Source organism: Pantoea sp. Seng, assembly GCF_009829935.1.
In the GTDB taxonomy this organism is placed as follows: Bacteria; Pseudomonadota; Gammaproteobacteria; order Enterobacterales; family Enterobacteriaceae; genus Pantoea; species Pantoea communis.
On sequence record NZ_SZZV01000006.1, the window covers coordinates 230049 to 287719 of the forward strand.

53 protein-coding genes (2 of these 53 cut by a window edge) are annotated in these 57671 nt (G+C 53.3%); 27 read left to right on the plus strand and 26 right to left on the minus strand.

Features of this window, described 5'->3' with window-relative positions:
* Positions 1-588, plus strand: the 3' portion of a protein-coding gene (locus tag FD737_RS08430; protein ID WP_160833295.1) for a DMT family transporter. 285 nt of this gene lie to the left of the window's left edge; 588 of the gene's 873 nt are visible here — the last part of the coding sequence; its start codon lies beyond the left edge, outside the window; it ends in the stop codon at positions 586-588.
* A 43-nt stretch (positions 589-631) separates the two neighbouring features.
* On the opposite strand, the gene FD737_RS08435 is transcribed toward FD737_RS08430, so the two are convergent.
* The 4 genes from FD737_RS08435 to FD737_RS08450 form a co-directional block, all read right to left on the minus strand.
* Positions 632-1525 (minus strand): SDR family oxidoreductase, encoded by an 894-nt coding sequence (locus FD737_RS08435; RefSeq protein WP_097117795.1) that lies wholly within the window; start codon positions 1523-1525, stop codon positions 632-634.
* 268 nt (positions 1526-1793) lie between these two features.
* Positions 1794-1964: a KGG domain-containing protein gene (locus FD737_RS08440; RefSeq protein ID WP_034827492.1), complete on the minus strand. Its 171-nt coding sequence runs from the start codon at positions 1962-1964 to the stop codon at positions 1794-1796.
* Positions 1965-2204: 240 nt separating this feature from the next.
* Positions 2205-3305: an ABC transporter substrate-binding protein gene (locus FD737_RS08445; RefSeq protein WP_160833252.1), complete on the minus strand. Its 1101-nt coding sequence runs from the start codon at positions 3303-3305 to the stop codon at positions 2205-2207.
* 49 nt (positions 3306-3354) lie between these two features.
* Positions 3355-5484: a TonB-dependent siderophore receptor gene (locus tag FD737_RS08450; RefSeq protein ID WP_160833253.1), complete on the minus strand. Its 2130-nt coding sequence runs from the start codon at positions 5482-5484 to the stop codon at positions 3355-3357.
* 418 nt (positions 5485-5902) lie between these two features.
* Here FD737_RS08450 and FD737_RS08455 point away from each other — a divergent pair, with 418 nt between their 5' ends.
* Positions 5903-6790 (plus strand): MurR/RpiR family transcriptional regulator, encoded by an 888-nt coding sequence (locus FD737_RS08455; protein ID WP_160833254.1) that lies wholly within the window; start codon positions 5903-5905, stop codon positions 6788-6790.
* 5 nt (positions 6791-6795) lie between these two features.
* Here FD737_RS08455 and FD737_RS08460 read toward each other — a convergent pair whose 3' ends face one another.
* Positions 6796-7710 carry a DMT family transporter gene (locus tag FD737_RS08460; protein ID WP_160833255.1) on the minus strand — a complete coding sequence of 305 codons (915 nt, stop codon included), beginning with the start codon at positions 7708-7710 and terminating at the stop codon, positions 6796-6798.
* A gap of 118 nt (positions 7711-7828) precedes the next feature.
* On the opposite strand from FD737_RS08460, the gene FD737_RS08465 reads away from it, so the two are divergent.
* The 3 genes from FD737_RS08465 to FD737_RS08475 all read left to right on the plus strand — a co-directional run bounded on the left by FD737_RS08465 (position 7829) and on the right by FD737_RS08475 (position 9933).
* On the plus strand, positions 7829-8374 hold the full coding sequence (locus FD737_RS08465; protein ID WP_160833256.1) for a GNAT family N-acetyltransferase: 546 nt from the start codon (positions 7829-7831) through the stop codon (positions 8372-8374).
* Entirely contained in the window at positions 8358-8801 is a 444-nt protein-coding gene (locus tag FD737_RS08470; RefSeq protein ID WP_097117801.1) for a GNAT family N-acetyltransferase, read from the plus strand. The genes FD737_RS08465 and FD737_RS08470 overlap by 17 nt, the downstream gene beginning before the upstream one ends.
* 217 nt (positions 8802-9018) lie before the next feature.
* Positions 9019-9933 carry an alpha/beta fold hydrolase gene (locus FD737_RS08475; RefSeq protein WP_097117802.1) on the plus strand — a complete coding sequence of 305 codons (915 nt, stop codon included), beginning with the start codon at positions 9019-9021 and terminating at the stop codon, positions 9931-9933.
* Here the strand turns inward: FD737_RS08475 and FD737_RS08480 are convergent.
* The 3 genes from FD737_RS08480 to FD737_RS08490 all read right to left on the minus strand — a co-directional run bounded on the left by FD737_RS08480 (position 9930) and on the right by FD737_RS08490 (position 14431).
* Entirely contained in the window at positions 9930-11111 is a 1182-nt protein-coding gene (locus tag FD737_RS08480; RefSeq protein ID WP_160833257.1) for a Gfo/Idh/MocA family protein, read from the minus strand. The two genes, FD737_RS08475 and FD737_RS08480, sit on opposite strands and share 4 nt — an antisense overlap.
* A gap of 10 nt (positions 11112-11121) precedes the next feature.
* The gene (iolE, locus tag FD737_RS08485) at positions 11122-12045 is read right to left on the minus strand and encodes a myo-inosose-2 dehydratase (protein WP_097117804.1); all 924 of its coding nucleotides are present in this window, start codon (positions 12043-12045) and stop codon (positions 11122-11124) included.
* Between the two features lie 205 nt (positions 12046-12250).
* Positions 12251-14431 (minus strand): TonB-dependent siderophore receptor, encoded by a 2181-nt coding sequence (locus FD737_RS08490; RefSeq protein ID WP_160833258.1) that lies wholly within the window; start codon positions 14429-14431, stop codon positions 12251-12253.
* A gap of 330 nt (positions 14432-14761) precedes the next feature.
* On the opposite strand from FD737_RS08490, the gene FD737_RS08495 reads away from it, so the two are divergent.
* The 5 genes from FD737_RS08495 (at position 14762) to FD737_RS08515 (ending at position 21175) form a co-directional block, all read left to right on the plus strand.
* Positions 14762-15952, plus strand: a complete 1191-nt coding sequence (locus FD737_RS08495) for a glycoside hydrolase family 5 protein (RefSeq protein WP_370523037.1) — start codon at positions 14762-14764, stop codon at positions 15950-15952.
* A 328-nt stretch (positions 15953-16280) separates the two neighbouring features.
* Entirely contained in the window at positions 16281-17177 is an 897-nt protein-coding gene (locus FD737_RS08500) for an ABC transporter substrate-binding protein (protein ID WP_058961755.1), read from the plus strand.
* The gene (locus tag FD737_RS08505; protein ID WP_034827514.1) at positions 17174-18097 is read left to right on the plus strand and encodes an amino acid ABC transporter permease; all 924 of its coding nucleotides are present in this window, start codon (positions 17174-17176) and stop codon (positions 18095-18097) included. The genes FD737_RS08500 and FD737_RS08505 overlap by 4 nt, the downstream gene beginning before the upstream one ends.
* Positions 18090-18851, plus strand: coding sequence for an amino acid ABC transporter ATP-binding protein (locus FD737_RS08510; protein ID WP_160833259.1), 762 nt, complete (start codon positions 18090-18092; stop codon positions 18849-18851). The genes FD737_RS08505 and FD737_RS08510 overlap by 8 nt, the downstream gene beginning before the upstream one ends.
* Positions 18852-18886: 35 nt before the next feature.
* A complete protein-coding gene (locus FD737_RS08515) occupies positions 18887-21175 on the plus strand; it encodes a molybdopterin-dependent oxidoreductase (RefSeq protein WP_160833260.1) in 2289 nt (762 codons plus the stop codon).
* Positions 21176-21212: 37 nt separating this feature from the next.
* Here the strand turns inward: FD737_RS08515 and FD737_RS08520 are convergent, their stop codons facing one another.
* Complete coding sequence (locus tag FD737_RS08520) at positions 21213-21596, minus strand: VOC family protein (RefSeq protein WP_160833261.1); 384 nt, start codon at positions 21594-21596, stop codon at positions 21213-21215.
* Between the two features lie 224 nt (positions 21597-21820).
* Here FD737_RS08520 and FD737_RS08525 point away from each other — a divergent pair, with 224 nt between their 5' ends.
* The 5 genes from FD737_RS08525 (at position 21821) to FD737_RS08545 (ending at position 25156) form a co-directional block, all read left to right on the plus strand.
* Positions 21821-22771, plus strand: coding sequence for a bifunctional helix-turn-helix transcriptional regulator/GNAT family N-acetyltransferase (locus FD737_RS08525; protein ID WP_160833262.1), 951 nt, complete (start codon positions 21821-21823; stop codon positions 22769-22771).
* A 209-nt stretch (positions 22772-22980) separates the two neighbouring features.
* Complete coding sequence (locus FD737_RS08530; protein ID WP_097117809.1) at positions 22981-23205, plus strand: hypothetical protein; 225 nt, start codon at positions 22981-22983, stop codon at positions 23203-23205.
* Between the two features lie 145 nt (positions 23206-23350).
* Positions 23351-23914: a fasciclin domain-containing protein gene (locus tag FD737_RS08535; RefSeq protein ID WP_097117810.1), complete on the plus strand. Its 564-nt coding sequence runs from the start codon at positions 23351-23353 to the stop codon at positions 23912-23914.
* A gap of 43 nt (positions 23915-23957) precedes the next feature.
* Positions 23958-24512 carry an RNA polymerase sigma factor gene (locus FD737_RS08540; RefSeq protein ID WP_097117941.1) on the plus strand — a complete coding sequence of 185 codons (555 nt, stop codon included), beginning with the start codon at positions 23958-23960 and terminating at the stop codon, positions 24510-24512.
* Positions 24509-25156 carry an anti-sigma factor domain-containing protein gene (locus tag FD737_RS08545; protein WP_160833263.1) on the plus strand — a complete coding sequence of 216 codons (648 nt, stop codon included), beginning with the start codon at positions 24509-24511 and terminating at the stop codon, positions 25154-25156. The genes FD737_RS08540 and FD737_RS08545 overlap by 4 nt, the downstream gene beginning before the upstream one ends.
* 8 nt (positions 25157-25164) lie before the next feature.
* On the opposite strand, the gene FD737_RS08550 is transcribed toward FD737_RS08545, so the two are convergent.
* The 5 genes from FD737_RS08550 to FD737_RS08570 all read right to left on the minus strand — a co-directional run bounded on the left by FD737_RS08550 (position 25165) and on the right by FD737_RS08570 (position 29522).
* Positions 25165-25479, minus strand: a complete 315-nt coding sequence (locus tag FD737_RS08550; protein WP_097117812.1) for a YicS family protein — start codon at positions 25477-25479, stop codon at positions 25165-25167.
* A gap of 163 nt (positions 25480-25642) precedes the next feature.
* The gene (locus FD737_RS08555) at positions 25643-26347 is read right to left on the minus strand and encodes a YafY family protein (protein WP_097117813.1); all 705 of its coding nucleotides are present in this window, start codon (positions 26345-26347) and stop codon (positions 25643-25645) included.
* A gap of 171 nt (positions 26348-26518) precedes the next feature.
* Positions 26519-27835, minus strand: coding sequence for an MmgE/PrpD family protein (locus FD737_RS08560; RefSeq protein ID WP_160833264.1), 1317 nt, complete (start codon positions 27833-27835; stop codon positions 26519-26521).
* Entirely contained in the window at positions 27832-28980 is a 1149-nt protein-coding gene (locus FD737_RS08565; protein WP_160833265.1) for an amidohydrolase, read from the minus strand. Before FD737_RS08565 ends, FD737_RS08560 begins: the two co-directional genes overlap by 4 nt.
* Positions 28980-29522, minus strand: a complete 543-nt coding sequence (locus FD737_RS08570) for a GNAT family N-acetyltransferase (RefSeq protein ID WP_160833266.1) — start codon at positions 29520-29522, stop codon at positions 28980-28982. Before FD737_RS08570 ends, FD737_RS08565 begins: the two co-directional genes overlap by 1 nt.
* A 329-nt stretch (positions 29523-29851) precedes the next feature.
* Between FD737_RS08570 and FD737_RS08575 the strand changes: the two genes are divergently transcribed.
* Genes FD737_RS08575 through FD737_RS08585 form a run of 3 tightly spaced genes read left to right on the plus strand, consistent with a single transcriptional unit; the run spans position 29852 to position 33470 of the window.
* Entirely contained in the window at positions 29852-30922 is a 1071-nt protein-coding gene (locus tag FD737_RS08575) for an iron-containing alcohol dehydrogenase family protein (RefSeq protein WP_160833267.1), read from the plus strand.
* Positions 30923-30953: 31 nt separating this feature from the next.
* Positions 30954-32252 (plus strand): LLM class flavin-dependent oxidoreductase, encoded by a 1299-nt coding sequence (locus FD737_RS08580; protein ID WP_097117818.1) that lies wholly within the window; start codon positions 30954-30956, stop codon positions 32250-32252.
* Positions 32253-32270: 18 nt separating this feature from the next.
* Entirely contained in the window at positions 32271-33470 is a 1200-nt protein-coding gene (locus tag FD737_RS08585) for an aminotransferase class I/II-fold pyridoxal phosphate-dependent enzyme (RefSeq protein ID WP_160833268.1), read from the plus strand.
* Positions 33471-33522: 52 nt separating this feature from the next.
* Here the strand turns inward: FD737_RS08585 and FD737_RS08590 are convergent, their stop codons facing one another.
* From FD737_RS08590 to FD737_RS08600, 3 genes are all read right to left on the minus strand, one after another.
* Positions 33523-33924 carry an H-NS family nucleoid-associated regulatory protein gene (locus FD737_RS08590; RefSeq protein ID WP_097117820.1) on the minus strand — a complete coding sequence of 134 codons (402 nt, stop codon included), beginning with the start codon at positions 33922-33924 and terminating at the stop codon, positions 33523-33525.
* A gap of 220 nt (positions 33925-34144) precedes the next feature.
* Entirely contained in the window at positions 34145-35440 is a 1296-nt protein-coding gene (locus tag FD737_RS08595; protein ID WP_160833269.1) for a CitMHS family transporter, read from the minus strand.
* Positions 35441-35773: 333 nt separating this feature from the next.
* Positions 35774-36904, minus strand: coding sequence for an L-dopachrome tautomerase-related protein (locus tag FD737_RS08600; protein WP_160833270.1), 1131 nt, complete (start codon positions 36902-36904; stop codon positions 35774-35776).
* Between the two features lie 136 nt (positions 36905-37040).
* Between FD737_RS08600 and FD737_RS08605 the strand changes: the two genes are divergently transcribed.
* Both FD737_RS08605 and fhuE read left to right on the plus strand, forming a co-directional pair.
* Complete coding sequence (locus FD737_RS08605) at positions 37041-37922, plus strand: LysR family transcriptional regulator (RefSeq protein ID WP_160833271.1); 882 nt, start codon at positions 37041-37043, stop codon at positions 37920-37922.
* A 362-nt stretch (positions 37923-38284) separates the two neighbouring features.
* On the plus strand, positions 38285-40480 hold the full coding sequence (fhuE, locus tag FD737_RS08610) for a ferric-rhodotorulic acid/ferric-coprogen receptor FhuE (RefSeq protein WP_160833272.1): 2196 nt from the start codon (positions 38285-38287) through the stop codon (positions 40478-40480).
* 123 nt (positions 40481-40603) lie between these two features.
* On the opposite strand, the gene FD737_RS08615 is transcribed toward fhuE, so the two are convergent.
* Together FD737_RS08615 and FD737_RS08620 are read right to left on the minus strand one after the other, a co-directional pair.
* Entirely contained in the window at positions 40604-41614 is a 1011-nt protein-coding gene (locus tag FD737_RS08615; RefSeq protein ID WP_160833273.1) for a nickel/cobalt transporter, read from the minus strand.
* 188 nt (positions 41615-41802) lie between these two features.
* Positions 41803-42951: an acyl-CoA dehydrogenase family protein gene (locus FD737_RS08620; protein WP_160833274.1), complete on the minus strand. Its 1149-nt coding sequence runs from the start codon at positions 42949-42951 to the stop codon at positions 41803-41805.
* Positions 42952-43162: 211 nt separating this feature from the next.
* Here FD737_RS08620 and FD737_RS08625 point away from each other — a divergent pair, with 211 nt between their 5' ends.
* Positions 43163-44221: an ABC transporter substrate-binding protein gene (locus FD737_RS08625; RefSeq protein WP_097117826.1), complete on the plus strand. Its 1059-nt coding sequence runs from the start codon at positions 43163-43165 to the stop codon at positions 44219-44221.
* 119 nt (positions 44222-44340) lie between these two features.
* Here the strand turns inward: FD737_RS08625 and FD737_RS08630 are convergent, their stop codons facing one another.
* The 3 genes from FD737_RS08630 to FD737_RS08640 form a co-directional block, all read right to left on the minus strand.
* Positions 44341-45390: a PLP-dependent cysteine synthase family protein gene (locus FD737_RS08630; protein ID WP_160833275.1), complete on the minus strand. Its 1050-nt coding sequence runs from the start codon at positions 45388-45390 to the stop codon at positions 44341-44343.
* A 105-nt stretch (positions 45391-45495) separates the two neighbouring features.
* Positions 45496-46503, minus strand: coding sequence for an ABC transporter permease (locus tag FD737_RS08635; protein ID WP_160833276.1), 1008 nt, complete (start codon positions 46501-46503; stop codon positions 45496-45498).
* Between the two features lie 10 nt (positions 46504-46513).
* Positions 46514-47587 (minus strand): ABC transporter substrate-binding protein, encoded by a 1074-nt coding sequence (locus FD737_RS08640; RefSeq protein ID WP_160833277.1) that lies wholly within the window; start codon positions 47585-47587, stop codon positions 46514-46516.
* Positions 47588-47795: 208 nt separating this feature from the next.
* Here FD737_RS08640 and FD737_RS08645 point away from each other — a divergent pair, with 208 nt between their 5' ends.
* A complete protein-coding gene (locus FD737_RS08645) occupies positions 47796-48572 on the plus strand; it encodes an ABC transporter ATP-binding protein (protein WP_160833278.1) in 777 nt (258 codons plus the stop codon).
* Here the strand turns inward: FD737_RS08645 and FD737_RS08650 are convergent.
* A complete protein-coding gene (locus FD737_RS08650; RefSeq protein ID WP_160833279.1) occupies positions 48569-49468 on the minus strand; it encodes a LysR family transcriptional regulator in 900 nt (299 codons plus the stop codon). The two genes, FD737_RS08645 and FD737_RS08650, sit on opposite strands and share 4 nt — an antisense overlap.
* 156 nt (positions 49469-49624) lie before the next feature.
* On the opposite strand from FD737_RS08650, the gene FD737_RS08655 reads away from it, so the two are divergent.
* Complete coding sequence (locus FD737_RS08655) at positions 49625-50137, plus strand: SRPBCC domain-containing protein (protein WP_160833280.1); 513 nt, start codon at positions 49625-49627, stop codon at positions 50135-50137.
* A 73-nt stretch (positions 50138-50210) separates the two neighbouring features.
* Here FD737_RS08655 and FD737_RS08660 read toward each other — a convergent pair whose 3' ends face one another.
* The 3 genes from FD737_RS08660 to FD737_RS08670 all read right to left on the minus strand — a co-directional run bounded on the left by FD737_RS08660 (position 50211) and on the right by FD737_RS08670 (position 54205).
* Positions 50211-51281 (minus strand): ABC transporter ATP-binding protein, encoded by a 1071-nt coding sequence (locus FD737_RS08660; RefSeq protein ID WP_160833281.1) that lies wholly within the window; start codon positions 51279-51281, stop codon positions 50211-50213.
* Positions 51274-53043 carry an iron ABC transporter permease gene (locus tag FD737_RS08665; RefSeq protein ID WP_160833282.1) on the minus strand — a complete coding sequence of 590 codons (1770 nt, stop codon included), beginning with the start codon at positions 53041-53043 and terminating at the stop codon, positions 51274-51276. Before FD737_RS08665 ends, FD737_RS08660 begins: the two co-directional genes overlap by 8 nt.
* Positions 53044-53116: 73 nt before the next feature.
* Positions 53117-54205: an ABC transporter substrate-binding protein gene (locus FD737_RS08670; protein ID WP_160833283.1), complete on the minus strand. Its 1089-nt coding sequence runs from the start codon at positions 54203-54205 to the stop codon at positions 53117-53119.
* Between the two features lie 331 nt (positions 54206-54536).
* Between FD737_RS08670 and FD737_RS08675 the strand changes: the two genes are divergently transcribed.
* The 4 genes in view from FD737_RS08675 to FD737_RS08690 are tightly spaced (at most 19 nt apart) and all read left to right on the plus strand, a layout consistent with a single transcriptional unit that may run on beyond the window.
* Positions 54537-55307 carry a hypothetical protein gene (locus tag FD737_RS08675; RefSeq protein WP_160833284.1) on the plus strand — a complete coding sequence of 257 codons (771 nt, stop codon included), beginning with the start codon at positions 54537-54539 and terminating at the stop codon, positions 55305-55307.
* Between the two features lie 19 nt (positions 55308-55326).
* A complete protein-coding gene (locus FD737_RS08680; RefSeq protein WP_160833285.1) occupies positions 55327-55953 on the plus strand; it encodes a VTT domain-containing protein in 627 nt (208 codons plus the stop codon).
* The gene (locus FD737_RS08685) at positions 55950-56618 is read left to right on the plus strand and encodes a response regulator transcription factor (RefSeq protein ID WP_160833286.1); all 669 of its coding nucleotides are present in this window, start codon (positions 55950-55952) and stop codon (positions 56616-56618) included. The genes FD737_RS08680 and FD737_RS08685 overlap by 4 nt, the downstream gene beginning before the upstream one ends.
* Positions 56594-57671, plus strand: partial view of an ATP-binding protein gene (locus FD737_RS08690; RefSeq protein ID WP_160833287.1) — the 5' portion only. It continues 263 nt past the right edge of the window; only the first 1078 of its 1341 coding nucleotides appear in the window; it begins with the start codon at positions 56594-56596; the stop codon falls past the right edge of the window. The genes FD737_RS08685 and FD737_RS08690 overlap by 25 nt, the downstream gene beginning before the upstream one ends.

Sequence of the window (57671 nt, forward strand, 5' to 3'; positions counted from 1 at the left end):
ACGCCAGGTTTAATCGCCACCATCATGGGCATACAACCGATCCTGACGCTCTGCATCGTGGAAAGGCGCATGCAGGGCACGCGATTACTGGGATTGGTGATCGCCTTAGCAGGATTAATACTGCTGGTGTGGCGCAGTCTGGCGGCGTCGCAGTTGCCGTTGAGCGGCATTGTCTTCGCTCTCGGCGCACTGCTGTGTATGACGTTTGGTGCCATCATGCAGAAAAAGGTGTCCCAGCATCCCGCGCAGGTACTGCCGCTGCAATACGCGGTGAGCCTGGCGCTGTGTGCTCTTCTGCTTCCGGTTAAAGCCTTCCATATCGACTTTACGTTGCACTTCTGGATTTCCGTGCTGTTTCTTGGGGTGATGATCTCGGTGGTGGCGCAGCTGCTGCTGTATCGGCTGCTGAGTGCGGGAAGCATCGTTAACGTCACCAGTTTGTTTTATCTGGTTCCGGTGATAACGGCAGTACTGGATTACCTCTTGTTAGGTAATGCGCTGCCGTGGTCGGGGATGATGGGAATGCTGGCTATTCTGCTCGGCATCATGCTGGTGTTTCGCACACCGCGCCTGAAAACATCGGGGTAAGATCGAACAGGGCGCATCAAAATGGATGCGCCCTTTATCGTGGTTAAACCGTGCCGGTGCCGCCATCAGAACACCAAACCTGCCCGGAGGTGAAGCTATTCGTTGTTTCCGCAAACGTCACGTAGAGTGGCGCGATTTCAGCAGGTTGACCGGGGCGACCCAGTGGCGCGGAAGCGCCAAATTGCTCCACTTTCTCCTGCGGTTGTCCGCCACACACCTGCAATGCAGTCCAGTAAGGGCCGGGTGCCACGGCGTTAACGCGGATTTGGTCTTTACCCAACTGTTTGGCTAAAGCTTTAGTAAAGGCCGCAATCGACGCTTTGGTCTGGGCATAATCCAGCAGGATGGCGCTGGGATCGTAGGCCTGCACTGACGACGTGTTAATGATCGATGAACCCGCCGGTAGGTACTCCAGCGCCGCCTTGGTGATCCAAAACATGGCATACACGTTAGTCTTAAAGGTCGCATCAAAATCTTCTGTCGAGAGGGTACGAATCGATTCATTGAACTGTTGACGGCCGGCATTGTTGACCAAAATATCCAGACCATCGAGTTTCGTCGCCGCTTCCTTCACCAGCTGCTGGCAAAAGGCTTCGGAGCGAATATCTCCCGGTATGGCAATCGCCTTACGACCTTCCGCTTCAATCAGTTTTATCACCTCTGCCGCATCCTGTTCTTCATCGGGCAGGTAATTTATCGCCACGTCGGCACCCTCACGCGCGTAAGCAATCGCCACCGCACGTCCAATCCCGGAATCGCCGCCGGTAATCAGCGCTTTACGACCGGTTAAACGACCAGTGCCACGATAGCTGGTTTCACCATGATCCGGGCGCGGTTCCATTTTTGCCGCCAGCCCAGGAAAATCCTGTAGTTGTTTTTTAAAGGGAGGTGTCGGATATTGATGGGTGAGCAGCGTTTTATTAGTCAATGAACTCATCTTAATCTCCATGTTCTTCGCTAGTGATTAATTAAGCCTGGCATAAATGTGATATATGTCACGTCAAAAAATGACCAATTGAAATTTTTCAGCTTAAGCGAGGCGGTATTATGGCTGCGGCGATGGAAATAAAAGGCGTGACTGGAATGAGAGGGGAGAGCAGAATAAGCGCAAGACGTCAGTCATATATCGTCATTGCACTTATTCAATTGCCAGTTGAACCTATTGGCATCCTTGTCGGTGAGGCGACTAGCGCGCCCGATGCGGCTTAAGAGCCTTTGTTACTACTTTTTCCGCCTTTTTTTCCGGCTTCGGAGGCTTTCTCAGGGTTGTCTTTAAAACTACCGCCGCCACTGCTTTGCCCACCTTTTTTACCCGCTTCAGATGCCTTTTGTTTATCATCTGCGAAGTTACCGGAACCGCCTCTATGCTCGGCCATAAAATGCCCTCATTCATGCATTGCGATTACATAATCGTGGATAGCGTCACACGTTATGTCCAGACTGCAGAATTAAGGTTAGTGCCACTGTGAATATTAACAAGCGCGGCGGCAGCGTATAAGTGGATTATCGAGTATTTTTTCGTATCTTATTTTTTAAGCAAATGAATTATGAAGGTTAATAATTAATTATTAATATAATCGAAGCGTATTTGACGCTTCGATTATCAATAAGGCCGATTAACTCGCAGGGATTTGAGTGAAATAGGTCCCGCTATAAGGTATGGGCAGGAAATCATTGAAGATTTGCTTTAACGTTTGCTCGGGTTCGACATCCGCGAACAGCTGAGGATAAAGTGTTTTTGCCATAAATTCCGTTGCCGCGATGTGCCAGGGGCTGAGGTAAAAATTCATCCAGATGACGGCGGAGTGGCCGTTACGTAGCGCGGCTAATTCACGCAATCCGTTTTGCTGCGAGGTCAGTTGGGCGAAGCTGCTTTGCACCGCTGGCAATGCCACTTCTGGCCCCAGCTTCAGCAAACCCTGCGCCTCGTTATCGCCAAATCCGGTGGCGAAGTAGTAATTAGGCTGCGCCGCAATCACCATTTCTTCACTCAAGCGACCAAACACGCCGTGCTGCGTTTTAGCCGCGATATTATCGCCGCCTGCGGCGTTTAACAGTTCGCCAAGGCTGCCGTTGATGGCGGTGACACAGCACTCATTACGGCGGCCAAGATGCAACTGCAACAACACTGAAGGCTTCGCGCCGTGATAACTGGCCAGCCGATCATGAATCACCTGCATATGTGCGTCATAAAAACGGTTAAAGGCCTGCGCGCGAGCCTGCTGATTCAGCACCTCGCCAAAAATCTCCACGCTGCGACGGGTATTCTTCAGCAGATGCACGCGCAGATCGATTTTCACCACCGGAATATGGGCGGCTTTCAGCATACTCACCAGGCGCAGATCGGCATCATCGTAGCGCGCCAGGCTCGGCAGGATCACCACATCCGGTTTGAGCGCCAGGATCTGCTCAGGATTGATGGCATTCGGGCCGCCTGAACCGAGGGAAGGGATTTTTAACATTTGCGGGAACTGGCGCGCAAAACTGTTCCACGTCTGGCTATCGTACTTTTTCAAATCCTGAGGCCAGGCAACGATATGCTGAAAAGGATTGCCCGGTTCCAGCAGCGCCAGCGTGTAGAGCATGCGACTTTCACCCAGCACAATGCGCTGCGGATGGTCAGGGATATCCACCTGATTACCGTCAATATCCGTGACGGTTTTTGCCAGCGCGGCGCTACTAAGCACCAGTAAGAAGCAGGCCAGAACAATCAGCATTGGCCCCCAGAGGGAAGGGGCGCGCCGGGCACCCGCTTTAACCACAGAATCAGAACTCAACGCTGGCCTCGACCATCAGGTTACAGGTTTCACCCTCACGCACGCGCAAATTGCCGCCGCTGGAGGTGTAATAGTGCTTGTTGAACAGGTTATTCAGATTCAACTTAAGTTGTGTCTTTTCACCAAACAACTGATTGTTCCAGGCGATAAAGCTGTCCGCCACCACGTAATCCGGCATCGTGAAGCTATTTTCAGGATCGCCCGCTCGCGAGCCGACATAGCGCGCGCCGCCACCGACGCGGAAATCACCGGGAATGCCGTTGATACTGAGGTTGTGGCTGAGATAGAGCGCGCCCGAATGACGCGGTGCATTTTGCAGCCGATTGCCATTGTTAGCAGAATTTACGCCATCATCAACAATCTCAGCCTTATCGTAGCTGTAGTTAGCGCTGAGATCCCAACCCGGCAACACTTCGCCGTTCAGCTCAAACTCTGCGCCACTGGAACGGGCTTTATCAATTGCCCGCGTTGAACCGTTAATGCTGAGCGACATGTCACGTTCATCAATGCGGTACAGCGCGACGCTGGCAAACAGCTTTGGCGAGATCTGCCATTTACTGCCGACTTCCCAGGTCGTGCCCTGTTCGGGTTTACCGACATTGCCGTCATCGTCCACATCGGTGGAAGGCGTAAAGGATTTGCTGACGCTGCTGTAAAGCGAGACATCAGGGGTGATTTTATAAATCAGACCCGCTTGTGGCAGGAATTTATTGCCTTCACTGTTCAGTGTTTCCACCACCGGGTCGAAGCCTTTTGACGCACGCTGCTCGTAATGCTGATAGCGTCCGCCAAATACCGCAATCCACTGTTCCGTCAGTGAAATACTGTCTTTAGCGTAAACCGAACGGCTATGAATGCGGTTCAGGTTATTGGCGTTGGCGGTGTTTTCCGAGGTGCTATTGGTGACCGGTGACAGGATATCGTATTGCGGATCGGTAAAGTTAAACCCGGTGTTGGATTTCCCTTGATACTGATGCGCGCGATAAGTCTGGTTCATCTCATAATCAGTCCCGATCACCACATCGTGGGTCATGCCCAACAGCTGTTGTGAACCGAGCAGATCCCATGAAACGTATTTCGTTTTGTGGTTAAAGCCACGGTTAGCATCAGCACGACGCGTGACAACGCCGGTGGTGGGGTTAATGGCGGTGACGCGCACTTCGTTGTTGTCGTATTGACGCTGATTCCAGCCAAAAGTGACGCGCGTGCTCCAGTCATCATTAAACTGCCAGTCATAGTGCGCATTAAGGGTTTTGTTGTGACCCCAGGCATGATTCGCCTTGTCGTCGAGACGATCTTTGTAGCCGATATCCAGCGGCTTGCCATTGATAAAGGCGGTGCCACGATCGTAGGGGATATCGTATTGATAATCTTCATAGCTCACGAAAAAGCTGGCTTTTTCACCGTACCACTGCAACGAAGGCGCGATCAGCGTATGTTTGTCGCTGCCAAAATTGCGCCAGTAATCCTGATTCTGCTTTTCGGCAATCAGGCGAAAGGCAAAGCCGTTGCCCAACGGGCCGGTGATATCAACGGTACCAGCGCCACCACCTTCGCTGGAGGAACGGCCGCTGACTTTGGTGTGCCAGTCATATTGCGGTTTTTTGCTCACCACGTTGATCACGCCGCCCGGATTTTGAATGCCATAGAGCAGGGATGCCGAGCCTTTTAGCACTTCGACGCGTTCGGTGGTGGCATCGAAGTTCAACCCCTGGCTGCTGCGAATGCCATCACGATAGATTGACCCATCAGAGTTGCTGCCAAATCCGCGACGCACAAAGCCATCTTCGGTGCCTGCCAGAGTATTGCCCTCTGTGACACCACTGACAAAGCGCATCGCATCAGTGAGATTAGCGGCTTGATAGTCTTCAAGCTGTTGTTGGGTCACCACACTCACCGATTGCGCTTCGTTCAGACGCGGCGTGGGCGTTTTGCTGGCGACGGAACTGCTGGTGGCGTTATAGCCTTGCGGGCGACTTTCCTGCGCGGACACCGTCAGGGTATTACTGCTTTCCGCTGCCAGACTGCCAGCTGCAGTGAAAACGCTGACACCGTATATTGCGGCGATAATGGCCGGATGGCATTGTGCTTTAACAGCGAAACTCTTGTTGTTATTCATTTAAATAAACCTGGTGTTGGTGCGGAATTAATCTCGTCCATGAAACGAAGCTAGGATTAAATTATTTTCAGCAGAGAAAAGTGCATGAAATAAGCATTCTCTGTGGATCGTGCGCCTTAAACTGAGATGGCGTGATGTTATTGAGAATCATTCAAACATGAAAGAGTGTAGTAGTAAACGGAAATAATGGCGTGGATACTACAGCAGAAAGAGAGTCCATCAACGCTATTTCCATTAGAGATTTAATTGTTATAAATGCAACAAAAACAGTTAGATAAATAGATTTCTTGCTGCAATCAAACGTTCCACCCCAAAGGAGCGATAGCGATCAGGGTGCTGGATTAAACAAGAAATATCACTACAATGCCGTGCCTAAATGGGGAACGAAATCACGCCCTGATGACAAACAGGTAAAAAGATGGCCATAAATAAAATTAAAAATCGGGTTGATGTATTAGGTGAACGCTATCGCGCACGCGCTCCGTCATTATCGTCCAGCCTTCAATCCGTCGCGCGATATATCCACGATAATCGTGAGGCAATATTAGATGCCACCGCCATGGAAATAGCGGATGCGACTCATACCTCAGATGCCACCGTGGTGCGTGCCGTTCAGGCATTGGGATTTGCCGGTTTGCGTGATTTGAAAACCACGTTGAAAGCCTGGTTTGGCCCGGCGATGAATTCAGAAGAGAAAATGAGCGCCACCGTCAGCGAGCTGTCGTGTGACATCAATTCGGGGATCGATTTCGTACTGGGTGGCCATAAACGCGCCTGCGATGCCCTCTCGGAACCTCACAATCGGCAAGCGGTGGCGCAGGCTGTCGCGATGTTGATCGACGCGCGTCAGGTAGCGCTCTTTGGCATTAATGCTTCAGGGATTTTGGCGGATTACAGCGCCCGCTTATTCACGCGCATTGGCATTCCTGCCGTCACGCTCAACCGTTCGGGCATTGCCCTCGCTGAACAGTTGATCACCTTACAGCGTGGTGATGTGCTGATCATGATGGCGCAGAAGTCTGCTCATAAAGAAGGGCTGACTACTCTGAAAGAGGCGAAGCGGCTGGGGATGCCGGTGATTTTGCTGACCAATGCCTTAGATTCAGCCTTCGCCAAAGAAGCGGATGTGATTATCAACGTGCCGCGCGGTGGGGAGAATGGTCGTATGCCTCTGCATGGCACCGTGCTGGTGTGTCTGGAGATGTTGATTTTGTCGGTGGCTTCAGCGACTTCATCGCGCACGGTAAAAACCATGAAACGCATTCAGGATCTCAATCGTTCACTGAAACCCACCGGTAAGAAATAGCGTTATTAATTGTCAGAGGTACTCGGCGCGGCGGGTTTGACCATTCCGCTGCGCGTGACAAGCCATACCGCCAGCACAATCAGCAATGCACCGCTTATAAAGCCCTGATTGATTTGCTCGTCCAGCACTAACCAGCCCCACAGGATGCCAAAAGGCGGAATCAGGAAGGTGACGGTGAGGGTGCGCAGGGGGCCAATATCGGCCAGCAAACGGAAATAGATGATGTAGGCCAGCGCAGTACAAATAAAGCCGACGGCCAAAATACAGGCCCAGACTTCAGGTATTTGCCAGTTCGCCGCCGGCGTTTGCGGGGCGCTGAAGGCAAAGAAAGGCAGCAGGAAAAGCGAGGCGCCCAACTGGCTACCGAACGCCACTTTCGTGGCATCAAGCCCGCCGCGCGAACCGATCCAGCGCTTGGCCAGAAAGCCGGCAAAACCGTAACAGGTGGTGGCGACCAGACAAGCCGCAATGCCAAGTATCAATGCGTGCGAGAGCACCCCTTCGCCAGTGGTGCTGATTAACATAATGCCGACAACACCGGCCACCATACCCAGCACTTTACTCACGGTCAGTTGTTCATTGAAGAACGCCGCACCAATCACGACACCCATTAACGGCGCAGTAGCGTTGAGTATTGCGGAGTAGCCTGCGGGCAGCACGCGAGCGGCAAGGCAATACATCAGGAAAGGTAATCCTGAGTTAATCACACCCAGCAACATTGCCCAACCCAGTTTGCCTTCGAAGCGACGCGGAATGCGCAGTACTGCCATCACGATGATTAAACCCAATGCGCCACATAACACGCGCAAAAAAGCCGTATTAATCGCACCCAGCGCGGGAACGGCAATACGCATAAAAAGAAAACTGGCTCCCCAGATAGCCGCCAGCAGCAAAAGTCGCAACGAGTCCGATGTTCGCATGGTTCAGATTCAATCATTAGAAAGATGGGCTGACATCATAGCAAAAATTCTTAACACTCAAAGCGATGTCGCGGTGCTATGTTACTTCGCTGGATAACAAAAAACGGCGAGGAAATGAATGCATTGGGAGTCTGAAAGGCTGCTGTATCGGCCGATTGAGCGCACGGATTTGCAGGCGCTTTTTCGCATCTATGGCGATGCACGAACACATCAATTTAACCCACGCGGGCCTTATCCAAGCCTTGATCATGCGCGAGAAGTGTTATTACGCAGAATCAAAGACCGCGCTATTCATGGTTTCGATGACTGGGTCATCATGGAGAAAAGCGATCCTCAACACGTGATTGGTTTCGGTGGCGTATTCGTCAGCGAATTCAACGGGCGCAGAACCAACAATCTGGGTTACCGTTTTGAACCGGATGCCTGGGGAAAAGGCTATGCGACAGAACTCGCGCATCGCGCCATCCGCCACGGTTTTGAAGATCTAAAACTGAAAGAAATTGTCGGTGTGGTGAGAGAAAACCACACCGCATCAAGCCGCGTACTGGAAAAGGTCGGGATGACTTTCCTCGAAAGGGTGTTTAATCCGCAAGATCCGCCCGCCAGTTTGATGTTCACCATCACACGCCAACAATGGAGAGAAAGAAATGGAACAGGTCATTAGAAAACTCACTGCAGAGGATTACGCACAGTGGAAATCGCTGTGGTTGGGCTATCTCGACTTTTATGTCAGTGAGGTCACGGAAGAGGTCACCAATACGACATTTCAACGATTGGTTGCGGAAGGCGAACCGATGCATTGTCTGGTGGCGGAGGAGCAGGGCAAATTGACTGGGCTGGTGCATTTTATTCGCCATCGCAGCACCTGGACCCTGGGTGACTATTGTTACCTGCAGGATCTGTTCGTCAGCCCAGACGGGCGTAAACAAGGCACGGGTCGCGCGTTGATCGCAGCGGTGAATGCTGCCGCTGAGGCATTGAACTGCTCGAAAGTGTATTGGATGACGCGCGAGAATAATTACCGCGCCCGAGCGCTGTATGATCAGGTCGCGACGAAGACGGATTTTGTGCAATACCGTGTTGCACCCTAATCAGCAATTTCACTCACACCGCTTGTCAATTCTTCCTACCATCCTGTACCATTTGGGAATCGATCATTTCCTAAATGGTATCTCCCTTAGCGCAAACTCAAATCTTGATACGAGAACGCGGCCAACCATGCCAACCAGGAACGATTATGTTTTCGACCTATCCGACCAAGAATTTGACCAATTAGGAAGTAACCATTTCCAATTCTAGGAGTAACGGATGAATGCCTCAGAATTAAAAATAACATCGCGCTGGTCACAACCTGTCACCAACCTGCCTGATTTTTCCCATCATTACGCCACCGTAGACGGTGTTCGCATCCACTACGTTAGCGGCGGCAACCCACAAGGTGAAACCCTGGTGCTGTTAGCCGGGTTCCCACAAAGCTGGTTTGCGTGGCGCAAGGTAATGGCTCTGCTTGGCGATCGTTACTTCATTATCGCGCCCGATCTCCCCGGTCAGGGGGATTCCGATAAGCCTTACAGCGGATATGACACCACTTCTCTGGCAGAAAAAGTACAGGGCCTGCTGCTGCAACTGAACATCCATCACTACTATCTTGCGGCGCATGATGTCGGTGCGTGGGTGGCCTGGCCGTTTGCCCTGCGTTATGCCAATCAGATAAAAAAACTTGCACTGCTTGACGCCGGCATTCCGGGCGTGACCTTGCCGGATGCGCTGCCTGCCACGCCCGATAAGGCCTGGAAAACCTGGCATTTCGCCTTCCATCTGCTGCCGGATCTGCCTGAAGCCTTAATTGCCGGGCGCGAAGAGATCTATCTGGATTGGTTCCTGAAACGCAAAGCCGTCAGCCCAATGGTGTTTGACGCGGAAGATATGGCGGAATATGTGCGCTTGTTGCAACAGAACGGGGCATTGCGCGCAGGCATGGCGGCCTATCGCGAAGTGAGCGTCTCGGCGGAACAAAACCGTGTATGGCTGCATGATAACGGCAAACTGACGGTGCCGTTGCTGGCGGTCAGTGCCGATCAGGGTTCGATCCCCGATATGGCGATTCCGCTTCAGGAGTTTGCGGCTGAGGTTTCAGGCATCAAAATCGCGCACTGCGGTCACTTCATCCCGGATGAGCAACCGCAGGCGCTGGCTGAGGCACTGCGCGAGTTTTTTAGTTAGTTGCGCAGACTGGCGATCTCCACACGTTGACCACTGGCAGATGAGCGCACCATCGCTTCAATGATTTGCTGATTCTCCAGGCCAAAGCGTAAATCCGGGAAACAACCGGCTTCGCTGCTGAGGCCTTTAATCAGGTCGTAAATTTCGATCACTTTCACATCGAAGTATCCCAGGCCACCGCCAGCGAAATCGAAGCCAAAGAAGCCTCCAAACTGCTCGACCTGAGAACCGGCATAAATGGTTTTAAAGCCACGATCGTGTTTCGCATCGCCATAACGTGCAATCTTCAGTTCGTTAAAGCGCTCACCGTCCATGATGATGGTGCCTTCGGTGCCCGAGATTTCCCAGGCAATGCCGAACACTTTTCCTGCGGAGATGCGTGAAGATTCAATCACGCCACCGGCGCGGTTCTCGAAAGTCACGAGCGCCTGGAACTGATCGTCGTTTTCCACTTTCAAACGCGCCGCCTGTTTATCTGCCTGGGCACCATAGCCTGAACCACCACCCGCCGCAGGGCGCGTGTCAATAAACAGCTGCTCCTGTCCTACCACGCTCTTGATTGGCCCCATCAAATATTGCGCCACGCTCACCACGTGTGAGCCTAAGTCACCGAGTGAGCCAGAACCGGCCTGTTCGCGTGAGCAACGCCAGCTCCATGGCAGCTCGGGATCGTTGAAAAATCCCTGATCGAACCAGCCACGGAAGCGTGTCGGTGTGCCGATGTCACCGCGATCGATCATCTGCTTCGCCAACTGCGCTGCCGGCGTTTTGATGTTATTGAACGCCATGATGGTTTTCACACCTGCTCGCTCAGCTTCCTGGGTCAGGGTTTGTGCTTCCTGCAACGAAACGGTGAGCGGCTTTTCGCAGTAGACATGTTTACCTGCACGAATCGCGGCCAGCGCCATGTCGAAGTGCATGCTATTAGGCGTGGTGATATCAACAATATCGATTTCAGGGTTGTTCACCAGCGACTGCCAGTCCGCCGTGCTTTGTTGAAAACCGTAGCGTCGAGCCGCTTCTTCGGCCAGTGCGGGCGTGACATCTGCCAGCGTATGCAGAACGGGTTGCAGCGCCAGGTTACGATACAGTAAACCCGCGCGGCGCCATGCATCGGCATGTGCCTGGCCCATAAAGCCTGAACCGATCAGGCCAACATTCAGTGTTTTTCCAGCCATCAGCGGCTCCTTAAGCGTTTGCAGGTAAAATGTGTTGGGCAACAAAACGTTGTGCGCGAGTCACGGTCTCCAATGGGGGCGCTTTCGCCGGATCCTGCTCGGCTTCCACCACCATCCAGCCCTGATAACCGCTGCGAGCGATAAACTCTGCCAGCGGCCGATAATCAATACCGCCGTCGCCTGGCACGGTAAACATCCCTGCGAGCACGGCTTCGTTGAAGGTCATACCGCTGGCCCGTACTTTTTGCAGGCGATCCAACCGCACATCTTTTAGATGGATGTGGCAAATGCGGTCGGCGAATTCCTCAATAAGTTGCGTATAGGAGAATCCGGCAGCGGTGGCGTGACCGGTATCCAGTAACAGGCCAACGGCGGGCGAACAGGCATTTATCAACGCACGGATTTCCGGCAGTGTTTCGGCCACCATCATGAGATGGTGGTGATAGGCGAGGCGTAAATCGTATCGATCAAACAGGGCTTCGGCAAAGCGGGAAAGGCGATCGGCATAGTCGGCGACCTGACTCTCCGGCAACAAACGTCGGGTGCTCAGTGGCACATCCAGCGCGTTGTCAGCCATCCAGCCGCATTCGCCGTACACCATCACGTTGGCGCCATTTTCCTGCAGCAGGGTGGCATGGTTGTGCACCGCATCCAGCTCCTGCTCAACGCTGCGTTCGGTGAGAAATCCGTCATGCCAGCCTGACACCAGCTGCAGTTGATGTTGTGCCAACAGCTGCTTCAATGCCCCGGGTTCGCGCGGGAATATGCGACTTAGCTCGACGCCCTGAAATCCGGCCTGTTTCGCTTCTTTCAAACAGTGTTCGGCCGAGGTCCCTGCGCCGAGGTATTGCAGCACTTCATTGACCCAGGAGAGTGGGCTGACGCCGAGTTGAGGTGCGGGGTGACCTGTGCGATAAAACGCTTCTTTGATCATCGGTTATATCCTGTAGGGGAGATAGCGATGAAATTAGCGGATGCGATGTGCAGCGGCGAGCGGTTATTTGACGTAAAACCATCAAAATTTGCAGGCTTAACGTCAAAAAAATATTGATGTGATTTTGGATGGAAATTGATGGGTTAACAGGGAGATAGAAAAGCAAGTCAATAGGGGTGGCCCTTAGAAGGCCACCCATCTGGACTCAGAACGACAGGGTGACGCCAGCGTAATAGGCGCGGCCCGGTTCGTTGTAAGTTGAAGCACCTTCATCTTCACGATAAATGCGCTTATCAAACAGGTTGTTAATACCCGCATTAGCACGCAAATTTTTAGTGATGTCGTAATTGAGGTTCAAGCCGACAATGGAATATGGCTTGATTTCACGTTGTGAAAGACCTCCAGGTCTTCCCTCAATAACTGTTTCTGCATTTTGGCGCGGTTTTTGGCGGCCATACTGCGTCCAGTTGATATTGGCGCTAAGGCTATCAGTTGCTTGCCACTCTAATTGTGAGTTGATAGTAAATTCAGGAATGACCGATAGAGGATTTCCGGTCTTCTTACTTTCTGAACGGAACATGTAAGTCGCATTAGACCGCCACTCAAGTGTGTCCGCAATCAATGGAATAGTCAGGTTCCCTTCCAGCCCCTCTACAATGGCTTTGCCTCCATTCTCCCACTGAAGCACGTTGTAAGTACCATTGGTGTAGACAACATCAGTACCGGATACAATTTTGTTTTTGTAATCGTTACGGAAGTAGGTGATACCCGCGACATAACCCGCGTGGTTAAACTCTAGTCCCACTTCTTTATTGACGCTCACTTCAGGATCGAGATTGTCATTCCCTAATAAATAACATTGGGATAGGCCAATTGGGCAGCCATTGCCACGTGTTGATAGCAGGTAGCCGGGAGTTGATTGATATAAGTTAGGCGCCTTGAATGCCCTCGCAATACCCGCTTTGAGCGTAAAATAGTCGCCCAATCCTTGCGAAATATTTAGGCTTGGACTCCAGTTAGCGCCAAAAGCATCATGATAATCAAAGCGTAAACCCGGAATAATTTCAGTGCTGTCAGTGGCGGCAATATTATCTTCAAAATAAAGAGAACTTATCGTGGCGGAGTTATTACTGCTGCGCTGAGACGGATCGCCTGAACTACCTGGCAAGTAAAGGTTTGTACTTGCAGATTGCATTGACGCAGGGTCATTAAGCTCATCGCGGTTCCATTCCGCTCCCAACGTCACGGTTTGGTCCACCAATAATTCCAGTGGGAAGTTTATTTCTCCGCCAGCACGATAACTTTCCAGACGACTGGTCGAATAAACATTACTGTTGATCATCCCTTCAACACTTCCGGCAGTGCCTTCTTTCAAGCGAGTGTTATTGGTCTTCTCGTAGTTGAAATTAATTTTGGATGTGCCCCAATCCCAGATACCGTTATGAGTGACGCCATAGCTCTGACGATATAAGCGGTTTGTTTCACTGCCGTACAGAGATTCAACTAAACCACCTGCACTGCTATTTCCATTGCTGTTCTGCGTGTCGCCCGCATAAATATTGCCCTGACGGCTATAGCCGTAGGAGAAATCAACGATCTGAGTAGGAGTGATTTTCCATGACAGTACACCGTTAATATCTTTATTACGTACCCCTTCCCGTCCCGCAGCATAAGAGCCGTTTTGAGCGGTATTGATATCATAAGCATCCGCATCGGTGCGGTTGATATTGCCATACAGACGCATGGTTAATGCATCGCCAGCCAGTGGGCCACTCAAATTGAAGTTGGCGCGACGCGTGTCACCCTCTTTACTGTTTTCGGGCTGATTGGTGAAAAGTGACAGTGATCCATGCCAGTCATTGGTCGGGCGTTTAGTGATGATGTTCACCACGCCGCCAGCCGCACCGGAACCGTAACGCGCGGCGGCTGGGCCGCGAATCACTTCAATACGTTCTACCATCTCCGCGGGCACCCAGTTGGTATCACCTCGCGAGTCACGTTCGCCACGCCAGCTGTAACGCACGGAGTTACGCGAACTGACCGGCACGCCATCTATCAGGATTAAGGTGTTTTCCGGGCCCATGCCGCGAATATCAATCTGGCGGTTGTTGCCACGACTACCGCTGGCCCCGTTACCGGTCAGGTTGACGCCCGGCATTTTGCGGATGATATCGGAGAGGTCGTTAACCGGTGGGCTTTTCTCAATGTCCTCAGCGGTAATAGTGGAAACGCCAGGCTGTTGTTTCAGACCCTGTTCTGCAGTGACGATCATTGATTCATCGTCAGCCAGTTTTTCCGGTGGTTCTGCGGCATAAGCAGGTGAGGTGAGCAAGGCTGCCACAATCAGTGCAAGAGGGCGCTTCCTGACATACAAAGTTACATTCACTTAAATCTTCTCCCTGAAGTATTAACATATGTAAGCAAATGCGCATGATAATGAGAATGTTTCTCATTGTATATGCGACAAACCGGCGTCTCCTTTTTTTCTCCATGATTGGTGCAAATTGCGGGGGAAACGTGAAGAAACGTAAAGCCAGAGTGACGTTTGTGCTTAAAAAACGTTGCGGAGGAAAAGCGTTCATCAAACTGTCATCAATTCCTTGCAAATCAGTAGACTAAAATCAGTGATAACGCACAGTAACTACATGGGAATCCATTTAGCTTCGAGCCTGCACCAAAAAGGGTGCCTGGGACTCTCATAAATCAAGGAGAAAGTGTGCGCCAGATCATACAAACCTTTACATTCCTGTTACTGATTTCGTTCACTATTCCTGTTGCCAGAGCCGCCGATAAGATGGATTTCTGGCTGCAACCTCAACATGGCGGCAACAGTTTTAATCGCATTCCACCCAATACTGCTTATTTCAATGCTCTCCACACTTACGGTGCCTCTTGGGTGCGGCTCTCCTGGGATAAATGGCCCACCAAACAGCGTGATTTTCTGCTGGGCAGTGCGGATCGCTACCAGGGATTAGTGGCGGAAGATGTCGCCACTTTGAGAAATGTGCTGGATAACGCTGAGGCAGCAGGGTTGAAAGTGGTGATTACGCCGCTTTCCTTACCCGGCATGCGCTGGTCACAAAATAATGGCGGACAGTTCGACGACCGGCTGTGGCAAGACAACGCTTTCTGGCAGCAAAGTGCCCGTTATTGGCGTGACCTTGCGGCTGCATTGCAAGACCACCCTGCAGTAGCGGCATACAACATCATTAATGAACCCGCACCGGAGAAAATGGGCGGTCTGGACGAACATGCGTCTGCCGCAACCATGAAAAGCTGGTATCTGCAGCACAAGGGTACCGCGCGGGATTTACCGGAGTTTTACCGCACCGTGATTGCGGCGATTCGCGAAGTCGATCAGCAGACGCCGGTGATGATCGACAGTGGCTGGTACGCTGCCGCCGATGCCTTCACGTATTGGCCACAGCCGCTCGAAGATAAACGGGTGTTATATAGCGTGCACATGTATGAGCCTTATTCCGCCACCAGTGCACCGAATGCCAAACGCAAAGCGCCCTGGCCTTACCCGGGTAAAGTCCCGTTTGCGGGATTGCAGCAACAGTGGGATGCACAACGCGTAGCAGAATATTTAGCGCTACCGTTTGAGTGGGCGAAATCGCACGATGTGGCCCGCCATCAAATGGTGGTTGGTGAGTTCGGTTGTGTCCGCACCTTACCAGGGTGCACGCAATATCTGGAGGATGTGTTAAAGGTGCTGGATCAGCAGCAGTCGCACTGGGCGTTTTACAGCTTCCGGGAAGACAGCTGGGATGGGATGGATTACGAATTGGGCGACAAGAAAGTACCGTGGCAATACTGGCAGGCTGCGGAGCAAAATTTACCCGATACCGTTCCACGCCATGCGACGAAAGAGTTTGAGCCTATACGCAAACGTTTAGAACGATAAAATCTTGTTAAGAAGAAAACGTTCATAAGCCATGGTAAAAGCAGGCTGTTGAATACCTGACTAAATCTGAATACCTCACTTCAAACCGCGCCATCGCTGGCGCGGTCATCCCCGTCACCACGGGCGCCGAGTTCTATTCCCGAAATCTGGCAATAGATATCCGTTTTTCGCATTTGTGATCGCTGCACATCTTACTGAGAATGGCTGCGGGACGTTCTGAGGATGACAATTTCTTTCCGCTGTGAGGTGAGAAAGAAGAAAAATACATCGCTACCTCAACGCCTTTTCCCGACAGGGAAACATTTATATATATCAGGAGAAGGTTCCAGTGAAACTCGCCAAAGGTATCACCTTGCTTGCACTTGCATTGAGTGCACACACCGCGTTTGCCGCCGATCAATCCGTCCCGACTGACAGTTCACTCCATGTTAAGGCCGACCCGGCACTGAAAAGCCTGCTGCCGGCGGATGTGGTTAAGCGCGGCTACATCGTGGCAGGAACCAATCCCAACACGCCGCCGACCACTTTCTATAAAGAAGACAACAAAACCCTGGCCGGACGTGAAATTGACGTGATGAACGCCGTGGGCGAACGCTTAGGGATCCAGGTCCAGTGGCGGGACACCGGCGGTTTCGACAATATCATTCCCGGCCTGAAAACCGGTCGTTACGATGTGGCACTCTCCAATATCAACGCCACCGCGACCCGCGCCAAAATTATCGATTTCGTGAGCTATTACGATGCCAGCCTGTTGGGCATTATTTCGCGAAAAGATGCCAATGTGGCACCGTTCAAAACCCTTGACGCCGTGTGCGGCCTGGAAGTTGGCGCAGGTTCAGGCACCACGCAGGTGACGCGTCTGGAAGAAGCCAGCAAAGCCTGTGAAGCCGCGGGTAAAAAACCGATCAAAGTATCCGTATTCCCGGATCGTCCAGCCGGTGTTCAGGCCGTGGTCAGCGGTCGCGTACCGATGTTCCTCGGCCCGTACGAAGGTCTGCTGTGGCAGGCGAAGGTGATTAAACCTATCACCCTGAGCGGCGAAATCACCGTGCATGACGCGCCTGTTTCTGTGGCTTTCCCGAAAGATTCTGCGCTTGAGCCTGCGGTGCAAGCGGCACTTAACTCGCTGATCAAAGATGGTAGCTACCAGAAGATCCTCGACAACTGGGGCATCGGTTTTGGCGCGGTTAAAGAATCCAAACGTAACCAGGAAATCTTTCAATGAGTGATGTACGTGACCACACCGATGATTTGAAAATTGTCGGCAAACGTTACTACGGACGCTGGCTGAGTGCGCTGGTGGTGCTGTTGTGCGTCGTGGCAATGGCGCACTCGATGATTAACAATCCACGCTTCGAATGGAGCGTGATTGCGGAAAATTTCACCGGCGAATCGATCCTGCAGGGCGTATTAATGACGCTGCAACTGACGGCGATTTCGGTGGTGCTGGGCTTTGCGTTTGGTACGGTGCTGGCGCTGATGCGCCTCTCATCCAACCCCGTGCTGGTGGGCGTGAGTTGGTTCTATACCTGGTTCTTCCGGGGTGTGCCGATGCTGGTGCAGCTGTTCCTGTGGTACAACATTGCCGCGCTCTATCCAACGATTTCACTCTCTATTCCCGGATTGGGCGAGCTGTGGAGTACCCAGTCTAATGCGTTGGTGAGTCCATTCAGTGCGGCAGTGATCGCGCTGGTGATGCATCAATCTGCCTATGCCGCAGAAATTGTGCGTGCCGGTATCCAAAGCGTGGGAAACGGACAACTGGAAGCCGCACGTGCGCTGGGTTACCGCCCCGCGCAGATTTTCCGACACACGGTGTTGCCACAGGCGATGCGCGCCATCATGCCACCTGCCGGTAATGAAATTATCGGTCAGTTGAAAACCACGGCCGTCGTGTCAGTCATTTCGCTGCAAGACGTGTTGTTTTCCGCGCAGATCATCTATCAGCGTACCTATGAAGTGATCCCGCTGCTGCTGGTGGCGACGCTGTGGTATCTGCTGATGACCTCGGTACTGTCGATTGGTCAGTTCTACGTTGAACGCTATTTTGGTCGTGGCGTTACGCGTCGTGAAAAACGCAGCCTGTTTAAATCCTTGCCGGGCTTTAGCGCGCAAAAACCTGAAAGGAGCGTAAGCAATGGCTGAAGCGATCGCCTTACGTAAAGTCACTAAACGCTTCTCTGGCGTCACGATTCTGGACGAAGTGAATCTCGATATTCCTGCCGGTTCTGTCACGGTCATTCTTGGGCCTTCTGGTTCGGGGAAATCCACTTTGCTGCGCTGCATCAACCACCTGGAAAAACTGGATGGCGGCACCATTCGTATTGGTGGCGAAATCATTGGCTACAAGCAGAAAGGCCAGGCGCTGCATGAGTTAAGCAGCAGTGAGATTGCGCGTCAGCGTGCGCAAATTGGCATGGTGTTCCAGCAGTTCAACCTGTTCCCGCATCGCACGGTGTTACAGAACATCGTTGATGCACCGATGCGCGTGAAAAAGCAGAACCGCCAACAGGCGACCAGCAAAGCGCTGTCACTGCTTAAGCAGGTGGGGCTGGCAGGGCGCGAAGAGGAGTGGCCGCAGAATCTTTCCGGCGGACAGCAACAGCGTGTGGCCATTGCGCGCGCGCTGGCGATGGACCCGGGTGTGATGCTGTTCGATGAGCCGACATCGGCACTGGATCCAGAACTGGTGGGCGAAGTGTTGCAAGTGATTAAGCAACTGGCGCACTCCGGCATCACCATGGTGATTGTGACGCACGAGATTGGTTTCGCGCGCGAGGTTGCCGACAACATTGTCTTTATGGAAGACGGCAAAATCGTGGCGGCCGGACCGACTAAGCAAGTCCTCGACGACCCGGAAAACGGGCGCGTAAGAAACTTTATTGCAACGGTGCTTTAAGCACCGTTTTTCATTTTTGATAGCCAGGAACAGTGATGACGCAAAAACCGGTAATGCACAGCGCCCACTGGGGCGCTTTTCATGCCCAGCAATCGGGCGACCAGCTCACTATCGAACCCTTTAAAGGCGATCCCGATCCCAGCCCGCTGCTGCAAAATTTCCGCACCGCTTTAAATCATCCGGCACGCGTCTCGCGCCCGATGGTGCGTCGTGGCTGGCTGGAAGAGGGCCCCGGCCCCGATCAGCGCCGGGGCAATGACGAATACGTTGCGGTTAGCTGGGAGCAGGCTTACGAATTAGTGGCGCGTGAATTGAAGCGCGTGGGCGACACTTATGGCCCAGAGGGCATTTTTGGCGGTTCTTATGGCTGGTCGAGCGCCGGACGTTTTCACCATGCGCAAAGCCAGGTACACCGATTCCTGAACACCACGCTGGGCGGCTATGTGCGTTCGGTAAACAGCTACAGTTCCGGCTCTGCTTCGGTGCTGCTGCCACATATCGTCGGCGACATGAACGAGATTGCGCGGCGCGGCGTGAGCTGGGAAGAGATTGCTCAGCACAGTGAAATCGTCATCGCCTTTGGCGGTCTGGCGCTGAAAAACTCGCAGGTGGCGAGCGGTGGATTAAGTGAACACACCGAGCGCGGTTTTATGAAGCAGGCTGCACAACGCGGCACACGTTTTATCTCAGTAAGCCCATTGAAAAGCGATCTACCCGACGAAGCCAAAGGGGAGTGGCTGGCCTTGCGTCCAGGCACCGATGCCGCCTTTATTCTCGGTGTTCTGTCCGTATTGATTGAAGAACAGCTAACGGATGAAGCCTTCCTCAGTCGCTATACCGTGGGTTGGCCGGAAATGGTCGCTTATATCCGTGGTGAAGAAGATGGCACGCGACGCGATGCCGCCTGGGCGGCAGAGATCTGCGGCGTCAGCGCGGCCTTTATCGCTGATTTTGCCCGTCACTTACCCGGTAAGCGTGTGCTGGTCACCGTTGCGCATGCGCTGCAACGTTCGGAGCACGGCGAACAACCGGTGTGGCTTGGGCTGGTACTGGCCGCGGCGCTGGGCCAACCGGGTTTACCGGGCGGCGGTTACACCTATGCGCTGGGCGCGTTGGGTCATTACGGTAAGCATCACAACCTGGTAAGTTTCCCGGCTTTACCGCAGGGCAAGAATGGCATTGATCGCCTGATCCCGGTGGCGCGCATCTCAGACATGTTGCTCAATCCAGGTAAGCCGTTCGACTACAATGGCCGCCGCTTAACCTATCCGCATATTCGTCTGGCTTACTGGGCGGGCGGTAATCCGTTCCACCACCATCAGGATTTAGCGCGACTCCGTCAGGCATTTTGTCAGCTGGATACGCTGATTGTGCATGAGATTGCGTGGACGGCCAGTGCACGGCATGCCGATATCGTGTTGCCCGCGACCATGACGCTGGAGCGAGAAGATATCGGCGGTGCGCCAACCGATCGCCATCTGTTTGCTATGCAGCCGGTCGCGCAACCGCACGGCGAAGCCAAAGACGATTACGCCATTTTTGCTGAGCTGGCGCGCAGGCTGGGACGTGAAGAGGCGTTTACCGAAGGTCGCGATACGCGTGGCTGGCTGAAACACCATTACGCACAGTTGCAGCAAAAGCTGGCAACGCATCAGGTCGACATTCCCGATTTTGAACAATTCTGGCAGCAGGGCGTGCTGGAATTGCCGCAGCTTAAAGACGGTGGACGGATGATGAATGCCTTCCGCGCCGATCCGGATGCTGCACCACTGCCAACGCCGAGCGGGAAAATCGAAATCTACTCGGCGACGATTGCCAGTTTCGATTATGAAAACTGCCCCGGACATCCGGTGTGGCGAGAGCCGCAGCAAAAGCCCGATGCCGACCATCCGTTCTGGCTCATTGCCAATCAGCCCGCGACGCGTTTGCACAGTCAGCTGGATTTCGGTGATTACAGCCTGAGTGGCAAACGTGATGGACGTGAGGTATGCAGCCTGAATCTGGATGATGCGGCATCGCTGGGCATTCAAGACGGCGAGATTATTGAGCTTTACAACCAGCGAGGTCACGTACTCGCCAGCGCGCGTGTAACCGACACGGTGATGCCCGGCGTGGTGCAGCTCCCGACGGGTGCCTGGTACGATCCCGTCGATCCCACCGCACTGCGTCCGCTATGTCGTCACGGGAACCCCAATGTGCTGACGCTGGATATTGGCACATCGTCGCTGACGCAGGGCTGCAGTGGTCAAATCACCGTGGTGCAGGTTCGCAAATACGCCGGAGAATTGACGCCGGTGCAGGCATTTATCCCGCCGCAAGGTTAGCGTTCTCAATGGGCGGCCGCATGGCCGCCCCAGAACATTAATCTTCTAACTGCAACCACATTACGCGCAGACGATGCCCATCAGGATCGATAGCCGTGAAGGTGTAGCCAAAATCCATCTCGGTCGGTGACTGTACAATGGTGATCTCACGGAACTCGCCCCATTCGTTGTAGAGGAAATCGACGTCGGCTTTGTGCTGCACTTTAAAAGTGATTTCACCGTTGGCCGTAAAATGTTGCGTCTCCACCGGCGGTTGAACGGTGTATTTCGACCACAAACCCAGTTTGAATCCATTCTCAAAAACAAACATCGCAAAAGTGGGCGTGACATTAATCGGCTTGATATCGAACAGCGATGCATAAAAGTCAGCGCTTTTGACGACGTTCGGTACATAAAGGATGGTCATATCAGCAGTAAACATGGTTTTTTCTCCTTGTGGGTTTACGGCTGCATAGTACGAGGCGGCTGTGACAAATTCTGTCAGTAGCCGCAGCCACGCTGGAAAGTGGGTCAGTTAAGAGTGGCGAGGCTTTACACGGAAGTCGCTAATTCAATCTCTGAGCCTGGCGTCGCCGGGAGTCAATCATTGACAAACCCTGTGTGCTAATGGTTGTATTGCGCAACCAATTTGGCAAGGTACCGTAAATGACTACTGAACTTCAAAACATAAAAAACATCCGTGTGTCATCACGTTTAATGGTGCGAGAACTGGGTTTTATGAACCAAAATCTGGCTGCAACGGATTATCCTCCCTCAGCCGTTCACGCCATGCTTGAAGTTGAACTTCATGGCTCAATGACAGCGGCTCAACTGGTGCAGATTTTAGGGCTGGAGAAGTCCAGCGTCAGCCGCATGCTCGCTAAACTCGTTGAAGCCGGAGAACTTGAAGAAAGTCCATGTTCAGAAGACGCGAGGACCAAGCGACTGAGCCTCACCGGGAAGGGTAAAGATACCGTGCAGAGCATCAATGCTTACGCTGACCAACGAGTAGCAGCAGCGCTCAGAAAACTCGATCCCTTTACTCAGGACGCTATATCACAGGGCCTATCGTCATACGCCAGCGCGTTGAAAGCCTGTCGGGAAAACACCGCAGGGCAAGTGCAAAATAACGTCAAGATAGTCTCGGGTTATCATGCAGGTATGATTGGTCGTATTACAGAAATGCATGGCAGCTTTTACGCCAGAGAGCATCACTTCGGCCATTTCTTTGAAGCGAAGGTTGCTGCCGGTCTGGCTGATTTTGCGTTGCGACTGGAAAAACCCTGTAATCAGATTTGGCTGGCAATGTTGAATGAACGCATTGTCGGGTCAGTTGCCATTGACGGTGAAGATCTGGGAAATAATGAGGCGCATCTGCGCTGGTTCATCCTTGAAGACGGGTGTCGTGGTAGCGGATTGGGCAGAAAACTGATTTCAGAAGCGACGAGATTTTGTGATGAACAGAAATTCGCTTCAGTACAGTTATGGACGTTTAATCAACTTACCGCGGCCAGACGATTGTACGAATCATTTGGATTTGAATTGTCAAAAGAATGGGAGGGCGATCAGTGGGGAAGCCCCCTTACTGAGCAACAGTTCAGCAGAAAAATCGTTTAGGCATGCTGGATTATCGACACAGTTTTGACAGTTTTTTTCTGGATGGGTTACCAGCGAATATCTCTTTGCCAAAATTACCGCTGTAGGACGTGCTCGCTTTAACAGCATCTGTCAGGAGCATTACGTGAACTTTTAGTCGCGCTCGCGCTCAATATCCTGATAATACACACAGGATTTAATTTATTGAACGCTGTAAACGGAGAGATGAAATGGTCAATGACTACTTTGCACCACCCCCAATGGGTATGACGCCAGAACAACACAAGCGAACCATCGCTGTGGCGGCCGCTTTAGCGGTGGCGAAGGAATCCGTCAGCGCTTCAACCTCTGCCAGCGGTTCAAAAGCGTCGTGGGATCTTCAGGCGGTAGCGAATGAAATTTCTAATCTGGCTGATGCCATTCAGGACGCCCTGGAACCTGAAGACGAGATGTAAAGCCAGCGAACCCTCACATGACGGTGTTTTAAACCGTTTTGTGAGGGGCGAAATTTTTTTATTTTTCTCTGCATCCAGTTGGCCCCCTCCTTACGTATATCCCGTTGTGAGCAAATTCTTCGCTCCCCTACAACGAGGATTTATGATGAAAAAGCTAATCACCACCGCAGTCATCTCTGGCGCGCTGATGTTCTCCGCCACGACTTTCGCAGCCATGAACTCTGATTCTGTCATGGTTGGCGGTGCCGCTATGTATCCGCAGAAAAACATCATTGAAAATGCACTCAATTCTAAAGATCACACTACGTTAGTGGCCGCAGTGAAGGCAGCAGGTTTAGTGGAAACACTCGAAGGAAAAGGGCCTTTCACTGTGTTCGCGCCAACCAACGCCGCGTTTGCGAAATTGCCTGCTGGCACCGTGGATAATTTGGTAAAACCAGAAAACAAAGCCAAATTGACCAGCATCCTGACCTACCATGTCGTGGCCGGTAAATACGATATGAAAGCGCTGGAGATGAAAATTAAACAAGGTGGCGGTCATGCGGAACTGAAAACCGTTAACGGTCAGCCTTTATGGATTATGAGCAACGGTCCTCACAATATTCAGTTGAAAGATGGCATGGGTAATGTGGCCAATATCAGCACTTATGATGTGAACCAGAAAAATGGTGTGATCGACGTCATCGACACCGTCCTGATGCCTAAGTAATTGTCTATACTCGGAAGGCATTTCAATGCCTTCCGGGAAAAACATGGATAACGTTTTGGCTCAACAGCAGGTGAAATTATTGCGGGCGATTGCGCAAGGCGATCGCCCGGCATTTGAACAACTGTATCGACTCACTTCTCCGCATTTGTTTGCAGTTGCATTGCGCACTTTACGCCAGCCAGCCTGGGCAGAAGAAGTGCTGCATGATTGCTTCCTCACCATCTGGAACCGAGCCGACAGCTATGATGCCGCACTCAGTGCCCCCATGACATGGATGACGCATATTGTGCGTAACCGCTGTATCGACTGGTTGCGCAGTGGGCAGGCGCGTGAAGCGCTGGCGTCAGAGGAATACAGTGACAGTACTCAGGAAACGGATGCTGATAATACAGAGCAGCCATTTGATGATTCGCAGGCGGCCCGTTTACAACATTGCTTGCAGCACCTTAGCAGTGAGCAACGGCAAAGTGTGACGCTGGCTTACTATCAGGGGATGTCGCACAGCGATATTGCCGCCTGGTTACAACAGCCGGTAGGGTCAGTGAAAAGTTGGATCCGTCGTGCGATGGAGCATCTTCGGGAGTGCGTGGGCCTATGAACAACAACAAGCAACATGATGACGCGCTCGCGGCCGAATATGCATTGGGAACACTGCGCGGCAATGCCCGTTTGCGCTTTGAACGGCGGCTACAGCAGGAACCTGAACTCGCCGCGAAAGTCGCCAGCTGGCAGACGATGTTAACCGGATTAGATACGCACTTGCGGCCTCAAACACCGCCTGAACGCGTCTGGAAAAAGATCACGTTAAGCCTGCCGGCTAAAACTCCGGTTAAACGCGCCAATCCTTACCTGGGTTGGCTGGTTGCTGCGGGTCTGGCGGCCATTACGCTGGTCTCTTATTACAACTATCGCCCGGAAGAATTCGCACCGCTGATTATTCTCGGTGATGCGCAGCAGCAGGGGCAGTGGGTGGTGAGCCGCAGTAGCGATAGCCGCTATCTGCAACTCGCGCCGCTGAAACCCGTTGCCATTGCGACAGCTAACAGTCTGCAGCTATGGCTGATCCCTGCCGGCAAACAGCCGGTTTCATTAGGGCTGCTGGCAAACAATTCAGCCACTCGGATCGAGATGGATCAAAAAACGCTGGCAGCAGGGACAACGATTGCGATCAGTCTTGAACCTCAAGGCGGTTCGCCAACGGGGTTGCCAACAGGGCCGGTTTTGTACAGTGGCTTACTTTAGCGCGGCCTCTACTTTTTTGCTGGCGAGAACATCGCCAGTTTTGGGCAGCTCACCTGTTCAATATGCTGGTGGTAGCCAGACTGATCCTTCTTCTTCAGGGCATCAGCGGCGTTCACAATCGCATCGTGATTCTCTGAGCTATTCAGAAACACCTGCTTAATGCGTTCATTCGGTATCTCTTGCGCCAGATGGCAGTGCGCGCGCAGATCGGTGATGATCTGCTGCTCTCGTAATGCGTAGGACAGGTTGCTGTAGGGTGACTTAGCCACAGAAATAAATGAAACCATGACCAGCAATGAGCAAGAGCCAATTTTCCAGAACATAGTGCCTCCGTTGAGGGTGCTGAGGCTTTAGCAGTGTGCTAAAGCTGCGGCGATGCTATGCATTGAAGCGTGGTCGATGATCAGTGGTTTCGAAAGTTTTTTTCATGGTTATCAGAGATAGCGCAAAACAAAATGAAATACTGCTCGTTGTGGGCTTCAAACATCATGCCTCACGATAGCCATTCTGTTCCCGCAACTGGTGGTAATCCTTCCAGCGCTTAAGTAATTGAAAACGCGTTCCAGGATACACCTCATCACTCGCCTGAATTTCTTCAATACGATCAACGCGGAAGTTGCGAAAATCCTGGCGCAACTCACACCAGCCGCACAGTAAGCGGACGCGATCGAAATAGCCCAGCACCACCGGCCAAATCACCCGGGTTGAAGTGGCGTCTTTCAGATCTTTGTATCGTAAGGTGATCTTGTTGCGCGTATGGATTGCCTGGCGAATTTCGGGCAGATGAGTTTCAAACAGCACTTCACCACGTGTGGCAACCAGCAGCGATTGATGATCGAGCGCGTGAGATAAATGTTCCGGCAATACGGCGTGGATTTTAGCCAGCGCATGTTGTGCGGCAGATTTCAATTCGGCATCGGTATGGCGACTGACCCAGTCCAACCCCAACGCCAGCGCATCGAGTTCATGGCGCGAGAACATCAGCGGCGGGAGATGGCCATCTGATTTCAACAAATAACCTAAACCCGCGCTGCCCTCGATTTCCACGCCTTGCTGCTGCAAGCTGATAATGTCGCGATAGACGGTGCGCACACTTACGCTGAGTTGCTCCGCAAGATGCTGCGCAGTCACCGGATAGCGGTGACAACGTAACAATTGTACAAGCTCCATCAGTCGCTGGGTTTTGGTCATGGTGTGTGCCTAAGCTAAGAGTCTGGCAGTCAGGAGCAGTCCAGCCGCACGCACCAGAGTTGACTCCAGCGCAAGTGCGGCGACCTGTAGATTAATACGGCACTCGTCATCCCGATAGACGCAACTTCGTCTGTAATGTGGTGAACTAAAAGCGCTGCAACGGACGTGATATTAAACGCGTAATAACTGCTGCAGCACTGCCAGATCAGCGGTTGTCTGCAATGCGCTGCTTTGCAGCACCTGTTGCCGTCGCTCGCCCGATTCCTGACGCAGTGCCAGACGCAATTTACCTTCAACGTCCACACCATCGGCCAGCGATTGCTGACGGGTGCGTCGCTGTTGCAGCCGAGTGCCATCGCGCAAGGTAAGAGTGACCAGATGAAAACGTAATGCGGGATTAATGGCATCTGGCGGTGCGGTGTCGTCAGGTTCTCGTCTCACTTTCGCTGCCAGTGGCATCACAGCATGATTAAGATCGCCTTCCGCAAAATCTTCCAGCCGCAGATCGTTATAAATCAGCATTGCGGCAATCACGTATTCCAGACTGAAACGCGCTTCAATCCCATTGGTGGGCGATGTGACGGAAGCGGCAATATCGCCCCCTGGCGGGAAAGCTACGCTGATATCGGTGATGTTATCCAGCAGCGCTTCCAGCGAATTGCCGTTGGCTAACCAGCCATCACGCAGAATGCGCGCGGCTTCCGCTGCGCTATGCGTTCCGGCGCAGGTCGGGAAGGGTTTGTACTCCAGACCCGGCGTCACGATGCGCCACGGCTTGCCCCAATGCGCGACCAATTTTTCAGGTTGAGCTGCGCCGTTGCTGCTGGCCGCAAGGAAAGCCTCAACCACGCCATCCTGTTTGCCATCGAAACCGGCCAGCGTCAGCTGGGCTGCAGTAACCGCACGTTCCGCCGCTAAACCCGCGTGGAGCGGTTTGACAGCGGAACCGAACTGCGCACGCAGCCCGCTGGCCTGGGTGGTGGCGATACCGATTAGCGTGGCAGTTGCGCTGACCTCCAGTTTCAGGAGACGCGCCAGCGCGGCGGCGGCGGCAATGGTGCCCAGCGTCGCGGTGTTGTGATGACCTAACGCATAATGCTGCTGGCTGGCGGCCAACCCTAGTCGTCCGGCCATTTCCACACCGATGGCGTAAGCATCAAGGAAATCATCAATCGCTGCCGCCTGTTGCTGCTGCCAGGCAAACAGGGCAGGCAAAATCACCACGCTGGGATGACCGCGAAAATCAGCGTGGAAATCATCGTAATCCAGCGCGTGAGCGGCATAACCAAGCAGCAACGCCTGAGAACGTGGGCCGCCATCGCCATAAACGGTTCGTAGTGCCGGCAAGCCGCTATCCGGCACCTGGCCTTGCAGCACCGGCCAGCTGACAGCGAGAAAATCCTTTACCCCTTCGCGCGCGGCTTCACGTGCAGCGGCATCGGGTTGGCTATGAACGATAAGTTCAGCGAGGGCAGCGGTGATACTCATTGTGGCGCCACACTGTTCAGTGCCGCGACGGCGAGATTGGCCAGGTAACGTGAGGTCGGCAGCAGCACATCATCGTTAATACGAAATGCCGGATGATGCAGCGCATAAGGTTCACCGGTGCCAATCATCATAAAGGCACCTGGCAACTGTTGTTGATAGAAAGCAAAATCTTCACCAATCGGGCTGGCCTCTACCACGCGCGCTTCAAAGCCGCTGGCCGCTGCCTGTTGCAGCGCGAAATCGGCCCAGTGTGCATCATTCACCACCGACGGTGGACCTGCATGCCAATTGAACTCAACGTTGGCAGCAAAGGCCGCGCCAATTCCCTGCACGATCTCGCGGAAGCGTTGCTCCAGTCGCTCGCGCGTCTCCTGTGAGAATGAACGCACCGTGCCTTCCAGCCACGCGCTGTCCGGGATGACGTTCCAGGTACTGCCGCTGTGAATCTGGGTGATCGATACCACTGCATTGTCGCCGGAAGGCGCATTACGGCTGATCAGCGTTTGCGCCGCAGAAACAATTTGCGCGGCGATCACAATCGGATCGTTGCCCTGATGCGGTTTCGCAGCGTGGCTACCGGTGCCGATGATCTTGATATCAAAGCGGTCGACGGCGGCGGTCAGTGGGCCGGCTTTGCTGCCAATCACGCCCGGTGGTAATGAAGGATCGTTATGAATGCCGAAAATAGTTATCGCATCCTGCAGTGCGCCGGTAGCAATCACATCCGGCGCGCCCTGGCCGGTTTCTTCGGCGGCCTGGAACAGAATACGTACGCGGCCCGATAAATTCGCTTCCTGCTGTTTCAGCAGAATCGCCGCGCCTAAGGCTGCGGAACTGTGGAAGTCGTGGCCGCACGCGTGCATCACCCCCGGACGTTCTGAACGGAACGTGACATCAGACTGCTCTTCAATCGGCAGTGCATCAATGTCGGAACGCAGCACGATCAATGGCCCAACAACAGGACCTATCTCAGCCACCAATCCGGTTTTCAGCGGAAGATCCAACACGCGAATCTGGTGCTGATCCAGTTGCTGGCGAATACGCGCGGTGGTTTCAAACTCTTCATTGGAGAGTTCTGGAAAACGGTGTAACTCATGGCGGAAGGCAATCAAATGTTGACCCAATGCGCTCTCATCAAAACTCATTATTTGCTTCCTTGTTGTTCGGCCTGACGTGTCATCCACGCATCATGCGCGCTGTCATCCAGCACTTTCTTCATATATTGGGTGATGTGGCCTTTGTCGAGATCGGTGGTATGCATCAACTGGAAGCCGCGTTTTTTATACATCTCGATTAGCCACGGATGGCTGGTGGCGGTGCCCAGTGATACCGCAGGTGCGCGCAGTTTGCCTAGCAGGATCTCGTGTTCCAGCCGGTCCTGTACCTGGCGGCCATACTGTTTGCCGGGATAATCGGGATGGGCACCGAACCAGCCAATATGCGGCAGACCAAACGGGCCTGGCAGCGGCCCCCACGGATAGCGCACGGTGACTGAGGAAACCATCACACCTTCCGCGTAGAGCGCATAAACGCCGTGGCTTTGCAGGTGACGCAGCGTCTTTTCACGGTCTGCTGTGGCGGCATCAAATTTGATGCCCAGTGCCAGCGTCGGCGCATAGGCGGCGTGCATCAGCGCCTGATAGGTTTCAACCTCATCTTCTCTAACCTGACGAAATTCAAGTGACATAACTATCCCCGGAAAAACCGCCTGGAAGCGGTAAATTGAATGCAGATTGAGCAGCGCATAGCGGTTGAAAAAGCGCAATTTAAAGTGCTAATTCAAAATACCCAGCGTGCTAAGCAACTCAGAATATCAGTAATGCCTTGTGCTTCTATATGTGAAAAATGACTAAGCTAATGCGAATTTGTGAAAATGAAATGGCGGCTTTTCCATTGCTTATATCGCGATTTACCGTAGTATGCATAAATTACATAGCGCTATAACTATTTCGCATTAACCCCATGAAATAAAATAACTTTTCTCGTTATAGCCTTATTCTTAATCAGGGTGACGACGTGTTAGCGATCAAATCTCCGCGTGCTTATGCACATGAAGCTGGCCTGCGTAAGCGTGCTGGTGAATTTATCAAACCTTATGCCACACATATCCGCATTTTCACTTCTCCCCATGCCTGGCAAGCGGTTAACCCGGAATTAAGCCAGAGTTTAGAAACCAACGGTATCCGCTGGGAGTTGGAGTATCTGCACGGTGAATGCACCGATGCCGTGATCGAAGCGCTCAAAACCAACGTTGAGCAACAGCAAGCAGAACTGCTGTTTGCCGTGGGCGGTGGGCGCGTACTGGATGCCGCTAAAGCGGTGGGTAGCCAGTTACCGGATCTGAAGGTGATTAACTTCGCTACTTTGGCGGCGACCTGCGCTGCATGGTCACCGGTTGCCATCATTTATAACGAGCAGGGCGGCCACGTGCGCAGCCAGCCGCTGGGGAAAATGCCGGAGCTGGTGCTGGTGGACAGTGAAGTGATCGCCTGCAGCGATGTGCGCTATCTCAAAGCGGGTATTGTCGATGCGCTGGCGAAGTATTACGAATTTGCCCCTTACCTGCGCAGTAACCCGCACGATCTGGCGCTCGATCTCAAAGTAATGACGGCGCAACGAGCGCTGGATGTTTATCGCCAACTGGGTGAAGCCGCCGTCAGCGCCAATGAAAAACAGCAAGTCACGCCGGAGTTGGTGAAGGTGATTGATGCCAACATCGTACTGGCAGGCCTGGCGAACAGCGTGCGCGATCAACTTCCCACCCCCGGCTTTGCTCATGCCATTCATAACCGTCTGACGCACCAGCCTGAGCTGCATCATTGGCTGCACGGCGAGAAGGTTGGCTACAGCCTGCTGGTGCAATCGCTGATTGAACACGATGGTGTGCCTGATGCAGAACTGCTGGCACTGCTGCGTCAGTACGCGATGCCATTGACGCTGGCGCCGCTGACCGGCGAGCGCGCGGCGGCGATACGCACGATTGCAGAACAGATTAAATTTCCGGCGGCCAGCGCTGAACGTCTGCCGTTCCGCATTCATGCGGATGCGTTAGAACAGGCGCTGCTGGCAACCGAAAACCGTTTCTAACTTTTACTCTTTTATCGACCAGGACAACTTCATGGCTACTGCACAACCACAACGCATCCGCTTGGGCCTCTTCGTACAACCAGTCGGACAACACGTCAGCGGCTGGCGTCTCACGGAAAAACTCGGCGATCCCACTGACATTGACTGGCTGATCACCATCGCAAAAAAAGCCGAAGCGGGTAAATTCGATCTGTTCTTCGTCGGTGATGCGCTGGCGACCAGCATGTACCGTTTGCCTTCGACCATGGCGCGCCTTGAGCCGCTAACCATGTTGTCGGCGCTGGCGGTGAACACCAAACGTATTGGCCTGGCAGCGACGGCATCCACCACTTTTAGCGATCCATTCACCATGGCTCGCAGCTTCTCGTCGCTGGATCACATCAGCCGTGGTCGCGCAGCGTGGAACGTGGTGACGTCGTTCTCCACCGACGTGGCGCGTAACTTTAGCCGCAGCGATATGCCAAACCACGCCGAGCGCTATGCACGTGCACGTGAGTTCCTCGAAGTGACCAACAAGCTGTGGGAAGGTTGGGAAGCGGGGGCGGTACAACCGAACAAAGAGACCGGTGAATACTTCGTTAATGACAAAATTAAGTCGATTGATCATGACGGCGAGCACTTCCAGGTACAGGGTCCGCTGAACATCACGCGTTCTCCGCAGGGACGTCCGGTGATCATCGAAGCCGGTTCATCTGCAGACGGTCAAAAACTGGCGGCCGAAACCGCCGAAGTGATCTTCACCGCTGCCGCCAGTCTGGAAGAGGCGCAAACCTTCTACCGCTCGCAGAAAGATCAGGTGATTGCCGCCGGGCGTAATCCGGATCATGTGGTGATCATGCCGGGCGTGATGCCGATTGTCGGACGTACCCGTGAAGAAGCCAAAGCTCTGTGGAAAGAGCTGAACACGCTAGTGGATATCGAAAACGGTCTGCGTCAGCTGTCGCTGCGTTTCAGCATGGATCTGAGCCAGTATCCGCTGGATGGTCCGGTTCCTGAAGTGCCGCTCGGCGAAGGTAACCAGAGCCGCGTCAAATTAATGACGGATATGGCGAAGCGCGAAAACCTGACCTTGCGTGAGCTGGCCGCCGTGGCAGCCGGTTCGCGTGGCCATCGCGTGATTGTCGGCACCGCAGAAGACATCGCCGATGACTTTGAGCTGTGGCTGAAAGAGGGCGGAGCCGATGGTTTCAACATCATGCCTGCCATCATGTCAGAGCAACTGGATCTGTTCGTCGAGCTGGTGATCCCGGAACTGCGTCGCCGTGGTCTGTTCCGCGATGATTACGAATTCGCCACGCTGCGCGAGAACCTCGGTTTGCCCGCGCTGTAAACCATTTAGGAGCTGAACATGGTCACCTTATCAAAGCGTGTGCAGTCTGTGTCGCTCTCTGCCAATGCCGCGGCGCGTCAGTTGACGCGCCAGCTGAAAGAGCAGGGCGTGGATATTCTGGATCTCACCACCGGTGAGCCGGATTTTGATACGCCACAGCACATCCGTGATGCTGCCGTTGAAGCTATGAATAATGGTGAGACGCGCTATACGCCGACCAATGGCACCACGCCGCTGCGTAAAGCGGTGCAGGCCAAACTGGCACGTGAAAATCAGCTGGATTATGCGTTGGGGCAGATTTGTATCGCCAACGGGGCGAAGCAGATCATCTTCAACGCCTTCGCCGCCACCTTGAATGACGGCGATGAGGTGATTGTGCCGGTGCCATACTGGCCGACGTTCCCGGATAGCGTGCGTTTTAACGGCGGCGACGCGGTGCTGCTGGAGTGCCCGCTGGAGCAAGAGTACAAGCTGCAGCCGCTGCAGCTGGCGCAAGCGATCACCGACAAAACCCGCTGGCTGGTGCTGAATAATCCCGGCAATCCATCCGGTGCGGTGTATAACGCAGCAGAATTAACTGCACTGGCAGCGGTGCTACGTGACCATCCCAACGTATGGATCATGCTGGATGAACTGTATGAACACATTCTGTTTGATGGACGTGAACACGTCAGCTTGTTGCAGGTAGCGCCAGATTTAGCCGAGCGCATTCTGCTGGTGGGCGGCGTATCGAAAACCTATGCCATGACAGGCTGGCGCATCGGCTTTGGTGCCGGTCCGCAAGCGCTGATTGATGCCATGGTGGTAGTGCAGTCGCAGAACAGTTCTGGTGCCTGCGCCATCAGTCAGGCGGCAGCGGTAGCGGCGCTGAACGGCGGCCTGGATTTCCTGCCACCGCAACGTGCGGCCTATCAGGCGCGTCGCGATGCGATTATGGCGCAGCTAAGCCCGGTTGAAGGCATTGAGGTGTTGAATCCCGAAGGGGCGTTCTTTATCTTCTGTCGCTGTGCTGGCCTGTTGGGCAAATCGCGTGCTGATGAACGTACGCTGGAAAGCGAACAGGATGTGCTGAATTATCTGCTGGAGAGCGGCGTATCTGGCGTAGCGGGCAGTGCGTATGGCTTGTCACCGTATTTCCGTTTGTCGATTGCCACGGATATTGAAAGCGTGCGCGAAGCCGGAAAACGCATTGCGGCAGCCTGTGCAGTGTTGAAATAGGGATTTAATCGGTCGCCAGGAATGGCGACCCTACAATATCCATGCGGATCGTTTAAATCAGAAACTCATCCATCGAACCGCCCGCATCTAATACGGATTTGATCGGTGAAGGTGTACGACCCTGACCAGTCCAGAATTTTTCCTGACCGTTTTCGTCGGTGAACTTATATTTCGCCGGACGTGGAGCGCGTTTCGCTTTCGGTTTGGTTTCGCTCTGGTTTAATTTCGTTAATTCACTAATATCGATGCCATCATTCAGCAGCATCTCTTTATACAGCGCCAGTTTTTCTTCTTTTTCGCGCTGAGCGGCATTATTCGCTTCCGCTTCTTCACGGCGTTCTGCAACCACCACGGCGAACTTTTCCAGCATTTCGTCTAATACCGCAATCTCAACATCACGCGCATGGGCACGCAGCGTACGAAGATTGTTCAATGCTTTGAGTGCATCGCTCATGAATAAACCCTTATAACTTATATAACGAAGATGAGAGGGGGGCATTCTACGTTAATTTTAATCAAATGAAAATATTACCCATAATGCAGAATTGTCCGGAAAATAAGCTTTCAGCAGAGTGGTGTCAATATCGAGCAATAAGACATAAAGCAGATATTTCACTCAAGCCAGTCGAGGGTGTAGCCGCGGAAAATAGCGGCTACAAGGAGATAAATATATTCTATAGACTGCGATAAAACGGGAAGCAACCGGTGATCAGTGCGACCACTAATAATACAATTGAGGTGATAAACGACCAACGCAGCGTGAACCGTTGTGTCTGTGCATAATCCAGTTTCAGCATGCCGACCAATAAATAGGTCGAGGCAACCAGTGGGCTGAGAATATGAACCGGCTGACCGACTAATGCCGCGCGAGCCATTTCAATCGGTTCGATACCGTAGTGTCCGGCAGCCTGCACCAGCACCGGCAGCATGCCGAAATAGAACACATCGTTCGATACCATCCAGGTGACGGGAATACTGATCAAGGCAGTAATCACCGCCAGATAAGGGCCGAGTGCAGCGGGAATAGTGTGCACAATCGCCTGTGCCAGCGCGTTCGCCATACCGGTTTCAGCAAAAATGCCGGTAAACACCGCCGCAGCGAAAATCAATCCGGCTACGGCAAGGATGGCGGGCGCATGGCGGCCGATCTGCTCCTGCTGTTGGCTCAGTTGCGGATAATTGACAACGAACATGATGGCGGTGGCCAGCATAAACAGATACGCCATGGGCATCACATCCAGAACCAGGAAGGTCATCAATGCAATGGTCAGCGCCCAGTTAAACCAGAAACGCCAGGCCACGCAGTGTTTCTCTTCAAACTGCAGCACGGCAGGTTCCACCGGGACATGCGGCTGGAAACCCAGACGTTTGCGTTCACTTCTGCCGAGCATCACCGCCAGGATAAAAGTCCATGCCACGCAGGCCAGCAGCGGAAAAAGCAGCGGTACAAACAGAGCAGAGACGTCAGCCTGAACGGCGGCGGCCGCACGCGCCGTGGGTCCACCCCACGGGAACATATTGCCCAGCCCGGTGCACTGTAATAGCAGAGCGGCAACGCTGAGCTTTGATAATCCGATGCGTTCATATATCGGCATAAACGCGGAAAGCACGATCATATATACGGTCGCGCCATCACCATCCAGGGCAACAATAAAGCCAAGCAGTGCGGTGCCGACAAATATTTTCACCGGATCGCCATCGACTGCAGAAACGATTCTTTTAATAATCGGATCAAACATCCCAGCATCCGTTACGCTCATAAAATAGAGCATCGCGAATATCAACATGACGCCAGTGGGCGCAACGGTACGCAATCCTTTGATCACCATGGCACCCATATCCGCGCCATGGCCAGATAACAATGCGAATAGCGTGGGGATAAGGATTAATGCAGTCAGAGCGGAAAGCTTTTTGCTCATTAATAAGCCAATAAAGCAGATTATCATAAGCAGACTGATGATCAGCAGCATGACGAGGGTTCCTGTCCAGAGGGATAGAGCACGTTTGTGGGTAGCAAACGCAATGTGTTCGGAATAAATAAAAAACAGCGAATGATTATTTATTGTTCAAATTAACCTTCTGCAACCTCGTCTATCTGGCAATATTATCCAGCGTTTTTTTCGGCAGGCACAAGGTTAGGTATACGCGAAAGTTGTGCGTAACCTCTTAGTTTTAATAAATTTAAAATAGCGAACGGTGATGATTTATCTGGGTGTTATTTCCTCCTGTTTATCAATAAAGAGATCGTTGAATAAGCGCGGCGTGACTACCGCGCTAAATAGCTTTAATCGGCACGTTATGGCTTATTGATGATCCCGCGGCGAAGGCTTAATCGGTAACGGCAGACGGTACAGCTTCACCGGATATTCCACGGTTGACGGTTTGCCGCCGGTGGTCGCAGGCGTGCGATTGATCTGTCCGGACGGCATCCACAGTGCGCCGTCAGATACCCACATCGCGTCAATCCACACCAGGCGGGGATCCTGCACCACGGTAGTGACTTTGCCATCGGGCGCAATACGTTTAATGCTGCGGGTATTGATATCCGACGCATAGATATTGCCTTCGGCATCAATGGCCGTTCCGCCGGTGCTCCAGGTTTCGCGTACTTTCTCCGCATGCTTCGCCACTTCTGCAGCCGATAGGGCACTGTCGTTCAGATAACGGGTTTCAATGCGAGCCAGCGGCCCCGGGATCGCCTGGTAATAGAGCCATTTGCCATCCGGCGAAACTTCCAGCTGATCGAGACCCACGCGTTTTTCACGGCCATCGCGCAGAATCAACTTCTTGCCATCTGCATAAATCGGCTGATGATCAATCGAGAGAGGGTGATTATCCAGCACCCGCCAGCTTTTGCCACTTTTCAGGTTCAGCACCACTAATCCCACCGCACCCGGATCGGTGATATAGGCGAAATCACCATTAAAACGCACATCATCCAGATAGCTGGTGGGTTGCAGCGTCGGTGCCTTGAACACATAGCTGTTCAACACTTTGCCAGTGGCCAGGCTAATGTGGACCAGCTTAGCGCCACCGGGCACGGCCTGATCGCCAGTACCAATTCCTTTATTGCCCGAATCCATCACCCACAGATTGCCATCCGGGCCGATACGCAACGCATTCACGTGGTAGAAATGATGCTCCGGATCGTTAGCGTTCCACTGGTTCCAGCTGTCATCGGGAAACGCTCTCAGCTGATTGTTGATCACTTCTGCCAGTTGCAGACCCGTCCCTTCCGATTGCGTTAACGAGGCGAACAGACGGTTGTCATGACTGACGGTAATGCCATTCCACACGCGTGGTGAGGTGGCGACCTGCTCCAGACGACTGTCCTGTTGCGTTGGCAACGTCACGGGCAGCGTGTCTTGTGCCAAAACCTGGGCGCTGCTGGCCAAAGCGATCATCGTAACCAGTGCTTTCAGTGAATGTTTCATCCTTTACTCCCTTGTTAAGCGCCACAAGGTGACGCGAACAGCGTGTTGCTCTGTTGTTAATGTCATTCCATCCTGGCAGCGTAGAGTGATAAATTATATTCTCTGAATTTTATCAATTGATTCCTGGTGGGAATGAATGGAACTGAAAGATCTGCATTATCTGCTGGCGGTGAAGGAAACAGGACATCTGGGTAAGGCGGCGCAATCCCTTGGTATCACTCAGCCCGCCTTAACCAAATGTCTGCAACGTCTGGAGAAGTTTTACGCCACGCGGTTAATTCTCAAGTTGGGGCGTGGGATGCAACTCACCGAAGCGGGACTACTACTTTGTGAACGTGCTCAAAAAGTCGTGCACATGATGCAGGTCACCCGACAGGATTTACAGGCGCTGGGTGCGGGAACGGCGGGCGTGATCCGGTTGGGCGTGGCGGCCACGGCAGCGGAATTTATGCTACCGGTACTGAGTAAGGACTTGTTGCACAAAGCTCCCACCGCCAGACTCGAAGTGACGGTCGGGATGAATGATTTGCTGCAAAAGTTACTGCGTGAGAACAAGGTCGATCTGATTCTTGGTTTTCTGCCACAGGGGAACAGCGAGTTTATTACCCGTCCGCTGATTGAGGATCCGGTGGTGATTGCCGCCAGTCGTCACCATCCGCTGGCGAACATTCATCCGACGCCTGAACAGCTTGATGAATATAACTGGTTGTTACCTTCCGATAACGTCGCGACGCGTCAGTGGCTGGAACAACGCTTGCGCAGCGGTGGCTATGCGGCGCCGCGCGCGCAAATGGAAAGTAATACGCTGTCCCCGCTGCGCGCCGTGCTGGCGCAAACCCAGTTGTTGAGTTTTCTTTCCCGCCGCTTATTAAAAGGTGAGGGCGGTGAGTTGATTGAAATTCCACTGCCGCTGGTCATGATGCCGCGTACCTTTGGCTGGCAATTCCGCTCACTCAGTGAGCTTTCCCCCGCGTCACGTCTTCTGGTGGATTTGGCGGAAAAACGCTGGCCCTGGTGATCCGTTGAATACCATCACGACGAGAACCTGTGATTTATCACAGGTTTGCTCCAATAATCTGCGTGATAATGTCCGAAAATAACCCACCTGTATTATTAATCATTGAAGAATAAGGAAATATCCAAATGTAAAATTGCCGGATAACCGGTAACAATTTCTTGCAATAGTAATCTTAATGCGTATATTTCTCATTTGCTTTCTTAACGGCATTTTTACGGTCGTTCTGTTTGTGCCAGGACGGCACGGTCGGGAAATACCTCATCCTGATATTCCTTTTCAGCACGTTATTTATGGCTGGATCTAACAGACGTCAGCAGCTATGCCGCCAACACAAAATAACGATAAGTTGATTGAGGAATATTATGTCTTTCAAAGAAAAGCGCGTCAGGGAATCAGGCCGTGCACCGCAACGTGCATTGCGTATCTCTGTACTGGCAATGATGGTAGCGTCAGGTATTGCCCAGGCCGCGGATAGCACCAAAACAGAACAAACTCTGACTGTGGATGCCAGCGCCAGCAGCGATGCGCAAGAGCAGGCAGCAAAAGATTACAGCGTCCCGGTCACCCGTGCCGGTACCAAAATGGCATTGACCGCACGTGATATTCCGCAATCGGTCAGCATTGTCAGCAAGCAGCGTATGCAAGATCAGCAGCTGCAATCCCTGAATGACGTACTGTCGAATACCACCGGTATTAGAGGCGTCAGCAGCGATATGGATCGTACGAACTACTACTCACGCGGTTTCATCATCGATAACTACATGGTTGATGGCATACCTACCGCTTTTGCATCACGCTGGAACCTGGGCGATGCCCAAACCGATATGGCGTTGTACGAGCGCGTTGAAGTGGTGCGCGGTGCCACCGGCCTGTTGACCGGCCCAGGTAACCCGTCAGCTTCCATCAACATGGTGCGTAAGCACGCCGACAGCAAAGAGTTCACCGGGAATCTGGAAGCGAGCTACGGCAGCTGGGATAAACAGCGCTATGTCGCCGATCTCTCTGCGCCGCTGTCGCCTGAAAGCAACGTGCGTGGTCGTGTAGTCGCAGGTTACGAAGATAAAAACAGCTTTATCGAGCGCTATGGTTTCGAGAAGAAGTTCATTTACGGTGTGGTGGATGCTGACCTGACCGACAAAACCAAGCTGTCTATGGGTTATGAATTTACCCAGGTCGATACCGACTCCCCAATGTGGAGTGGTTCGCCGCGTTGGTATACTGACGGTTCACAAACGCATCTACGTCGCGGGTACAACACTTCGCCAGAGTGGGCTTACAATAACAAAGAAAACAAAAAGGTCTTTGTTAACCTGCAGCAGAACTTCGATAACGGCTGGAACATTACGCTTAACGGCACACACAATGAGATGTTCCTCGACAGTAAGCAGCTCTACATTGATGGCTATTTCGATAAGAACACCGGTATCGGCACCTCGCCATATGCTAATTACCCTGTTGTAGGCGGCACTGGATACAACACCGGTAAACGTAAAGTCGATGCCGTCGATGCGTTCGCCAGCGGCCCGTATGAATTGTTAGGTCGCCAACATGAACTGATGGTGGGTGTGAATTACAGCCGTCAGGATAATAAATACTACAGCGCGTGGGCAAATATTTCGCCGGCCGAGCTGGGCAATTTCAATAACTTCAATGGCAACTTCCCGGAAACCGACTGGAATCCACGTGAGCCGGCATCAGACACGCAATTAGTACGTCAGAAATCCGCTTATGTCGCTACTCGCCTTTCACTGGCCGATCCGCTACATGTTATTTTAGGTGCGCGTTATACCAACTGGAATCGTGAGACGCTGAGTGCAGAGATGGAGAAGAACAACACGACACCTTACGGCGGTGTGATTTGGGACTTCTATGATAACTGGTCAGCTTACGCTAGCTATACCTCAGTATTCCAGCCACAAGATTATCAGGATGCTTCGGGTGGTTACCTTTCACCTGTCATTGGTAAGAACTATGAAGCTGGTGTTAAGTCTGATTGGTTGAACAGCCGTCTGACCACTTCAATTTCAGTATTCCGTTCAGAACTGGACAACGTTGCGGAAGCAACTGGGGCGACCAACCCGGATACCGGTAATGCCATCTACGTTGGTAAGAGTGGCGTAGTCAGCCGTGGCGTCGAGTTCGAAGTGAACGGTGCGCTGACGGATAACTGGCAGATGACCTTCGGTGGCACCACCTATGTGGCTGAAGACCGTGATGGTGAGAACTACAACTCACAGCTGCCACGCACCTCGTTCAACCTGTTCACCAGCTATCGTCTGCCGATGCTAGATCAGCTGACGCTGGGCGGCGGTGTGAACTGGCAGTCGAAGACGTACAAAGACGTTGGCGCACCGGACGGCAATGGCACCTGGCGCGCACGTCAGGGCAGCTATGCGTTGGTTGATCTTTTCGCACGTTACGACGTGACGAAAAACCTGAGCGTGCAGGGAAATCTGAACAACCTGTTCGACAAAGAGTATGACGAAAACGTCGGTAGTGGCGGCATCGTTTATGGCGAACCTCGTAGCTTCTCGGTGACTGCGTCTTACCGTTTCTGATTTCAACCAACCGGGCACGCAGCGATGGGTGCTCTGCCAGGATTCACGTGGGTGTTCGTGAGTTAATGGCAGGGGCGGCAAGGATGCCGGCCCGGCGTTGTTCGCATCAGACTTGATAAATTATCAACATCCCGCCGCAATATAATCCCCGTTCGCACTGATCGGTACCACGGTTAAAAACAGCACCAGCGCAAATAAGATCAGCAAAGCGCCTCCGGCAATACGTACCATCCCCAGTATTTGGTGCGTGCGTGGCGATGACTCAGCCAACCACAATTCTCCCGCGCGATGACGGAAATGGCGAACAAACAGGGCCAGCGCAACCAGCGCCATGCCGGTGCCGAGTGCCATGGTCATCACCGCAAACATGCCCCAACGGGTAATACCAATCACGCTAGCAAACAGCAGCACTGTGAGTGCGCCGCTGCAAGGGCGTGCGCCCGTGGCAATAATAATGCCGATCCACGCTTTCCAGTTATCCACTGATTCCGTAATTATGCCGTGATGATGGCCACAGCCGTCATGATGCTGCTCATGCTCATGCTCATGCTCATGCTCATGCTCATGCTCATGCTCATCTTGATGCTGATGCTGATGCTGATGCTGATGCTGATCTTGGTGCAGATGTTGATGTTGGTACAGATGCTTATTGCGACCTCGCCAGGCTTGCACCATCATCATCACGCCGAGCGCGGCGATAAACAGCGCGCTGGCTTTTTCCAGATACCAGCGACTAGTGCTGAGATCGCCAGTCGTCAGGTTAAAGCCAACGGCCAGGATAAACACAAAGGCGATGGCGCTGAGGCCCTGCACCAGGCTGCCAAGAAACGGCACGGTGAGGGCGACACCACGCGGCGGTTGATGAGTAGTGAGCCAGGTGGTGACGATAAATTTGCCATGTCCAGGGCCAACCGCGTGCAAAATGCCATAAATAAAGGTCACGCCAATCAACCACAACCCCGCGCTGTATTGCCCGCTATTGATTTGCAGCAGATGCGTCACCAGCAGGCGGTGGAGTTGGATCTGCGTTTGCAGTGACCAGGCGAGAAACGCCGTCCATTGAGAAAAAAGCACGGCGAGCGCGGCAAAAATTGCCAGCGCTACAAGAGTAAATCCATTTTTAGTGGCAGTCATAGCTATCAGATATCGCGGCCCTTAAAACGGACAGCATGCAGGATTTTAGTGCGATTTTATAGGGTGTAAGGCGGAAGTAATCTGGGCGCTCCAATAGCCATTAAACGTGAAAACACAGGTTGGTGATGCTGGAAGCAGCAACCTGGCTCAAAAGCATCAGTGCCCATGTCACCTGCGCAAACGTAACGTTATGAAGTATTCTTTACAGCAGCCAGGGCGGTTTTGCCCACGGAAGTGAAAATGGCATCACTCTGCGGGGTGTGAATGCGACCACACAACACATTACGATAGTGACGTTGTAACGGATGGTGGCGCGTTAACGCATGATTACCAATGTTTTCCACCATCAGCTCAACGGCACGGATGGCATTTTCTGTCACCACCTGTTTGATCTGTGCTGTATGGCCGCTAGCCACTTGACCGCGTGCGGCACTGTTAAGTAGCGTGTGATTAGTGAACAGCAGTGTATCAATCTGTCCGACTAACTCCTGAAAACGTGGCAAGGATGCCAGCGGTGCACCGAGGTTGGCAGGAGCGCGCTGTTGTAAAAAGCCGATAAACCAGTCGCGTGCACTTTGAGCAATCGCGTCATACAGCGAGCCGAGCAGCACCGCCAGCCACACAGACTCTTCTTCATTTAACCCTGCTTTCGGTATGCTCCAGGGTGCAACGCTGACTGCGTGATTGAGCGGAATGAGCACCTCATCTAACACAACGCGATGGCTACAGGTGCCGCGCATTCCCAGATGATCCCATTCATCGACGATTTGGATGCCTGGCGCATCGGCGGCCACCAGATAACCGCCGACCAGCGGATCGACATCATCACTGCTGGCCCAGACGAGAAACCAGCTCAGCCCATAGCTGCCGGTGGAGTAAATCTTCTCGCCACTGATGCGCCAGCCCTCGGCGGTTCTTCGCGCTCGGGTTGCGGGCAAACCGCCACGCGCAGGCGTACCCAGTTCCGGCTCGACGCGCAGCGCATTGATTAACGCGCCCTCGGTTACCACGCTGCTCGCCACCGTCGCGCGCACACTTACGGGCCAATCAGATTCCTCACTCAGCCTCCGCGTATTGAGATACTGCATGATCAGAATCAGTGCTGCGGAGGGTTCGCCGCGCGCGACTGCCTGAATGATCGCCTGACAATCGCGTAAATCGCCACCACCGCCGCCTGCGGAGACGGGCAAAGCGAAATACAACAATCCAAGTTGTTGCAGATGAGCAAAAGCCGCGCGCGGAAATTCACCGCTTTGATCAACTTCTTCAGCATGTTCAGCCAATCGTTCGGTGAGGGCTGGCAATATTTCAGCTAGAAAAAGTGTGTTATTTGCCATTGAGAAAACCTTTTTTATCGATGAATAACATAGGGTCGATTGTTTCCTGATATGGCAAGGCTGTAAAAGCAATAAAACCGCACAACACATGCGTAATCGGCATAATTACACAGCTGGTTGCGCTGTTAATTAACGATTAATCTGCCTGCTTCTGAAATGAATTATTACAACGCTCACTCTTTCACCTGTATATATTTTTGGGAGTAAAATCATGCCAGAAAATTATTTACTTTCGCGTCGTCGCTTTCTTGGGTATTCCGCCGCAGCGATGATGGCGTCTACTTTACCAGGGCGCAGTTTCGCCGAAGATCAGATGCACAATATGCCGATGTCCGGCGACCTGTTGCAGGGTGGTGCGGGTAAGTGGGCACTGGCGAAACCCACGCACATTCGCCTCGCGGTGAACCTTAATGCCATTTGCCTGGCACCGGTTGTGGTGGCCGATCAACATAATTTCTTCAAAGCTCACAACCTTGAAGTGGAATTCGTCAACTTTGGCAATTCCACCGAATTATTGCTGGAGTCGATTGCCACGGGGAAAGCGGAAGCCGCCATCGGCATGGCACTGCGCTGGTTAAAAGCGCTGGAGCAGGGCTTCGATGTGAAACTCACCGCAGGCACGCACGGTGGCTGCATGCGCTTATTAGCGCGCAGTGACGGTCCCGCCACGCTGGAGCAGCTAAAAGGCAAAACCATCGGCGTTACCGATATGGCGGGCGCAGATAAGAACTTCTTTTCACTGATGCTGAAAAAGCACGGCGTCGATCCCAATACCGACGTGAACTGGCGTGTATTCCCCCAAGATTTGCTGCCAATGGTGTTGGAGAAAGGGGAAATTCAGGCCGCCAGCGGTTCAGATCCGATTATGTGGCGCCTGGCGCAGAAGCCGGGCTATCGCGAAGTCGGTACTAATTTGATGGATGAGTACGCCAACCTGAGTTGCTGTGTGGTGGGCACGCGTGGCGGTTTGATTCGCGAACAGCCAGAGGTGGCTGCCGCGATTACCCATGCCATCCTGCAAGCGCACGCCTATGCTGCGCAGCATCCCGAAGCGATCGGTAGCGAGTTCAACGGTCAGGCGCTGAATACCACGCCGCAGGAGATCGCCAGCGTACTGAAAACCCATACCCATGGGCACTATTCGGTGGGCAATGCCTTCGTCAAAGAGATCGATGTTTATGCGCGGGATTTGAAGGCTATTAAAGTGCTGCGGCCAGAAACCGATCCGCTGCTGTTCGCTAAGGGTATCACCAGCAATGTGCTGGTGTGAGGGGCGATCTTATAACGCGCAATTTGATGTGGCGGAGTGATTTATCGCGCATTCATCGAGCAGCGTTGTTGCTCAGGAATGCGCCATAAATGACATGGTGATAAAGAAAACCCGGCGAATCAGGCAATCTTTTGTGATGTCTGAATCGCATTTGCTAGCTTGAAAGTCTCAGCAGGCAGCTGATGCGCAAACAACTGCGTCGACAGGTAGCTGCTGCCGCCATCTGCCAACAAAACCACGATACGCTTGCCGTGATTCTCCGGCCGCGCCGCCACCTGTTCTGCCGCCCACAATACGGCCCCGGAAGAGTCACCCACCAACACGCCTTCGCTGAGCGCCAGTTGACGTGCCGCCGCATACGCTTGCCAGGTTTCTACGGCGATCACTTCGTCATACACTCGGTGGTCCAGATTCGCCGGGATGCGTTCGGGCGGCTGATTGCTAAAGGCGTGCACCCCGGTGATCTCGAGCGGTTCCGGACGCAATTCGCTGGGTTGTGAACCCACGCCAGGCTCCACCGCGATCACCTGCAGGCTTGGGTACTGCTGTTTGAGATAGCGTCCGGTTCCCGACAGTGTGCCGCCGGTTCCCACTGCCGCAATAAAGATATCCAGCTTGCCGCCGCTGTCGCGCCAGATCTCTGGCCCGGTAGTCTGAACGTGCACGGCCGGGTTGGCGGGATTCTCCAGCTGTAACAAAAAATGGACTTCCGGCTCCGCAGCGGTGACCTTTTCCGCCAGCCATTTGGTGGCGGCGACAAAATCGCCATTGCTGGCTTCATAAAACTCTCGGAAGCCCTCAATGGTGCTGAACGGCACCACTTCAGCACCGTAAGCCTGAATCAGTTGCGTGCGTTCGATGCTAACAAAATCATTGATATAGACGCGGAATTTATAGCCCTTAGCGGCGGCAATCGCCGCCAATCCAATCCCGGTATTGCCGCTGGTGGTTTCAACCAGCGTGTCACCAGGCTGAATGGTGCCGTTGCGCTCAGCGGCTTCGATCATGCTGAGTGCGATGCGATCCTTGACGCTGTGATTAGGATTAAACAGCTCCAGTTTGGCGATCACTTCGGCCTGAATCTCTTGTTGCTGGGCATAACGCGAGAGCCGCAGCAGCGGGGTATTGCCAATCAGTTCGGTGATTGACGAGGAAATTTTTGCAACCATAGTTCACCTCTGTGGTGGAGTAGTCTGCCTGGGCGTCATGATTGACGCACCATGAGATGTGGCAACGTTTCTAAAAGGTTCTTCTTCAGGCGCATCACCATGCCGTTACCATTTCACCGCACTGCGCTGCCACGAAAGCAAACGGTCACGCACCAGGAATAACAGGGAGATCAGGGAAGAGAACAGCAGTGCCATCACGATCAGCGCCGCATACATATTGGCGTAGGCCGCCCAGCCCTGAGCCCACTGGAGATACCAACCAAGGCCCGATTTCACTCCCATCATCTCTGCGGCAACCAGCACCGAGAACGATGCGCCCAGCCCCATAAATAAGCCGACAAACAGGTGCGGCAATGCGGCGGGTACCGCCACGCGCAGCACCAGGAATATCGAATTGGCGCCCAACGTGCGCGCCACATCGTAGTAACGGGTATCGACGCTGGAAACGCCGGACCAGGTCAGCACGGTCACCGGGAACCAGGTGGCCAGGGCGATGAGAAATACCGCAGCGGAGAAACTGGAGGGGAAGAAGTAAAGTGACAGCGGCAGCAATGCCGTGGATGGCACGGGACCCAGGAAGCGCAAAATCGGATGTACCCAATAACCGAGTCCTCGCGACCAGCCTATCGCCACGCCGGTCACAAAGCCCACCACGCTGCCGTAGAGAAAACCAAAGGCCAGCAAACGCAGCGAATTGAGCACGCTGTCCAGCAGACGTGGCCAGTCAGTGGCGTAGGCTTCGACCAGTGCGCGCGGCGGTGCAAAGAAGGGCGCGGGCAACAGCGCCAGCTTTCCGGTCACGGTTTCCCACACGCCAATCAGCAGCGCCAGCACAATCAACCACGGCCCGCTACGTTTCAACGGAGCCAGCAGCGCCAGACGCGGAAACACGCCAGAGGCTATTGCCAACACGGTGAGTAACAACGCAATCCCGGCAAACAGTTCATGGGTTTGATCGACAAAGCGCGGGGCAGCAAATCCCTGCGGCTTGTCCGGTACCGCCACCATCAGCGCCACTAACGCCCACCATAGCAACAGCGCACCCCAGACGGCGGGTTGCAGGCGGCGCGGTGCTGCACGGTGTTGGGCAATCGTGAGGGTTTCACTGGCCATGACTCTCTCCTTAACTCGACATGTTGCTCATGTGCGCCATGTTACTGGCGTGCTGATGGGCGGATTCGGCGGGCAGCAGTTGCGGCACATAGTTTTCGGCAAACTGCTGCGCATCGGTATCCGGGCGAATCACGTTGATCTTCTTCAACTCCTCAACATAGGTCGCGACTTCACTGCGCAGCTGGGCGCCGGTGGAGTGGTGGTGGTGAGTGTGCTCTTTGAGCATCGCGGTGATGTCCTCCACCGGCACCGAACCCGGCACAAAAGGCTGGAAGATTTTGGCGGTTTCGGCGGGATGATCGGCCGTCCATTGCTGTGCATCGACGATGGCCTGAGTGATGGCCCGTGCGGTGGCAGGATCGTCGCGCACCAGCGAACCGCGCAGCCCCAGCACGCAGCAGGTCATGGTGGCGTATTCACCTTTCAGGTTGTTGTCGACTTCCAGCAGGTTATGCTGTTTCTTCAGCAACCAACCTTGTGGGTCATCGGTTGCCAGTGCCTGTACTTCGCCTTTACGCAGTGCCTCGCCAAACAAATCGGGCGGATATTGCAGCCAGTTGACCTGTTTGTCCGGATCGATGCCCTGTTTCGCCAGCTGCACGGCAAAGAAGTTACGGATTGGGCTGGCCTGATCGCTGACCGCGACAGATTTACCTACCAAATCTTTTACATCGCGAATGCCGCTGTTTTGCGGGGTCAGTAAACGCATGCATCCGCCGTGAGTCCCGACGGTGAGATCGACGTCAAAGCCTTGTTCCAGCGGTTTTAGCCAGCGTAGCGCCATGCCAATACCACCATCGGCTTGCCCGGTAGCGATCGCCTGCAGCAGCGCATCGGTCGGGCCGCTGAAGTTAACCGGCTCAACGTTGAGGCCATATTTCTTGAAGAAACCCTGTTTCAGGGCAACGGAAATCGGCGCCTGACACACCGCCGTTTGTCCCCACGCCAGTTTGATGGTTTTAAGCGGTTTGTCGTCGGCGAAAACATTGCTGCTCAACAATGGATTCACCGCTACACCGGCGCTAAATAAACCCAGACCGCGCAATAATGCGCGCCGGCTCATAAAGTATTTTTGCATTGCCATTCTGCTTTCCTTGTCATTAAAGATCACGGGCACTATCGCTTAGTGATTTCCCGTCACCAAATAACAATCCCGCATGAGGTCATGCAGTTTTTCTTTATGAAAAATGACGGATAGGTTTGCCGAAAAGGCTATTTCAATCAGGAGAGAGAGACGCTTATGGTTATTTGCTGATAACTGTCGGCACACTATTATTTAGCAGGAGCGAAATATGGCCATGACCTCTGCAGGCGTGAATATTGCTATTGAAAAAGTGAATCACCATTTCACGCTTGAAGGCAGTGACTTACCGGTACTGGAGAATATCAATTTACAGGTGAAGGCCGGTGAATTTGTCGCTCTGCTAGGGCCTTCCGGTTGCGGGAAATCGACTTTATTACGTTTGCTCGCCGGGCTGGAACCTCCAGCCAGCGGTTTACTGGCGGAAGAGGGGAAAGCCATTACTGCACCCGATCCTTCACGCGTGGTGGTGTTTCAGGATCCTACGCTCTATCCATGGCGCACGGTGTATGACAACGTCGGTCTGGGATTGCAGATTCGCGGTGAGAGCCGCGCAATACGCGATAAACGCATTAACGCGATGCTAGATCGTGTCGGGCTCAAGCAGTTCGCCCGCGCCTGGCCGCATCAGCTGTCTGGCGGTATGGCTCAACGTGCTGCGTTAGCCAGAGCGTTGGTGAATGTGCCGCGTTTACTGATCCTCGATGAACCACTAGGCAAGCTCGACTCGTTGACGCGGTTGCGCATGCAGCAGGAGATTGTTGACCTCTGGCAGGAACAGCAGTTCACCACGCTAATGGTAACGCATGACGTTGAAGAGGCGCTGGTGATGTCGAATCGTGTGGTGGTGTTCAGCCCAAGACCGGCGAAAGTGGTGGATGTCATTGAGGTGGATCTGCCCTGGCCGCGCCGGCGTGATGATCCTCAGCTGGTGGCGCTGCGCAGCCATATATTGAATCTGCTGGGGAATGAGCAGGCGGCCGCTTAAATCGCCGTAGAGAACAGTAATTCACGTAACCAGCGATGTCCGGCATCGCGGTGCGTGCGTTCATGCCAGACCACAATTTTGTTGAACCCCTGGATTGCTAACGGAGGAGGCAAGACCTTTAAACCAGGTAAATCGTGCGTTAAGCGACGCGGCACCACGCTGATCAAATCACTGACGCGTAAGATCTCAGGTAAAACTAAAAAACTGCACACCGAAAGTGTCACACTTCGCGAACGTCCAACCGCGGCTAACGCCTCATCCGTCACGCCTTTGAAGTTGCCTCCCTCGTAGGAAACTAAGGCGTGGTCCTGCGCGCAGAAACTGTCGAGCGTTAAACCTGTCTGCGCAGACAGTGGATGGTCCTCGCGCATGAGACACACATACTCTTCATCGTACAGCGAGCGGGCATGCAGATCGGGTGGGGCACTGTCTGGCGTGATCAACGCGATGTCGATGTCACCCCGTTCAAACTGCGCGGATAACTGCTCGTTGTTAACGGGCAATACCGCCACGCGGATACCCGGCGCCTGCGCTCGTAATGCGGCCATAAAAGGCACAATGACCGCACGCAGGGCATAATCAGTGGCCGCAATCTTAATGGTCATTTCGGCAGTCGCAGCCTCAAAGGCTTTGGGCTGTAACAGTTCAGACACTTCCGCCAGAATGGCCTTAACGGGCTGAGCCAACTCCAGTGCGCGCAACGTCGGAACAACGCCGCGCTGCGCCCGTGTGAACAGAGGATCATCAAAACACTCTCTCAGACGCGTTAACATGCCGCTGACTGCGGGTTGCGTCAGGGCTAAACGCTCAGCCGCGCGGGTGACGCTGCGCTCATCCAGTAAGGCATCCAGCGCTTTGAGCAAATTGAGGTCGAGGTTGCGGATATCGGTTTTCATCATCTTCCGGCGATGGCGTGGCAATACCTCATCATACGCTGCTACCAGATATCACGAAAACGTATATCAAAAATAAATAATGGCGATTGGTCTTATTTCATAGGGAGTCAGATACTTCACCCACGATTTATCCACGGTGAGACGAATGAAATGAAAATGAACGCGATTAACTGGCCAGAAGGATTTGTACCGGGCTTTAGCGATAACTACTGTTCCAACGAAGTGATCGTTGCAGGTTTGAGCACCCAGGATATCTTGCCTCTGCTGAACACGCCGTCACTTTGGCCGACTTATTACCAGAACTCGGCGAATGCGCGCTTCTATGACAATAAAGGCCCGGAACTGGCGCAGGGCGTCCGCTTCTATTTCGAAACCTTTGGCTTCCCGGTGGAAGCGCAGGTCACCGAGTACGTAGCACCCGAAGCGGGTGAAGCCGCCCGTGTTTCCTGGCACGGTTGGGCGGGCGAAGTGGGTAGCGAAGACCGTTTAGATGTTCTGCATGCCTGGCTGATTGAAGATCTCTCTGACAATCGCGTACGCATCCTGACCCAGGAAACGCAAAATGGCAAACCGGCGGTTGAGCTGGCTAGCGCTAAACCTAATCCGATGATCAATGGTCATCAGGATTGGCTGGATGGATTGGTTGCGGCTGCGAAAGCGCGCCAATAATTAATGCAGGGTCAAAACCTAAATAAAGCGGCCGAAAGGCCGCTTTCACCATAATAGACCCTGCTGCTAGCAATCAATCTTTAGCGAAAATCCACAGATCCTCTTTGGGCAACGAGATGCGGAAGCGCTGATTTCCGCGGAATTCCTTGCCATACACCCTCAATGCGAAATCATCCCCCTCGGTACGGAACAGATATTCCCAGCGATCGCCTAAATACATACTGGTGAGCAAGGGCAGTTCAAGTGCGTTGTCATCCGCGGTGTCAGCGATATTCATGCGTTCGACGCGAATCACCGCTGTCCCATCCTGTCCAACCCGCACATCGCCACTCGGTTTACCCCACAGCGCCCATTTTGCCCCGGCAATGCGCGCCCGGCCGCCTTCAACGTGGGTGATTTTGCCGTGCAGACGGTTATTGCTACCCATAAACTCAGCGGCAAACAGCGTTGAAGGCTGGCTGTACATCTCTTGCGGTGTGCCTTGCTGTTCAATCACGCCGTTATTCAGCAACAGAATACGGTCAGAGATCGCCATGGCTTCGTTCTGGTCATGCGTCACCATTAAGGCAGACAGTCCGAGACGAATAATCAGCTCACGCAAGAACACGCGCGCCTCTTCACGTAGCTTAGCATCGAGGTTAGAGAGCGGTTCATCCAGCAGAATCACCGGCGGGTTGTAGACCAGCGCACGGCCAATCGCCACGCGCTGCTGCTGACCGCCGGAAAGCTGATGCGGGTGGCGTTTGCCAAGATGCCCGAGCCCCAGTTGATCCAACACCGCCTGAACACGTTGATTAATCTCTGCTGTGGCCACTTTGCGCAACTTGAGCGGGTAGGCCACGTTCTCAAATACGGTTTTGTGCGGCCACAGCGCGTAGGACTGAAAAACCAGGCCGAGATTGCGCTCTTCAGCTGGGATTTCACTTTTCGGCGTGCCATCAAACACCACATTCTTGCCGATATTGATTCGCCCCTGAGACGGTTTTTCCAGGCCGGCCACGGCGCGCAGCAGGGTGGTTTTGCCGCTTCCCGATGGGCCCAGTAGTGAAACCACTTCGCCTTTTTTCAACTGCATCGATACGCCTTTCAATACAGGATTATCGCCGTACATCAGATGCAAGTTATCAACCGATAATTCAATCATGTAATTTCACTCCAAAGCGTAAAGCGATGCCGAGGCCAACCACCACCAGCACGATATTTATCAGGGAGAGCGCAGCGACGATATCAATGGCGCCCGCTGACCACAGAGAGACCAGCATTGAACCGATGGTTTCGGTGCCGGGTGACAGCAGATACACGCCCGTTGAGTATTCGCGCTCAAAAATCAGGAACATCAGCAACCACGAGCCAATCAGGCCATGGCGTGACAGCGGTACGGTCACGTGACGCGTGGTTTGTCCCGGGGTGGCACCCACGCTGCGTGCGGCTTCTTCCAGCTCCGGGCCGACCTGCAACAGCGTTGAGGAGATCAGGCGCAAGCCATAAGCCATCCACACCACGGTGTAAGCCAGCCAGACGCTAAAGATGGTTTGACGCAGGGAACGCAGCCAAACGACGAAGTTTTCGCGCAGCCAATCGGCAACCGGCAGGCTGGAGAGCCAGCCATTTTTCAGTGACTGATCGAGCCACATTGGAATGAACAGGAACACCCAGAGAAACGCCAGACCGGCTAATAGCCCCGGCACGGCGCGCGGCACCAGCACGCTGTAATCAAGGAAACGCGTAACCTGATCCTGCTTGCGATGCATGGCGATGCCGACAAACAGGTAACAGATTACCGCCACCGCGCCGCCGATCACCCCAATCAGCATCGAGTTGACGATGGCACGTAACAGATTGGGTTGATCCCAGATACTGCGGAAGGTCGCGAAGGATATTTCATCCCACAGTGAGACGCCGACGCCCCAGTGCGAGATAAACGCCCGCATTACCACACCCAAAAGCGGCACGCCGATGGTGATGGTCAGCCAGGCCAACACCACCGCACCGGCGATCCAGCGCCATTTGCCCAGCGGTAGGGCGCGCGCTTGTGATGCTTTGCCTTTCATGGTGACAAAACGGTTGGCGGTGCGCATCAGCCAGCGTTGCAGCATCACCAGCGGCACGGTGAAGCAGATCAGCACCACCGCCACGGCGGCCATCAGATGGTACGAAGGGGTGCCGAGCTTGTTAGTCAATTTGTACAGATAGGTGGCAAGCACCATGTTGCCTTCCGGATCGCCCAGTACCAGCATCAGGCCGAACACCTCTAACCCCAGGAAGAATAGCAGCACACAGGCATACAGAATCGAAGGGCGCACCATCGGCAGGCTGACCGAAGTCATCACCTGTAACGGTGAAGCGCCGACAGTGCGCGCGGCTTCTTCCACATCGGAGCTGACGCTGCGCAGTGCTGATGAGATATAGAGATAGGCGTGCGGCACGTGAGTGAGTCCGGCGATCACCACGATGCTGGTCATCGAATAGATATTCCACGGCACCACGCCAAACAGTTGATTCGCCCATTGAGACAAGAATCCCACCGGCCCGGCGGCAACCACATAGCCAAAGGCCAATACCATCGGTGAGACAAAGATCGGCACCAGAATCAATGGCTCAATCAGGCGGCGTCCTGGCAGGTTGGTTCTGACCATCAGGAAGGCCAGAATACCGCCGAGCGGAATAGCAATGATCACCAGACCAAACGCCAGAATAAAGCCCGACTCCAGCGCCTTATAAAAATCAGGATCGGAGAAAATAAATCCAAAGGAACCGAGCGTCAGCTCTTTCTTTTTGGCAAAGAACGGCGCGGAGAGAAAACTCTGCACCACAATAAACATCAGCGGTACGTAAATAACCAATGCCGTGATCAGAACAATCAATGCACGTGGCAAACTCAGCCACTTTTTCAGTAACCTGCTCATATGCCAACCCTATCAAACACCGGAGGCGAAAGGAGATGTTATGCGCCGCGACGGGCGCATAACGTGGGGAGCATTATTTCCCGGCGGCGGTACGCCACTGTTTAATAAATTCCAGGCGTTTTGCCGGTTCCAGATATTCCAGCAGCGATTCATCCACCGGAATCGGCTTCAGAGCATCGCCCAGCATTTTGGTCATACCGTCAATATCGTTTTTGCCTTCAATATCATTGCGCAGGGAAGGGATGTCCGCCTGATTTGCCAGGATACTCTGTCCCTTTTCTGACAATACATAATCCAGCCACAATTTAGCGGCGTTCTCATGCTCACCCTCTTCGGTGATAAACGAAACGCGAGACAATACCAGGATATAATCTTTCGGGTAAGCGATGCCCAATGCCGGATCGTTCTTCGCTCGGGCTTCGGCATAAGAACCGAGAATATTAAAGCCAATAAAATTCTCGCCTGAAGAGACACGCTCCATCATCGTGCCAGTCGAAGATTGTACCGTCAGACCGCCTTTCGCCATCCCCGCCAGATTTTCTTTGTAATGCGGATCCACTTTGCTGTCCTGAACCGTCAGCATGAAACCTAATCCTGATTTTTCAATATCGTAAGTGGTCACTTTATTTTTGAATTTAGCCGGATCGGCTGCAATCATTTTAGCCAGTGCGGTGTGAGAGTCAGGCGCGGTGTCTTTTGGGATGAGTTTATTGTTGTAAATAAACACCACCGGTTCGTAGGTCGTGCCGTAGGCTTTATTTTGCCACACTGCCCATTTTGGTATTTTGCTTTGCTCAGGCGAAGCATATTCCGCCGCATATTCTGTGGCCAGCTTCAGCGCGGTGTCCATAGATGAACTCCAAACCACATCACCGCTGCCGCTACCCGAGGCCTGCTCACTGATGTAACGGTTATAGAGTTCGGTGCTGTTCATGTCGTTATATTCAACTTTGATGCCCGGATACAGTGACTCAAAGCCTTTGATCAACGGACCCGCCGCTTTGGTGTCAGTGGTTGAATACACCACCACTTTGCCCTCTTTTGTCGCTGCATCAATGACTTTCTGATACTCAGCGGGATAACCAGCAGGTACAGCCGCAAGCGCAGAGAAGGAGAGTCCTGCCAGTACAGAGGTTGTTAAAAAACGCAGAGAGGTTTTCATACAGATCCTTTTGGTTACATTTGTTACAAGAATTTAACAGTAACCCATTGCGACCCCGATGCAATCCACCGCGTAAAGTTTTTACAGCTTTTGTGACCTTAGTTAAATTATTCATTTCTTCGATAAATTATTTCACACTGAATATTGGACTAATAAACCATTTTTGCAGGGATACGTTCATGGAATCCTTAATTGAACATTAAGAAATAGATTCATTTATTCAGTTTTCAGAAAAAGATAATCACAAGCGGAGAAACTATTTTTTCCTTTTAAGGGAGATTTAAGTTTACCCGGTCATCATGAGCGCAATATGTTGACGGGGACACCAATCATGACTGACACCTTTTCAGAATTAAAAGCGAAAGTACCGCAAGCCACCTTGTTGTTTTGGGTGCTAAAAATGATGTCAACGACGGTAGGTGAAACCGGCGCGGACTGGATTAACTTTGGGTTAGGATTCGGCCTGACCAACACATCGGTTATTTCTGCATTGCTGTTCTTGTTTGTATTGCTATTTCAGCTGCGCGCACCCCGTTATATCCCATGGCTTTATTGGCTGACTGTATTAATGGTGAGCATTACCGGGACCTTACTCACTGACTATTTGACCGATCAAATGCAGGTTCCGCTGCTCTATTCTGTGGCGATGTTTGGATCGGGACTGGTGATGGTGTTGATGTTCTGGCATCGCACCGAAGGCACGCTGGAATTCTCATCGATCAATACCAAAGGTCGTGAAATCTATTACTGGCTCGCAATCATGATCACCTTCGCGTTTGGTACCGCGCTGGGTGATGCGTTAGCGGAAAGATTATCGCTCGGTTACCTGACCACCACTCTGTTATTTGTAGTGCTGATTGCGGCGACTGCGGTGCTATGGCGCATCGGCAAACTCAGCAGCGTGACCTGTTTCTGGACGGTTTATGTGCTGACGCGCCCCTTAGGAGCCTCTCTCGCCGATCTGTTCTCTCAACCGATTAAAGAGGGCGGATTGGGTTACGGCACCACGCCGGTCAATATTATTTTCCTGCTGGCAATGGCGATATTAATCGGCGCATCAACGCTCTACGGCCACTCTTCGCGCCAGATATCCAAACTCTAACCCGACCAGGAATGAAATTATGCTTCAGCATCTGATGGATTTTCTTTCTGGCAGCCACATGATTGCGTTGGTGAATGCCGACCCTTTATATGTGGTAGCCATTGTCGCGGTGATTATCTTATGTGAAACCGGCTTAATCATCGTGCCGTTTCTGCCGGGTGATTCGTTGTTGTTCACGGTAGGCGCCTTTTTACCGGCCACCTCTCTTTCACCCCTACTGGTGATCGCCCTGTTAACCGCCGCAGCGTTTATCGGTGATACGCTTAATTACCATATTGGTAAAGGGGCGGTGGGGCGTTTTATTTTACGGCGTCAGTGGCTGAACGTTCAGCATAGGGAAAAGACGGAAGCCTTCTTTCGCAAATATGGCGCCGCCACCGTGTTTATCGGTCGCTTCGTGCCGATTGTGCGGACGCTCGCGCCGTTTATTGCCGGCCTCTCATCCATGCCCCGTTCGACATTCTTGCTGTGGAACTTCGCCGGTGGTCTGGCGTGGTGTGGCAGTTTCATCGCGCTCGGTTATTTCCTTGGCGATCTGGCCTGGGTGCGCGATCACCGCGAGTGGCTGGCGCTCGGCATTATTGGCGTTTCACTGCTGCCGGTTCTGACCGCGGTAATACGTCCTGCTCAGCAGGAAGAGTCATGAGAGTGCTGCTGGTGGAAGATGATCGCATGATCGGGGATGCGGTGTATGCGGCGCTAAAGGATGCCGCCTATGCCACCGATTGGGTGCGTGATGGCGAACAGGCCCTGCTAAGTCTGGCTACACACAGCTACGATTTGGTGCTGCTCGATTTGGGCTTGCCGCGTCGTGATGGTGTGGAAGTGCTGAAACAATTACGTCTGCAGGGTAACCAGGTGCCGCTACTGATCGTAACTGCCCGCGATGCACTGGAAGATCGTCTGAATGGCCTGGACGCGGGTGCCGACGATTATGTGCTCAAGCCCTTTGCCATGAGTGAACTGCTGGCGCGTGCGCGTGCGGTGATGCGGCGCAAAGCAGGCAATGCCGCGCCATTGATGAGCAATGGTCGGTTTACGCTGAACCCTGCGACCCGCCAGGTGTGCCATTTGCAACGTGACGAAACCCACATGCTGTCGGCTCGCGAGTACGCGCTGTTGCAGGCGCTGCTCGCCCAGCCCGGTCAGATTTTTTCGCGCAGCGAGTTAGAAAGCAAAATCTACGGCTGGGGTGAGGAAGTAGAGAGCAACGCGATTGAGTATTTCATTCACTCGCTGCGTAAAAAGCTCGGTAGCGATGCGATTCAGAACGTGCGGGGCGTGGGATGGAAAGTCTCAAAAGACGCCTGAGTGAATCAGTGCAGTTGCGGTTGTCGCTGGTGCTGTGTGTCGCCGTTGGCAGCATCGCCTTTCTCAGCGGGGTGCTGGGCTTTATCTCTGCCTGGGATGAAGCACATGAGTTGCAGGATTCGTCGCTGCAACAGATTGCCAGTCTTGCCAAAGACGGCATGCTTACGCCCGGTAACAGCAGCTTCATTAGCCCACCGCTCCAGGATGAAGAAGCCTCGCGCATTGTGGTGCACTTCATCATGCCTGCTGCTGCGCCAGCCGCTGATTTTCCACTGCCCGCGCAACTGGATGCAGGCTTTCATACCCTGAAAGTGAATAAACAAAGCTACCGCGTGCTGATAGAAAATATGGCAGGTGGTGTGCGCGTGGCGGTGGCACAGCGTGCTTCGGTACAGGAAAGCGTCGCGCTCTCATCCGCGCTTCGCACCTTAGTACCGTTTGGCATTCTTTTTCCAGTTCTGCTGTATCTGATTGCTGACCTGGTTAAGAAGATTTTCCGCCCGATTCGTCAACTGGCGGCGGAGGTCGATCAGCAGCGCGACAGTGCCGCGATGTCGCTGAATGGCGCAACCATTCCCCGTGAAATCCAGCCCTTTATCACGGCGATCAATCGCCTGCTGCAACGCTCTTCTGACGCTATCACGTTGCAGCGACGCTTTGTCGCCGATGCCGCTCACGAACTGCGATCCCCTTTAACCGCGCTGATGCTGCAATCCGAGCGGCTGGCAAGCAGCGAACTGCCGCCAGAGAGCCAGCATCGGCTGCGCGATCTGCGTGCCGGTATGGAGCGTGCCAGCTGGCTGGTGGAGCAACTGCTGACTTTAAGCCGCGCCCAGAGTGGGGAAGCGGTAGTACTGCCACCGGTCGAGCGCACACAAGTGTTCGCGGTGGTGAAACAGGTGATTTCCGATCTGCACCCGTTAGCGGAGCACAAAGCCCAGGATCTGGGGGTGCTCAGCATCAGTGATGCGGTGGTGAGGGTTCGCCCCTCTGATCTCTATACCGTGCTGCGTAACCTGTTGCACAACGCCATTCAATACACGCCGGAGGGCG

Bases quoted from the DNA above. Each gene is read 5' to 3' on its own strand.
- FD737_RS08615 (WP_160833273.1), bottom strand. From the start codon at position 41,614: ATGACTGCCACTAAAAATGGATTTACTCTTGTAGCGCTGGCAATTTTT.
- FD737_RS08535 (WP_097117810.1), top strand. From the start codon at position 23,351: ATGAAAAAGCTAATCACCACCGCAGTCATCTCTGGCGCGCTGATGTTC.
- FD737_RS08600 (WP_160833270.1), bottom strand. From the start codon at position 36,904: ATGAAACATTCACTGAAAGCACTGGTTACGATGATCGCTTTGGCCAGC.
- FD737_RS08630 (WP_160833275.1), bottom strand. From the start codon at position 45,390: ATGGTTGCAAAAATTTCCTCGTCAATCACCGAACTGATTGGCAATACC.
- FD737_RS08660 (WP_160833281.1), bottom strand. From the start codon at position 51,281: ATGATTGAATTATCGGTTGATAACTTGCATCTGATGTACGGCGATAAT.
- FD737_RS08475 (WP_097117802.1), top strand. From the start codon at position 9,019: ATGAATGCCTCAGAATTAAAAATAACATCGCGCTGGTCACAACCTGTC.
- FD737_RS08670 (WP_160833283.1), bottom strand. From the start codon at position 54,205: ATGAAAACCTCTCTGCGTTTTTTAACAACCTCTGTACTGGCAGGACTC.
- FD737_RS08635 (WP_160833276.1), bottom strand. From the start codon at position 46,503: ATGGCCAGTGAAACCCTCACGATTGCCCAACACCGTGCAGCACCGCGC.
- FD737_RS08590 (WP_097117820.1), bottom strand. From the start codon at position 33,924: ATGAGCGATGCACTCAAAGCATTGAACAATCTTCGTACGCTGCGTGCC.
- FD737_RS08445 (WP_160833252.1), bottom strand. From the start codon at position 3,305: ATGCTGATTGTTCTGGCCTGCTTCTTACTGGTGCTTAGTAGCGCCGCG.
- FD737_RS08550 (WP_097117812.1), bottom strand. From the start codon at position 25,479: ATGTTCTGGAAAATTGGCTCTTGCTCATTGCTGGTCATGGTTTCATTT.
- FD737_RS08515 (WP_160833260.1), top strand. From the start codon at position 18,887: ATGACGCAAAAACCGGTAATGCACAGCGCCCACTGGGGCGCTTTTCAT.
- FD737_RS08560 (WP_160833264.1), bottom strand. From the start codon at position 27,835: ATGAGTATCACCGCTGCCCTCGCTGAACTTATCGTTCATAGCCAACCC.
- FD737_RS08455 (WP_160833254.1), top strand. From the start codon at position 5,903: ATGGCCATAAATAAAATTAAAAATCGGGTTGATGTATTAGGTGAACGC.
- fhuE (WP_160833272.1), top strand. From the start codon at position 38,285: ATGTCTTTCAAAGAAAAGCGCGTCAGGGAATCAGGCCGTGCACCGCAA.
- FD737_RS08680 (WP_160833285.1), top strand. From the start codon at position 55,327: ATGCTTCAGCATCTGATGGATTTTCTTTCTGGCAGCCACATGATTGCG.
- FD737_RS08450 (WP_160833253.1), bottom strand. From the start codon at position 5,484: ATGAATAACAACAAGAGTTTCGCTGTTAAAGCACAATGCCATCCGGCC.
- FD737_RS08435 (WP_097117795.1), bottom strand. From the start codon at position 1,525: ATGAGTTCATTGACTAATAAAACGCTGCTCACCCATCAATATCCGACA.
- FD737_RS08580 (WP_097117818.1), top strand. From the start codon at position 30,954: ATGGCTACTGCACAACCACAACGCATCCGCTTGGGCCTCTTCGTACAA.
- FD737_RS08480 (WP_160833257.1), bottom strand. From the start codon at position 11,111: ATGGCTGGAAAAACACTGAATGTTGGCCTGATCGGTTCAGGCTTTATG.
- FD737_RS08585 (WP_160833268.1), top strand. From the start codon at position 32,271: ATGGTCACCTTATCAAAGCGTGTGCAGTCTGTGTCGCTCTCTGCCAAT.
- FD737_RS08645 (WP_160833278.1), top strand. From the start codon at position 47,796: ATGGCCATGACCTCTGCAGGCGTGAATATTGCTATTGAAAAAGTGAAT.
- FD737_RS08675 (WP_160833284.1), top strand. From the start codon at position 54,537: ATGACTGACACCTTTTCAGAATTAAAAGCGAAAGTACCGCAAGCCACC.
- FD737_RS08440 (WP_034827492.1), bottom strand. From the start codon at position 1,964: ATGGCCGAGCATAGAGGCGGTTCCGGTAACTTCGCAGATGATAAACAA.
- FD737_RS08655 (WP_160833280.1), top strand. From the start codon at position 49,625: ATGAACGCGATTAACTGGCCAGAAGGATTTGTACCGGGCTTTAGCGAT.
- FD737_RS08525 (WP_160833262.1), top strand. From the start codon at position 21,821: ATGACTACTGAACTTCAAAACATAAAAAACATCCGTGTGTCATCACGT.
- FD737_RS08540 (WP_097117941.1), top strand. From the start codon at position 23,958: ATGGATAACGTTTTGGCTCAACAGCAGGTGAAATTATTGCGGGCGATT.
- FD737_RS08595 (WP_160833269.1), bottom strand. From the start codon at position 35,440: ATGCTGCTGATCATCAGTCTGCTTATGATAATCTGCTTTATTGGCTTA.
- FD737_RS08505 (WP_034827514.1), top strand. From the start codon at position 17,174: ATGAGTGATGTACGTGACCACACCGATGATTTGAAAATTGTCGGCAAA.
- FD737_RS08570 (WP_160833266.1), bottom strand. From the start codon at position 29,522: ATGTCACTTGAATTTCGTCAGGTTAGAGAAGATGAGGTTGAAACCTAT.
- FD737_RS08650 (WP_160833279.1), bottom strand. From the start codon at position 49,468: ATGAAAACCGATATCCGCAACCTCGACCTCAATTTGCTCAAAGCGCTG.
- FD737_RS08605 (WP_160833271.1), top strand. From the start codon at position 37,041: ATGGAACTGAAAGATCTGCATTATCTGCTGGCGGTGAAGGAAACAGGA.
- FD737_RS08545 (WP_160833263.1), top strand. From the start codon at position 24,509: ATGAACAACAACAAGCAACATGATGACGCGCTCGCGGCCGAATATGCA.
- FD737_RS08555 (WP_097117813.1), bottom strand. From the start codon at position 26,347: ATGACCAAAACCCAGCGACTGATGGAGCTTGTACAATTGTTACGTTGT.
- FD737_RS08470 (WP_097117801.1), top strand. From the start codon at position 8,358: ATGGAACAGGTCATTAGAAAACTCACTGCAGAGGATTACGCACAGTGG.
- FD737_RS08520 (WP_160833261.1), bottom strand. From the start codon at position 21,596: ATGTTTACTGCTGATATGACCATCCTTTATGTACCGAACGTCGTCAAA.
- FD737_RS08460 (WP_160833255.1), bottom strand. From the start codon at position 7,710: ATGCGAACATCGGACTCGTTGCGACTTTTGCTGCTGGCGGCTATCTGG.
- FD737_RS08665 (WP_160833282.1), bottom strand. From the start codon at position 53,043: ATGAGCAGGTTACTGAAAAAGTGGCTGAGTTTGCCACGTGCATTGATT.
- FD737_RS08685 (WP_160833286.1), top strand. From the start codon at position 55,950: ATGAGAGTGCTGCTGGTGGAAGATGATCGCATGATCGGGGATGCGGTG.
- FD737_RS08510 (WP_160833259.1), top strand. From the start codon at position 18,090: ATGGCTGAAGCGATCGCCTTACGTAAAGTCACTAAACGCTTCTCTGGC.
- FD737_RS08465 (WP_160833256.1), top strand. From the start codon at position 7,829: ATGCATTGGGAGTCTGAAAGGCTGCTGTATCGGCCGATTGAGCGCACG.
- FD737_RS08565 (WP_160833265.1), bottom strand. From the start codon at position 28,980: ATGAGTTTTGATGAGAGCGCATTGGGTCAACATTTGATTGCCTTCCGC.
- FD737_RS08625 (WP_097117826.1), top strand. From the start codon at position 43,163: ATGCCAGAAAATTATTTACTTTCGCGTCGTCGCTTTCTTGGGTATTCC.
- FD737_RS08640 (WP_160833277.1), bottom strand. From the start codon at position 47,587: ATGGCAATGCAAAAATACTTTATGAGCCGGCGCGCATTATTGCGCGGT.
- FD737_RS08530 (WP_097117809.1), top strand. From the start codon at position 22,981: ATGGTCAATGACTACTTTGCACCACCCCCAATGGGTATGACGCCAGAA.
- FD737_RS08620 (WP_160833274.1), bottom strand. From the start codon at position 42,951: ATGGCAAATAACACACTTTTTCTAGCTGAAATATTGCCAGCCCTCACC.
- iolE (WP_097117804.1), bottom strand. From the start codon at position 12,045: ATGATCAAAGAAGCGTTTTATCGCACAGGTCACCCCGCACCTCAACTC.